53 protein-coding genes and 2 tRNA genes (2 of these 55 cut by a window edge) are annotated in these 56181 nt (G+C 66.0%); 37 read left to right on the top strand and 18 right to left on the bottom strand.

All coding sequences use genetic code 11. The features are described 5' to 3' along the window. Both ACZ1H8_RS01680 and desA read left to right on the top strand, forming a co-directional pair. Positions 1–387: the 3' portion of an alpha/beta fold hydrolase gene (locus ACZ1H8_RS01680; RefSeq protein WP_465179672.1), read on the top strand. Its footprint begins 264 nt before the window's first position; only the last 387 of its 651 coding nucleotides appear in the window; its start codon lies off the left edge, out of view; the stop codon is at positions 385–387. Positions 388–419: 32 nt separating this feature from the next. Then, positions 420–1820: a syringate O-demethylase gene (gene desA / locus ACZ1H8_RS01675; RefSeq protein WP_465179671.1), complete on the top strand. Its 1401-nt coding sequence runs from the start codon at positions 420–422 to the stop codon at positions 1818–1820. 66 nt (positions 1821–1886) lie between these two features. Here desA and ACZ1H8_RS01670 read toward each other — a convergent pair whose 3' ends face one another. The 3 genes from ACZ1H8_RS01670 to ACZ1H8_RS01660 are packed head-to-tail and all read right to left on the bottom strand — an operon-like array spanning position 1887 to position 3906. Further along, positions 1887–2594 carry an IclR family transcriptional regulator gene (locus tag ACZ1H8_RS01670; protein ID WP_465179670.1) on the bottom strand — a complete coding sequence of 236 codons (708 nt, stop codon included), beginning with the start codon at positions 2592–2594 and terminating at the stop codon, positions 1887–1889. Between the two features lie 54 nt (positions 2595–2648). Continuing rightward, complete coding sequence (locus ACZ1H8_RS01665; protein WP_465179669.1) at positions 2649–3056, bottom strand: nuclear transport factor 2 family protein; 408 nt, start codon at positions 3054–3056, stop codon at positions 2649–2651. 7 nt (positions 3057–3063) lie between these two features. Beyond that, positions 3064–3906, bottom strand: a complete 843-nt coding sequence (locus ACZ1H8_RS01660; protein WP_465179667.1) for a p-hydroxycinnamoyl CoA hydratase/lyase — start codon at positions 3904–3906, stop codon at positions 3064–3066. Positions 3907–4084: 178 nt separating this feature from the next. Between ACZ1H8_RS01660 and ligA the strand changes: the two genes are divergently transcribed. Continuing rightward, the gene (ligA, locus tag ACZ1H8_RS01655) at positions 4085–4498 is read left to right on the top strand and encodes a protocatechuate 4,5-dioxygenase subunit alpha (RefSeq protein WP_465179666.1); all 414 of its coding nucleotides are present in this window, start codon (positions 4085–4087) and stop codon (positions 4496–4498) included. 49 nt (positions 4499–4547) lie between these two features. Here ligA and ACZ1H8_RS01650 read toward each other — a convergent pair whose 3' ends face one another. The 8 genes from ACZ1H8_RS01650 to ACZ1H8_RS01615 form a co-directional block, all read right to left on the bottom strand. Continuing rightward, positions 4548–5936, bottom strand: a complete 1389-nt coding sequence (locus ACZ1H8_RS01650; RefSeq protein ID WP_465179665.1) for an alginate export family protein — start codon at positions 5934–5936, stop codon at positions 4548–4550. Then, on the bottom strand, positions 5933–7504 hold the full coding sequence (locus ACZ1H8_RS01645; protein WP_465179664.1) for an MFS transporter: 1572 nt from the start codon (positions 7502–7504) through the stop codon (positions 5933–5935). Before ACZ1H8_RS01645 ends, ACZ1H8_RS01650 begins: the two co-directional genes overlap by 4 nt. After that, positions 7501–7908 (bottom strand): DoxX family protein, encoded by a 408-nt coding sequence (locus ACZ1H8_RS01640; protein WP_465179663.1) that lies wholly within the window; start codon positions 7906–7908, stop codon positions 7501–7503. Before ACZ1H8_RS01640 ends, ACZ1H8_RS01645 begins: the two co-directional genes overlap by 4 nt. 1 nt (position 7909) lies before the next feature. Further along, positions 7910–9841 (bottom strand): amidohydrolase, encoded by a 1932-nt coding sequence (locus tag ACZ1H8_RS01635; RefSeq protein WP_465179662.1) that lies wholly within the window; start codon positions 9839–9841, stop codon positions 7910–7912. Continuing rightward, on the bottom strand, positions 9838–10032 hold the full coding sequence (locus tag ACZ1H8_RS01630) for a DUF1427 family protein (protein ID WP_465179661.1): 195 nt from the start codon (positions 10030–10032) through the stop codon (positions 9838–9840). The genes ACZ1H8_RS01635 and ACZ1H8_RS01630 overlap by 4 nt, the downstream gene beginning before the upstream one ends. Before the next feature lie 22 nt (positions 10033–10054). Continuing rightward, on the bottom strand, positions 10055–10891 hold the full coding sequence (locus ACZ1H8_RS01625) for an alpha/beta fold hydrolase (RefSeq protein WP_465179660.1): 837 nt from the start codon (positions 10889–10891) through the stop codon (positions 10055–10057). Positions 10892–10967: 76 nt separating this feature from the next. Continuing rightward, positions 10968–11627 carry an isochorismatase family protein gene (locus ACZ1H8_RS01620; protein ID WP_465179659.1) on the bottom strand — a complete coding sequence of 220 codons (660 nt, stop codon included), beginning with the start codon at positions 11625–11627 and terminating at the stop codon, positions 10968–10970. 48 nt (positions 11628–11675) lie between these two features. Continuing rightward, entirely contained in the window at positions 11676–11870 is a 195-nt protein-coding gene (locus ACZ1H8_RS01615; RefSeq protein WP_465179658.1) for a hypothetical protein, read from the bottom strand. A 186-nt stretch (positions 11871–12056) separates the two neighbouring features. Between ACZ1H8_RS01615 and ACZ1H8_RS01610 the strand changes: the two genes are divergently transcribed. From ACZ1H8_RS01610 to ACZ1H8_RS01555, 12 genes are all read left to right on the top strand, one after another. Further along, a complete protein-coding gene (locus tag ACZ1H8_RS01610; RefSeq protein ID WP_465179657.1) occupies positions 12057–15029 on the top strand; it encodes a sensor histidine kinase in 2973 nt (990 codons plus the stop codon). A gap of 8 nt (positions 15030–15037) precedes the next feature. Beyond that, entirely contained in the window at positions 15038–15694 is a 657-nt protein-coding gene (locus tag ACZ1H8_RS01605) for a response regulator (RefSeq protein WP_465179656.1), read from the top strand. A 249-nt stretch (positions 15695–15943) separates the two neighbouring features. Beyond that, the gene (locus ACZ1H8_RS01600; RefSeq protein ID WP_465179655.1) at positions 15944–16987 is read left to right on the top strand and encodes a rod shape-determining protein; all 1044 of its coding nucleotides are present in this window, start codon (positions 15944–15946) and stop codon (positions 16985–16987) included. A 223-nt stretch (positions 16988–17210) separates the two neighbouring features. Next, entirely contained in the window at positions 17211–18347 is a 1137-nt protein-coding gene (locus ACZ1H8_RS01595; protein ID WP_465179654.1) for a serine hydrolase domain-containing protein, read from the top strand. Positions 18348–18555: 208 nt separating this feature from the next. Further along, on the top strand, positions 18556–21567 hold the full coding sequence (locus ACZ1H8_RS01590; RefSeq protein WP_465179653.1) for a TonB-dependent receptor: 3012 nt from the start codon (positions 18556–18558) through the stop codon (positions 21565–21567). Positions 21568–21682: 115 nt separating this feature from the next. Further along, complete coding sequence (locus tag ACZ1H8_RS01585) at positions 21683–23233, top strand: tryptophan halogenase family protein (RefSeq protein WP_465179652.1); 1551 nt, start codon at positions 21683–21685, stop codon at positions 23231–23233. Further along, on the top strand, positions 23234–23950 hold the full coding sequence (locus ACZ1H8_RS01580; RefSeq protein WP_465179651.1) for a SapC family protein: 717 nt from the start codon (positions 23234–23236) through the stop codon (positions 23948–23950). Further along, a complete protein-coding gene (locus tag ACZ1H8_RS01575; protein WP_465179650.1) occupies positions 23943–24974 on the top strand; it encodes a cupin-like domain-containing protein in 1032 nt (343 codons plus the stop codon). The genes ACZ1H8_RS01580 and ACZ1H8_RS01575 overlap by 8 nt, the downstream gene beginning before the upstream one ends. After that, a complete protein-coding gene (locus tag ACZ1H8_RS01570) occupies positions 24971–26476 on the top strand; it encodes a tryptophan halogenase family protein (protein WP_465179649.1) in 1506 nt (501 codons plus the stop codon). Before ACZ1H8_RS01575 ends, ACZ1H8_RS01570 begins: the two co-directional genes overlap by 4 nt. A gap of 20 nt (positions 26477–26496) precedes the next feature. Further along, entirely contained in the window at positions 26497–27555 is a 1059-nt protein-coding gene (locus ACZ1H8_RS01565; RefSeq protein WP_465179648.1) for a LacI family DNA-binding transcriptional regulator, read from the top strand. Between the two features lie 253 nt (positions 27556–27808). After that, entirely contained in the window at positions 27809–29503 is a 1695-nt protein-coding gene (locus tag ACZ1H8_RS01560; RefSeq protein WP_465179646.1) for a hypothetical protein, read from the top strand. Between the two features lie 87 nt (positions 29504–29590). Beyond that, entirely contained in the window at positions 29591–32332 is a 2742-nt protein-coding gene (locus ACZ1H8_RS01555; RefSeq protein WP_465179645.1) for a TonB-dependent receptor domain-containing protein, read from the top strand. A gap of 76 nt (positions 32333–32408) precedes the next feature. On the opposite strand, the gene ACZ1H8_RS01550 is transcribed toward ACZ1H8_RS01555, so the two are convergent. Continuing rightward, positions 32409–33071 carry a prolyl hydroxylase family protein gene (locus ACZ1H8_RS01550; RefSeq protein ID WP_465179643.1) on the bottom strand — a complete coding sequence of 221 codons (663 nt, stop codon included), beginning with the start codon at positions 33069–33071 and terminating at the stop codon, positions 32409–32411. 112 nt (positions 33072–33183) lie between these two features. On the opposite strand from ACZ1H8_RS01550, the gene ACZ1H8_RS01545 reads away from it, so the two are divergent. The 11 genes from ACZ1H8_RS01545 to ACZ1H8_RS01495 all read left to right on the top strand — a co-directional run bounded on the left by ACZ1H8_RS01545 (position 33184) and on the right by ACZ1H8_RS01495 (position 41260). Next, on the top strand, positions 33184–34224 hold the full coding sequence (locus ACZ1H8_RS01545) for a GspE/PulE family protein (protein ID WP_465179642.1): 1041 nt from the start codon (positions 33184–33186) through the stop codon (positions 34222–34224). An 83-nt stretch (positions 34225–34307) separates the two neighbouring features. Continuing rightward, positions 34308–34384, top strand: a tRNA-His gene (locus ACZ1H8_RS01540). A gap of 57 nt (positions 34385–34441) precedes the next feature. Beyond that, on the top strand, positions 34442–35491 hold the full coding sequence (locus ACZ1H8_RS01535) for a Leu/Phe/Val dehydrogenase (RefSeq protein ID WP_465179641.1): 1050 nt from the start codon (positions 34442–34444) through the stop codon (positions 35489–35491). Between the two features lie 127 nt (positions 35492–35618). Continuing rightward, complete coding sequence (gene ccmC / locus ACZ1H8_RS01530) at positions 35619–36344, top strand: heme ABC transporter permease CcmC (protein WP_465179639.1); 726 nt, start codon at positions 35619–35621, stop codon at positions 36342–36344. Then, positions 36341–36472: a hypothetical protein gene (locus ACZ1H8_RS01525; RefSeq protein WP_465179638.1), complete on the top strand. Its 132-nt coding sequence runs from the start codon at positions 36341–36343 to the stop codon at positions 36470–36472. The genes ccmC and ACZ1H8_RS01525 overlap by 4 nt, the downstream gene beginning before the upstream one ends. Continuing rightward, the gene (ccmE, locus tag ACZ1H8_RS01520; RefSeq protein WP_465181315.1) at positions 36472–36906 is read left to right on the top strand and encodes a cytochrome c maturation protein CcmE; all 435 of its coding nucleotides are present in this window, start codon (positions 36472–36474) and stop codon (positions 36904–36906) included. The genes ACZ1H8_RS01525 and ccmE overlap by 1 nt, the downstream gene beginning before the upstream one ends. Then, a complete protein-coding gene (locus tag ACZ1H8_RS01515; RefSeq protein WP_465179637.1) occupies positions 36903–38855 on the top strand; it encodes a heme lyase CcmF/NrfE family subunit in 1953 nt (650 codons plus the stop codon). Before ccmE ends, ACZ1H8_RS01515 begins: the two co-directional genes overlap by 4 nt. Then, positions 38852–39379 carry a redoxin family protein gene (locus tag ACZ1H8_RS01510; protein ID WP_465179635.1) on the top strand — a complete coding sequence of 176 codons (528 nt, stop codon included), beginning with the start codon at positions 38852–38854 and terminating at the stop codon, positions 39377–39379. Before ACZ1H8_RS01515 ends, ACZ1H8_RS01510 begins: the two co-directional genes overlap by 4 nt. Further along, positions 39379–39810, top strand: a complete 432-nt coding sequence (locus ACZ1H8_RS01505) for a cytochrome c-type biogenesis protein (RefSeq protein ID WP_465181314.1) — start codon at positions 39379–39381, stop codon at positions 39808–39810. Before ACZ1H8_RS01510 ends, ACZ1H8_RS01505 begins: the two co-directional genes overlap by 1 nt. Beyond that, the gene (locus tag ACZ1H8_RS01500) at positions 39807–40457 is read left to right on the top strand and encodes a tetratricopeptide repeat protein (protein ID WP_110150976.1); all 651 of its coding nucleotides are present in this window, start codon (positions 39807–39809) and stop codon (positions 40455–40457) included. The genes ACZ1H8_RS01505 and ACZ1H8_RS01500 overlap by 4 nt, the downstream gene beginning before the upstream one ends. 92 nt (positions 40458–40549) lie before the next feature. Continuing rightward, positions 40550–41260 (top strand): hypothetical protein, encoded by a 711-nt coding sequence (locus tag ACZ1H8_RS01495; protein ID WP_465179634.1) that lies wholly within the window; start codon positions 40550–40552, stop codon positions 41258–41260. Positions 41261–41281: 21 nt separating this feature from the next. Here the strand turns inward: ACZ1H8_RS01495 and ACZ1H8_RS01490 are convergent, their stop codons facing one another. Together ACZ1H8_RS01490 and ACZ1H8_RS01485 are read right to left on the bottom strand one after the other, a co-directional pair. Then, entirely contained in the window at positions 41282–41737 is a 456-nt protein-coding gene (locus ACZ1H8_RS01490; RefSeq protein WP_465179633.1) for a hypothetical protein, read from the bottom strand. 11 nt (positions 41738–41748) lie between these two features. Further along, on the bottom strand, positions 41749–42417 hold the full coding sequence (locus ACZ1H8_RS01485; protein ID WP_465179632.1) for a M50 family metallopeptidase: 669 nt from the start codon (positions 42415–42417) through the stop codon (positions 41749–41751). 373 nt (positions 42418–42790) lie between these two features. Here ACZ1H8_RS01485 and ACZ1H8_RS01480 point away from each other — a divergent pair, with 373 nt between their 5' ends. Next, positions 42791–43264 carry a DUF6985 domain-containing protein gene (locus ACZ1H8_RS01480; RefSeq protein WP_465179631.1) on the top strand — a complete coding sequence of 158 codons (474 nt, stop codon included), beginning with the start codon at positions 42791–42793 and terminating at the stop codon, positions 43262–43264. A gap of 127 nt (positions 43265–43391) precedes the next feature. Here the strand turns inward: ACZ1H8_RS01480 and ald are convergent, their stop codons facing one another. Further along, positions 43392–44498 (bottom strand): alanine dehydrogenase, encoded by a 1107-nt coding sequence (gene ald / locus ACZ1H8_RS01475; protein ID WP_465179630.1) that lies wholly within the window; start codon positions 44496–44498, stop codon positions 43392–43394. Between the two features lie 133 nt (positions 44499–44631). Here ald and ACZ1H8_RS01470 point away from each other — a divergent pair, with 133 nt between their 5' ends. Beyond that, on the top strand, positions 44632–45123 hold the full coding sequence (locus tag ACZ1H8_RS01470; RefSeq protein ID WP_110150970.1) for an Lrp/AsnC family transcriptional regulator: 492 nt from the start codon (positions 44632–44634) through the stop codon (positions 45121–45123). Here the strand turns inward: ACZ1H8_RS01470 and ACZ1H8_RS01465 are convergent. Further along, positions 45110–45433, bottom strand: coding sequence for a hypothetical protein (locus tag ACZ1H8_RS01465; protein WP_465179629.1), 324 nt, complete (start codon positions 45431–45433; stop codon positions 45110–45112). The two genes, ACZ1H8_RS01470 and ACZ1H8_RS01465, sit on opposite strands and share 14 nt — an antisense overlap. A 211-nt stretch (positions 45434–45644) precedes the next feature. Between ACZ1H8_RS01465 and ACZ1H8_RS01460 the strand changes: the two genes are divergently transcribed. The 4 genes from ACZ1H8_RS01460 to ACZ1H8_RS01445 all read left to right on the top strand — a co-directional run bounded on the left by ACZ1H8_RS01460 (position 45645) and on the right by ACZ1H8_RS01445 (position 49329). Beyond that, positions 45645–47567 carry a potassium transporter Kup gene (locus ACZ1H8_RS01460; RefSeq protein ID WP_465179627.1) on the top strand — a complete coding sequence of 641 codons (1923 nt, stop codon included), beginning with the start codon at positions 45645–45647 and terminating at the stop codon, positions 47565–47567. Beyond that, positions 47564–48115 carry a 2'-5' RNA ligase family protein gene (locus tag ACZ1H8_RS01455; protein ID WP_465179626.1) on the top strand — a complete coding sequence of 184 codons (552 nt, stop codon included), beginning with the start codon at positions 47564–47566 and terminating at the stop codon, positions 48113–48115. The genes ACZ1H8_RS01460 and ACZ1H8_RS01455 overlap by 4 nt, the downstream gene beginning before the upstream one ends. 51 nt (positions 48116–48166) lie before the next feature. Next, positions 48167–48243: transfer RNA gene (locus tag ACZ1H8_RS01450), tRNA-Met, on the top strand. Positions 48244–48429: 186 nt separating this feature from the next. After that, positions 48430–49329 carry an NAD(P)/FAD-dependent oxidoreductase gene (locus ACZ1H8_RS01445; RefSeq protein WP_465179625.1) on the top strand — a complete coding sequence of 300 codons (900 nt, stop codon included), beginning with the start codon at positions 48430–48432 and terminating at the stop codon, positions 49327–49329. 16 nt (positions 49330–49345) lie between these two features. Here ACZ1H8_RS01445 and ACZ1H8_RS01440 read toward each other — a convergent pair whose 3' ends face one another. After that, positions 49346–49921 (bottom strand): peptidylprolyl isomerase, encoded by a 576-nt coding sequence (locus tag ACZ1H8_RS01440; RefSeq protein WP_465181313.1) that lies wholly within the window; start codon positions 49919–49921, stop codon positions 49346–49348. Positions 49922–50091: 170 nt separating this feature from the next. Here ACZ1H8_RS01440 and ACZ1H8_RS01435 point away from each other — a divergent pair, with 170 nt between their 5' ends. Beyond that, positions 50092–50226, top strand: coding sequence for a hypothetical protein (locus ACZ1H8_RS01435; RefSeq protein WP_465179624.1), 135 nt, complete (start codon positions 50092–50094; stop codon positions 50224–50226). Positions 50227–50369: 143 nt separating this feature from the next. Further along, positions 50370–51341: a thioredoxin-disulfide reductase gene (trxB, locus tag ACZ1H8_RS01430; protein WP_465179623.1), complete on the top strand. Its 972-nt coding sequence runs from the start codon at positions 50370–50372 to the stop codon at positions 51339–51341. Positions 51342–51394: 53 nt separating this feature from the next. On the opposite strand, the gene ACZ1H8_RS01425 is transcribed toward trxB, so the two are convergent. Beyond that, a complete protein-coding gene (locus ACZ1H8_RS01425) occupies positions 51395–51667 on the bottom strand; it encodes an acyl carrier protein (RefSeq protein WP_465179622.1) in 273 nt (90 codons plus the stop codon). A 73-nt stretch (positions 51668–51740) separates the two neighbouring features. On the opposite strand from ACZ1H8_RS01425, the gene ACZ1H8_RS01420 reads away from it, so the two are divergent. From ACZ1H8_RS01420 to ACZ1H8_RS01410, 3 genes are all read left to right on the top strand, one after another. Then, positions 51741–53261 (top strand): acyl-CoA ligase (AMP-forming), exosortase A system-associated, encoded by a 1521-nt coding sequence (locus ACZ1H8_RS01420; RefSeq protein ID WP_465179621.1) that lies wholly within the window; start codon positions 51741–51743, stop codon positions 53259–53261. Further along, on the top strand, positions 53258–54475 hold the full coding sequence (locus ACZ1H8_RS01415; RefSeq protein ID WP_465179619.1) for a pyridoxal-dependent decarboxylase, exosortase A system-associated: 1218 nt from the start codon (positions 53258–53260) through the stop codon (positions 54473–54475). Before ACZ1H8_RS01420 ends, ACZ1H8_RS01415 begins: the two co-directional genes overlap by 4 nt. A gap of 152 nt (positions 54476–54627) precedes the next feature. Beyond that, positions 54628–56181 carry the 5' portion of an XrtA/PEP-CTERM system amidotransferase gene (locus ACZ1H8_RS01410; protein WP_465179618.1) on the top strand. Its footprint extends 339 nt past the window's final position, so the window shows 1554 of its 1893 coding nt (coding positions 1–1554); it begins with the start codon at positions 54628–54630; its stop codon lies beyond the right edge, outside the window.

The following is a 56181-nucleotide window of genomic DNA, read 5'->3' as shown; positions in this document are numbered from 1 at the left end:
GGACGCTCGCAGGGCATGGCGGCGCTGGTCGATGCCTGGCTTCCGCCGATGATGGGCGACAGCGCCCGCGAGGATGCAGTCTTGATGGCTCGGCTGCGCGGCATGGCGGTCTCGGCGGGTATCGAGACGTTCGAGGCGCAGATCGAAGCCCTGCTCAATCGCCCGGCGCTCGACTCGCTGCTGCCGACGATCGACTGCCCGGTTCTGGTCGCGGTGGGCCGCGAGGACCGCTGGTCGCCGGTCGAACAGCATGAGGCGATCGCCGCTGCGATACCGCGCGCCAAGCTTCGGGTCGTCGAGGGTGCCGGGCACATGATGCCGGCCGAACAGCCTTCGGCGTTTGCCCGCATCGTCCGCGACTGGCTGAACCAGCCGGCCGTCCACTGAGCTTCGGTTTATTTCACCTGAGGAGAGGTTTGATGAGCGACAAGACCCTGCAGCAACTGCTCGACGAACAGGGCAACATCGTCGAGTTCCTGCGCAACCAGCAGACGGGCCCCAATGCCTATCCGGGCGTGCCGGCCGAATATAGCAACTGGCGTGACGAGCAGCGGTCGTGGGCGGAAACCGCGGTGCTGTTCAACCAGAGCTTCCACATGGTCGACCTGCTGGTGACCGGACCGGGCGCGTTCGACATGCTGGCCTATCTGGCGCCCAACAGCTTCAAGGGGTTCGTCCCCAATCGCGCCAAGCAGTTCGCACCGGTCACGCCCGAGGGGCATGTCATCGGCGACGTCATCCTCTTCTATCTGGAAGAAGAGAAGTTCGAACTGGTCGGTCGCGCTCCGTCGATCGAATGGGTCGAATATTGGGCATCGACCGGCAAATGGGACGTCAAGGTCGAGCGCGACGAGCGTACCATTGCGCGCCCGCTGGACCAGCAGGGCTATCGCCGCAACTATCGCTTCCAGCTTCAGGGCCCCAACGCCATGACGATCCTGGGCAAGGCGATGGGCGAAACCCCGCCCGACCTCAAATTCTTTCACATGGCCCCGATCACCATCGCCGGAGTCGAAGTCCGCGCGCTGCGTCACGGCATGGCTGGTCAGCCAGGCTACGAGCTGTTCGGTCCATGGAAGGATTACGACACGGTGCGCAACGCGCTGATCGAGGCGGGCAAGGATGACGGGCTGACGCTGTGCGGCGGCCGCACCTATTCGTCGAACACGCTGGAGTCCGGCTGGATTCCGTCGCCGCTGCCGGGCATCTATACCGGCGAAGGCTGCAAGGGCTTTCGCGAATGGCTCAGCGCCAACAGCTATGAAGGCAAGGCGTCGCTCGGCGGCAGCTTCGTCTCGGACAATATCGAGGATTATTATCTCAACCCCTGGGAGTTGGGCTATGGGATCATGGTCAAGTTCGACCATGAGTTCGTCGGCCGAGAGGCGCTGGAGAAGATCAAGGACCAGCCGCATCGCCAGAAGGTGACGCTGGCGCTCGACAATGAGGATGTGGTGCGGGTGATGAGCTCGATGCTCCAGACGGGAGACAAGGCCAAGTTCCTTGAGTTCCCGAGCGCGGTCTATTGCATGCATCCCTATGACGCGGTGCAGAAGGACGGCAGGACGGTCGGCGTCTCGACCTGGATCGGCTATACCGTGAACGCTGGTCGCTTCCTGGCGCTGGCGATGGTCGATGCCGAACTGGCTACGCCGGGCACCGAAGTCACCTTGCTGTGGGGCGAGCCCGATGGCGGCACGGCGAAGCCGACCGTCGAGCCGCACGTCCAGACGGAGATCAAGGCGATCGTGTCGCCGGTCCCTTATTCGGAAGTGGCGCGGGACAGCTATGCTGACGGGTGGCGGTCCAAGGCGGCCTGATCCGCTGCGTTCGTTCGGCGGGGGCGGGCGGATGCTCGCCCCCGTTTCGTATCAGTCCTTCGCGATTTACGCGGTGAAGCGCTCAACCGTCTGTCGCAGAGCATTGATCGCAGCCGCTTCCGTCGCCGCCGTGAAGCGCGGCAGCGGAATGGCGACTGCGAACGCGCCCAGCACCGTGCCGTTCACTGCTGCGGTCATTCCCAATCCACAGATGCCCGGGGTATATTCCCCGTTCGTCCGGCCGACGCCGCTGTCGCGCACGGTGTCCAGTTCGGCACGCAACTCGGCTTCGTCGGTGATCGTGCTTGGGGTGAAAGCGGCGAGCGGCGCCGCCGCGAAGAAGCCGTCCAGATCGGCGGGCGGCAAGGTCGCGAGTATCGCCTTGCCAGCTGCCAGGCAGTGGAGCGGGCTGCGCGCGCCGACCGCGATCGAATATTGCAGCGACTGTTCCGCCGTTTCCGTGACCACCGCTTCGAGCTGCCACAGGTCGCGGATGAAGAAGGATGCGGTCTCGTTGATGCTCTGGCGCAGCGTGCGGACGAAAGGCCGCGCGCGATCGGCAAGCGACAGCGAGGTGCGTGGCGCCGCCAGTCGGCCCAGCGCGCTGCCCGGCAGATAGCGACGGCCGTCGCGCGCCAGATATTCGCGCTCGACCAGCGTCCCGAGCAGATAGGACAGACTGCTCACCGGGATCGACAGTCCAGCCGCGATCTCCTGAGCGACGACGCCCGTCGGTCGCGCAACGATATATTCGAGAATATCGATCGTGCGCATCGCCGATTTGACCGTCGGTGGCGCAGAGCCAGCCATGCGCAGTAATGCCCCCTGTCAGAAGATCAGGCTGCCACGCCTTTCCGAAAAGCGCCAGCCATCGTCCGTGCGGACGAAGCGATCATGGAAGCTTCCGACCTTAGGGGCGCCGGTGTCGGTAAACAACAGCATCGCGCTTTCGCCTTCGGCTTCATGCGCGCCAATGACCTCGATGACGATATTCGAGCAGATGTGTCGCGTGACCCGCGCAGGCCGCGCCTGGAACGCGGCGAGGATTGACGCGCGCCCGACGATCCACAGGTCGGGCGCGCTTGGCCGCGCCATCCGGCCGTCCTCGGCATAGAGGTTTGCCAGCTCCTCCCAGCGCGCGGCATCGTTGAGATTGGCATAGCGTGCGATCAGCCTGGCGCAGTCCTGCTCGATCGCACGAATGCTGGTGCGGTGGCTCTCTCCGCTCGCGTCCATGCCCGTGTCAGTTTGCCGGCGCCCTGGACCTGGACAGGTCGTAGCTGCCAAGTCCCGGCTTGTAGCTCTTCTCGTCGATGAACTGGCGGATGCCTTCCTTCCGACCCTCGGACGTGTCGTGGAAATTGCACGCTTCCTGCATCCGTACCAGATAATCCTCGGCATCGTCATAGGTCATCAGATCGACCCGGCGCACCGCATCCTTGGCAAATTTCAGGGTAACGGGGTTCTTCTTCAGCAGCAGCTCGGCGATTTCGCTCGTGCGCGCTTCGAGCCGGTCGAGCGGCACGCTTTCGTTGACCAGGCGCATCGCCGCAGCCTGTTTGCCGTCGATCAGCTCGCCGGTCAGCGTCAGCCACATGGCGTCGCGCATCGGCAACAGGTCGACCACCACTTTCGTCACGCCGCCACCGGGCAGGATCCCCCAATTGATCTCGGACAGGCCGAACTGCGCTTCATCGGCGCAGACCGCCAGGTCGCAGGCGAACAGCGGACCGAAGCCACCGCCGAAGCACCAGCCATTGACCATCGCGATGGTCGGCTTCTGGAACCAGCGCAACCGGCGGAACCAGCCATAGCTTTCGCGCTGCGACTTGCGCACGCCGCGCAGGCCCTGCGCCTCGGTCTCGCGGAAATATTCCTTCAGGTCCATGCCCGCCGACCAGGCCGATCCTTCGCCGCCCAGCACGAGGACGCCGACATCGTCGCGAAACTCGAGTTCGTCGAGCACGTCCATCATCCGCCGGTTGAGCGTCGGGCTCATCGCATTGCGCTTCTCCGGCCGCGCAAACTTCACCCAGGCGATGCGGTTCTCGACACGTACCGAAACGACATCCTGATCTTCCATCATCCAACTCCCTGTCCCGTCGCAATATGTATCATTGGGATACAATGAGAATTTACGGCTGTAAATCGCCCGCTAACCGATGCGGCATCGCGCTGCTGCAACATACGTATGCCGGGCATACAAATAATTTGCATCGGCCGGCGCGTCCGCTATCCAGCGTAGGGACAGAGGGGAGGCACGCATGAGCCGGGCACCGATCGACATCCACGCCTATCTCGCCGAGTTCGAGGATATTCCCGGGACACGCGTGTTCACCGCCGCCCGCGCGCGTCGCGGCTACCACATGAACCAGTTCGCGATGAGCCTGATGACGCCGGACAACCGAGCCCGGTTCAAGGCAGACGAGCGCGCCTATCTGGACGAATGGCCGCTGGACGAAGACGCGAAACAGGCCTTGCTGGCCCGCGACTATAATCGCTGCCTCGATCTGGGCGGCAATGTCTATTTCCTCGCCAAGCTCTTCTCGACCGACGGCATATCGTTCGCTGAGGCGGTCAGCACGATGACCGATATGAGCTTTCCAGAGTATCGCGACATGATGCTGCGCGGCGGCCGCTCGCCCGAGGGCAACCGCTCGATCCGCGAGCGGCGCTGAGGGGTGTCTGCTAGACCTGCGAACCACGTGCGCCGATCATCTGCCCGCATCAAAACCTGAGCATAGCCTCGCCGGCGATCATGTGGATCGGCTTCGCCGGACCGGTCTCTTGCAGGAATCTTGCGGCAGAAAAGAGCGAGGCGGATGCGGAGAAGGAGAGTGTCGGATTGGCCTGCCAGATTACCGACGCTTCCAGCTGATTGCCGATGTGGCGCGCGCGGCTGCCGCTTGCACCCCGGATGAGTTGTCCTGGCACATCGTAGATCCCGTCGCCGCGGCTGGCGCGCCAATAGGCGATGCCGACGAGTTCCGCGGTCACCCCGCCTCCGAGATCGAAGTCTAGGCTGGGATGCAGGTTAATGATGTTGCGGGGGCCGATCGGAGAGAGTTCCCCGAAATACTTGCCCTTGGGGAACATCGCGTTGAACGTGTCAAGCGTATGGTCTTCGGGATTGCGGTCGCCACTGGCGATATTGGCGCGGAGGCGAAGGCGGGGGGCGAATTGGAGCTGTGGCCAGGCATAGCTGGTCTCGCTCGCGATCGACCAGGCGCGGATCGCCTCGCCCTCGAACCGGCCGCGCTGGATCATCGCCTCCCAGTTCCAAGCCAGAGCGCCACGGCGCCCCCATAGCCTGATGCCGAACGTGTCGCGTTGCTCCTGTCCGTTTAGGTCATGGAAGCGGGCGGCCTGATTGTCATAGCGCAGCCAGTACAGATCGGCATTGGCGCCTGCTGCCAAGGGCAGGGTGGCATAGACACCGTGCAGCGCCCGGGTCGAAGAACTCCGATCGTCGAAATCCCCGGGACCGACCGCCACCGGGCGAAAGTCGAACGCCTCGATCCGGGCGGAGCCGATGTCGAGCATGCCGCGCAACCCGTCAAAAGCCTGCGGCACATTGGGCCCATAGCGCAGCCCCACCAGGCGTTCGGAGCCCAATGCGACCAGTTCGCGTCCGCCGCGCAGCGTGACCGTCGCGCGGCTGCCGAGCGGCAGCCGGACGTCGGCAAAGGCCTGAAGGACGTCGATGCCGGTCGTGTCTGCCGGCCCGGCACCTGCGCCGACGCCATTGGCGCGCGCCGCTATCCCCTGGACGAACGCGCTCACCGGGCCGGCGTGGAGATCGGCCAGCGGCATGAAGCGCAGCCACAGATAGCCGTCATCGGGTGCAGGCGGCTGGCCCCAGAGATTGTCGCGAAACCCCTCAAACCGGGCGCGCGCTTCGGCACCCAGCGTTAGGCGAACATCGCCATCGGCATCGAGCGGACGGTCCTTCAACCGCTGCCACCAGTCGGCATTGCGGTGCGGCGCGTCGCGCAGGCTCGCCCAGTCCTCGTCGTAGCGCAGATTGGTCTGCGCCACCGTCGCATCGCCTCCGGACTGGGCCAGCGCCGCGCCCGGCAGCATCAGCAGCGCGGCAGCGGCGCAGCGGCGGATCATCGTGCGATCAGGTGGCGCACGACCGGCGCCACGCCGTCCAGCTGAAATGCCCCGACCTGATCCTGGCGGACGCGATCGGCGTTGGTGACGCGGTCATGCTGGCGCAGATGCTCGAGCCAGCTCTCGACGGTGAACGTCTCCAGCACCAGGCCCGGCTCGGCAACATCCTCGTAAAGGCCCCAATGGATCGCGCCGTCGCGCCTGCGGATGCGGCGCATGCCCTGCATCTGTTCGAAAAAGGCCGGGACCCGATCCGGAGCGATGCGATATTCGATCGTCACCATCACCGGGCCACGGTCGTGCTCGACGGTGCTTTCGGTGACCGGCGAGGGCCAGTGGAGTGAGGGCGCGAGATCGAGCTTCGCCATACCGTCGAGCGGATAGCGCCAGGCAAGCGCCAGCGTGGCCGTGACGAGCAACGCCGCCGCCAGCATCAGCGTCGCCGGCACGCCGACCTGGCTGGCGATCGTTCCCCACAGGGTGGATCCCGCGGTCATCGATCCCTGGAAGACCAGCAGATAGATCGCCAGCGCGCGCGCCTTGACCCAGCCCGGCGAACTCGACTGCGCGCCGCCGTTCAGCGATGCCATCATCGCGATCCAGGCAAAGCCGCCGGCGGCCAGGGCAGCGGCGGCGGTAACGAAGCTCCCCGCCAGCGCGAGGCCCGCCATCGCGGCGGCGAGGAGGATCGAAGCGACGACCGTCGTGCGGTTGGCCCCCAGCCGACCACGGAGCCGCGGCATCAGCAGCGCGCCGCAGATCGCGCCCAAGCCCATGACCGTCAGCAACCCGCCATAGCCTGCCGGCCCCAGGCCAAGGTCACGGCGGGCGATGATCGGCAGTAAGGCCCACAGGCCGCTGGCGAACAGGAAGAAGCCGACCGACCGGATCAGGACGATCTGAAGTTCCGGCGCACGCAATGCGTATCGAAGGCCGGCGCGCATCGCGCCGACGAAATGCTCGGCGGGCAAATGACGCTCCGCGGCGGTTCGCCGCCAGCGCCACAGCACGATGATCACGCCCGTCACCGACACCGCATTGAGCGCAAAGACCGCGGCGGTGCCGGAGGCGGCGATGATCAGCCCGCCCAGTGCCGGCCCGATCGCCCGGGCGATGTTGACGCCCAGGCTGTTCAGCGCGACCGCCTGTTGCAGCGCCGGGCCGCCGACCAGTTCGGGCACGATCGCCTGGAAGGTGGGAGCGGACAGTGCCGCGCCGACGGCGATCGCTGCGGTTATCGCCAGCAGCAGCCAGGCGTCGGTCAGTCCCGTCGCGGTGGTGAGCGCGAGGATCAGCGTCGCGATGAGCCCGAAGATCTGGGCCCCGATCAGCAGCCGTCGCCGATCGACGATATCGGCCAGCGCCCCCGCCGGCAGCGCCAGGACGAACATCGGCAGAGTGGTGGCCGCCTGGACGAGCGCCACCATCAGCGGGTCGGACGACAGCGAGGTCATCAGCCATCCGGCACCGACATCGTGCATCCACGTGCCGATATTGGAGACGACGGTGGCGATCCACAGCGCGCGGAAGACCGGGTTGGCCAGCGGCTTGTCGGACGTCACGGTCATGCGTCCCTCCGTCCGATGGCGGCGGCGAGCATCAGCCCGCCGATCAGCCCGACGTGCTCCAGGAAGGTGTTGCGCTCGTGGAACCGCAGCATGGGGTCGGCGACCTGCCAGAAGGGATGGGCGATCAGCGTCGCGAGCGCGGTGAACACGCCCAGCGCCCCGGCGCCGAGCCAGGCATGGCGCCCGTGGATCACCAGCAGCGATCCGCCGATCTGGACGAGGATGGTGAGCGCTGCGACCGCAGCCGCGGGCTCCAGCCCGAAATGGGCGGCTTCGCCGACTGCGCCGCGCCAGTCGGCGAGCTTCAGCAGCCCGCTCGACCAATAGGGCAGGGTGAGGACGGTCGCCGAAGCGAGGACGAAGCGGCGGTCGGCCAGCAGCCGGGCAAGGATGGAGCGGTCCATCTCAGATCGCCCAGCAGCCGCAGCCGAAGCTGCCCCAGAAGCTCTGGACATCGGCGACCGGCGCCGAGGCGACCAGCGCCGCGGCATGATCGTGGCCGTGCACTGCGCAGGCGCTGTGACAGCCACAGGCGGAGGCGAGCTTCTGCGCCGTCTCGGGCACGCGATGATAGCCGCCGAACGTCGCCACCGGCGACCAGTCGGGCATCGGCCTCGGCAGGGCGGGGGCGATGTCGGCATAATCGCCCTCGCCGTGCACCACAGTCCCGCCCAGCAGGGTCAGCACCGATCGAAGCTGTGCGATCTCGCTCTCCGCGACGCTGAAATAGTCGTCGGACAGCAGGGCGAGATCGGCAAGCTGCCCCTGCTTGATCTGGCCCTTCTTGCCGCTTTCGTTCGAGAACCAAGTGTTGCGCTCCGTCCAGAGGCGCAAGGCGGTCTCGCGATCCAGGCGGTTGCGCGCGAGATAGAGATTCAGCCCGCCCAGCGTGCGGCCGGTGACCAGCCAGGACAGCGAGACCCAAGGATTGTAGCTGGCGACGCGGGTCGCATCGGTGCCGGCACCCACCGGCAGTCCGGCGTCGAGCATCCGCCTGATCGGCGGGGTCGCCTCGGCTGCCTTGGCGCCGTAGCGCTCGACGAAATATTCGCCCTGGAACGCCATGCGGTGCTGCACCGCGATCCCGCCGCCCAGCACGGCGATGCGATCGATATTGCGTTCGCTGATCGTCTCCGCATGGTCGAAGAACCAGTTGAGCCCCTGCAGCGGGACGTCGCGATTGACCTTCTCGAATACATCGAGCGCGCGCGAGATCGTCTGGTCATAGGTCGCGTGCAGTCGCCAGGGCCAGCGGCGCTCGGCCAGCAGCCGGACGACGGGCTCCAGATCGCCTTCCATGCTCGGCGGCATGTCCGGTCGCTCGACACGGAAATCCTCGAAATCGGCCGCCGAGTAGACCAGCATCTCGCCCGCGCCATTGTGACGATAGGTGTCGTCACCGTCGCCGGGCTTCACCTGGGTCGACCAGGTCGCGAAGTCCTTCAGCTCTTCCTTCGGCTTCTGGGTGAACAGATTATAGGCGATGCGCAGCGTGAGCTGCCCGTCACCGTGCAGCTTCTCGATGATGCGATAATCGTCGGGGTAATTCTGAAAACCGCCACCGGCGTCGATCACACTCGTCACGCCCAGTCCATTGAGCTCGCGCATGAAGTGGCGGGTCGAGTTCAGCTGATAGTCTTCGGGCAGCTTGGGACCCTTGGCCAGCGTCGCATAGAGGATCGTCGCATTCGGCTGCGCCAGCAACAGGCCGGTCGGGTTTCCTGCGGTATCCCGCATGATCTCGCCGCCCGGCGGGTTGGGCGTGTCCTTGGTGTAGCCGACCGCGCGGAGCGCCGCGGCGTTGAGCAGCGCCCGGTCGTACAGGTGCAGGATGAAGACCGGCGTGTCGGGCGCGACCGCATTGATTTCGGCCAGAGTCGGCAGGCGCTTCTCTGCGAACTGATGCTCGGTGAAGCCGCCGACCACGCGCACCCATTGCGGCGGCGGGGTGTTGGCGACCTGTCGCTTCAGCATCGCCATCGCGTCGGCCAGCGTCGGGACCCCGTCCCAGCGCAGCTCCATGTTATAGTTCAGCCCGCCACGGATCACATGGATATGGCTGTCGATCAGGCCGGGGATCAGCCGGCGGCCGCGGGCGTCGATTCGCGTCGGACCGGGGCGAACCGCCGCACGCACCTCGGACTCCGGACCCACCGCCAGGAACTTTCCGCCCCGGATCGCGACGGCGTCCGCAACGGGATTGGCGCGGTCGAGCGTCGTCACCTTGGCGTTGACGATGATGAGGTCGGGTTCGGACATGGCGAAGGCCTCCGTGGCGGTCAGCAGGGCAGTGGTGGCGGCGCCGGCAAGCGCGCCGCGGCGGGTCAGGTCGATCATGGTCGGGGATCCTCGCGGGTGATGGCGATGGCCGAGAGCCGCTTGGCCAGCGGCAGGATCTGCTCACCGGCGAGCATGCCGGCGAGCCCGATCAGCGCGATCGTCGGCGGGGCGGGGGAGCGGACACCCATCAGGCTGTAGACGATGCCGACGATCAGCCCGGCCCCCAGGGAGAGGAGATAGGGTTTCATGGATGTCGCTCCCCCTCGATCGTCAGCCGCGGATGAAGGCGAGCAGATCGGCGTTCAGCGTGTCCGCATTCACCGTCAGCATGCCGTGCGAGAAGCCGGGATAGATCTTGGTCGTCGCATCCGGCAGCAACTCGGCCTGGAGCAGCGCGGCGTGCTTGTACGGCACCAGCTGATCGTCATCGCCCTGAAGCACCAGAGTCGGCACGGTCATCGCCTTGAGATCGTCGGTCTGGTCGGTCTCGGAGAACGCCTTGATGCCGAGATAATGAGCGAGCGTGCTGCCCATCATGCCCTGGCGCCACCAATTGTCGGCAACCGCCTGCTTCACCTCCGCGCCGGGACGGTTGAAGCCGTAGAAGGAGCCGTCCGCGACGTCGCGGAAGAACTGCGAGCGATTGGCGGCAAGCCCGGCGCGCAGGCCGTCGAAGACTGCCATCGGCAGACCGTCGGGATAGCGTTCGGTATCGAGCATGACCGGCGGAACCGATGCGACCAGCACCGCCTTGGCGACGCGGCCCTGCGGGATGCCATAGCGGGCGACGTAGGCGGCCACTTCGCCGCCGCCGGTCGAATGGCCGATATGGACCACGTTCTTCAGGTCGAGATGCTCGACCACCGCCGCCGCGTCGGAGGCATAGTGGTCCATGTCATGGCCGAAATCGACCTGGGCCGAGCGGCCATGGCCGCGGCGATCATGCGCGACCACGCGGAAGCCCTGGTTGAAGAAGAACAGCATCTGGCTGTCCCAATCGTCAGAAGAGAGCGGCCAGCCATGGTGGAACATGATCGGCTGGGCGTCCTTCGGGCCCCAGTCCTTGAAGAAGATCTCGGTGCCGTCCTGCGTGGTGATGGTGGTCATGGTCAGGTTCCTTTGTCGGTAGGTGTGGTACGGTGGGAACGGGGCGGACGGCGCGGCTGGTCGCCCGCCCGGGGCGTCAGCGGCCGCCTTCGGAGGCGCCGAACATCGTCTTGGCGTAGGTGACCCCCAGGCCGTAGGCGCCGCCCCATTTGCGGGCGATGCCGGTGGTCAGCTCATAGGTCTCGCCTCGCGCCCAATCGCGCTGGAGTTCGAGCAGATACTGGAGCGCGGTCATCGGCCGGGCACCGGCTTGGATCATGCGGGCGACGGCGCGCTCATGCGCTTCCTCGGAGATGTCGCCGCTGGCGTCGGTGATGACATAGGTCTCGAAACCCTGATCGATTGCCGACAGCACCGGCCCGACGATGCAGACCGAGGTCCACAGCCCGGCGAAGACGAGCCGCGAGCGGCCGATGCGGTTGATCTCGTCGATGACCGCCGAGTCTTCCCAGGTGTTCATCGACGTGCGGTCGAGCAGCGCCTGGCCGGGGAACGGGTCGGTGATCTCGGTGAACATCGGGCCGGAGAAGCTCTTCTCGGCGACCGTGGTCAGGACGGTGGGGACCGCGAAACCGGCGGCGGCATTGGCGATCAGTGCGGCGTTGTTGCGCAGCAGTTCGGCCGCGATCGACTTGGTCGCAAAGGCCATTTGCGACTGGAAATCGATCAGGACCAGCGCGTGGTCGTCGCCGGAGAGCAGGGTCTTGCCGGGCGTTGCAGTTGCGGTTGGCATCATGGGTTCCTTTCGGGTGTCGAATTTGGTGTGATGACTGGACGGATCGGTTCAGGCCGGGTCGGAGCGCGACAGCGCGATGATCGCGCCGACGCTCAGAAGCAGGATCGCCGCCGGCCATCCGGCCTCCCGTGCGGCGGCACACAGCAGGGGAAGGATGACCAGGCCGGCGATGCCTGCGACCAGCCTTGCGGTGGTGCGGCTGTCCGTCTGTGGCGACGGTGCGGCGGTCATTGGTGTCGACATGGATCATCTCCCCCGTTCTCGCCGGCCGCCTCGACGGCGATCGACAGGAGGATGATTAGACCCGGTCCGGCCGAGGCGGCCCACTGGCAGGGGGGGCGATCCGATCCCCCATTCGGGTGAGCGACGCGGCTCGCCATGCGCTATGCCGGTCGCTACCCGTAGGCCGGGATGAAGGGGGATTCGCGCGTGCGACGATGGCGGTGGCTGTTGCTCGGTCTGGCGATGCTGATGCCGGCGCGAGCGGTGACCGCGGGAATCGAGGGGTTCAAGCATAGCAGCTGGACGCCGGAGCAGGGCGCGCCGGGAAATGTGGTCGGGATCACCCAGTCGCGCGACGGCTATCTCTGGCTGGCCTCGGCGGAAGGCGTTTATCGCTTCGACGGATTGAGCTTCGAGCGGATCCCGCTGCCGCCCGACAGCCGGTTCGCTAACGCCATCCCGACCTCGATTTTCCATGATCGGACAGGCACCATCTGGGTCGGTTTCAACCAGAATGCCGGCGCCGCCATATATCGATCCGGACGGCTCGTCCCGGTGCCGATGCCGGATGCGCCGCCATCGATTCTGAAATTCGCCCAGACCCGCGACGGCGCCATCTGGACGTCATGGGGCGGGCAGGGCAATCGCCTGTTCCGATATCTCGAGGGCAAGTGGCAGCTGATGGACCCTGTGGTCGCGCTGCCCCCCGGCGAGATCGCATCCATGGCGACGACCGCCGACGACAGCCTGTGGGTATCGCTGGGCCAGAGCCGCGAAGTCGGGAGCCTGGCGCGCCTGCCCTGGGGCGCGAGCCGCTTCGTCACCGAACCGGACCGCGTCGGTTTCACGATGCTGGGGCGTGCACCGGACGATGCGCTGTGGATCTCCGATATTATCGGTACGCGGCGCATCCGTGACCGGCTCGGCAACGCGATTGCGGGGGGGCGTGACGTTGCGGCAGTACCGGGCGCTGCGGTTCCCTCATTGGCATTCGACCGTCGCGGAGGGATCTGGGGCACGACGCGCGGTGTCGGCCTGTTCCGGATCGATCCGGCAGCCGCAGCGCCGCTGGAGCGGCTGCAGGCCGGACGCCTGCTGACCTCCGACGCGACGATCGAGACCTTTGTCGACCGCGAAGGCAGCGTCTGGGTCGCAACCGATGCGGGACTCGATCGCTACCGACCCGTCGCGATCGCGCGCCTCCCGCTGATCCCGACCGACGTGCAGGATGGGTTGAAGATGGCGGCCGCGGCCGACGGCACCGTGTTTGTTGCGGCGGCGCACCGCCTCTATGCCATCGCGCCGGGTGCGCCGGGGCGGGTCGTTCGCGATGGGGTCGGTCGGGTCGGTGCCCTGTGTCCGGCCACTGGAGGCGGGGTTTGGGCGGTCCATGCCGGGCGGGTGACGCGCTATGGCGGGGGTGAGGGTATCGGTTATTCCCTGCCGCGCGACCGGATGACGCCTACGAGCTGCGCGGAGGATCGCGACGGCAGGCTTTGGCTGGACGGCGAGGGTGCGATCTGGACCGGCAGGCGAGGAGCCTGGCGGCGGGTTCCGGCTGCGCTCGCCGGCGGCGTGCTGGATATCGTTCCGGATCCGAACGGAGCCGGTGTGCTCGTCAATAACGGCGCGGCCGAGCTGCTTCGCCTGACTCCGGACACACAGAGCCACATTTCCGCCAGGCAACTGGGTATCGGCCCCGTCTCGACGCTCTGGCCGTCGCAAGCGGGGGTCTATGCCAGCGGTGCTGGCGGCATTGCGCGAATTCAAGGTGAAAAGGTCCAGCGGATCGGGACTGCGGCCAATCCTTCGCTGAGCGGCGTACGCGGCATGGCGCGGGGAAATGATGGTGCGGCCTGGTTCCTCGCCCGGCTCGGGATCGTGCGGATTGAGGCGCAAGACCTGGAGCGGGGCTTTGCCAGTCCGGGTGCGGGAATCGCGCATCGTAGCTTCGATGCGCACGACGGATACGAGACGCGTGGGCAGGCGATCAGCTTTCGCGGCGCGCAGGTCGCAGCGGTTGGCGACGGCCGGGTGATCGTCGCGACGCGCGCCGGGCCGCTGGTGGTCGACCCGTCGCTGCTGGAGGCGAATGCGCTGCCGCCGCCGATCCACATCCGCAGCCTGTCGGTGGGGGGCACGCGCTGGCGAGACCCGTCGGGTCTGATGGTGCTGCCGAAGGGGACGCACACCGTCCAGATCGGCTTCGCGGTCAACAGTCTTGCCGTGCCCAGCCGCAACGCCGCCTATTTCCGGCTCGAAGGGCAGGCGGGCGAGTGGACCGCCGCGGGCAGCCGCCGGGAGGCGACCTATACCAACCTCTCGCCCGGGCGGTACGTCTTCCACGTCATCGGCGTAAATGCCGACGGCGCCTGGAACCGCGAAGGGCAGACGCTGGTATTCGAGATTCCGGCGACCTTCTTGCAAAGCTGGAAGTTCAAGTTGATCTGCCTGGCCGCGGCGCTGGGGCTGCTATGGCTTGCCTATCGCATCCGCGTCCGTGTGCTTGCGCGCCAGATCCGCTCGCGCCTGCTCGACCGGCTGCGTGAGCGCGAGAGCGTGGCGCGCGATATTCACGATACGCTGCTCCAGTCGATCCAGGCGCTGATGTTGCGGTTCCAGTTCGCCATCGACGGCCTGCCCGACGATCATCAGGCGCGGCCCGATCTCGATGATGCGATGGATCGCGCGGATGTGGTGCTCGCGGAGGGCCGGGATCGCCTGCGCGACCTTCGCCGGACCGAAGGTAGCGACGATCCCGAGGCTGCGCTGCGCGAGATCGCCCGGCGCCAGCTTGCCGGCACCGCGATCACTGCGGCGGTACGCTCGATCGGCACCGCGCGCCCGATCGACGTCGTGGCTTGGGATGAACTGGCCAGCATCGCCTCGGAAGTGCTGTTCAATGTCGCGCGGCACGCCCATGCTTCGGATGTGAGTGTGGAGCTTCAATATCGGCCGGGTGGGCTGATGCTGCGTGTCGTCGATGACGGAATCGGCATCCCCGCCGAGATCGCCCGGGAAGGCCGCCGCGGCCATTATGGCATACCGGGCATGCGCGAGCGGGTGGCGCGGTTCGGAGGCACTTTCGCAATCGAGCGCAGGCGCGAGGGCGGAACCGAGGTCACCGTGACAGCGCCCGCCGCGATGGTGTATCGCGCGGGCAGACGCGAAGACAGCTAGGGCCGGCAATGGCGCTTTCCACAGACAGGGCCGGTTCGCCCGCAGGCGCCCCGCCGATCCGGGTACTGGTGGTCGACGACCACCCGATGATGCGCGAGGGCATTTGCGCCGCGCTGACACGGCATGCGGACGTCGCGGTCATCGGCGAGGCGAATGACGGGCACGAGGCACTGGCGATGTTCCGCGATCTGCGCCCCGATGTCGTGCTGATGGACGTCCAGATGCCGGGACTGGGCGGCATCGAGGCGCTGGAGGCGATCCGCGGCGAGCAGCCCGATGCGGCGGTGCTGATCCTGACCACCTATCCCGGCGATGCCCAGGCGCATCGCGCGATCCAGGCGGGTGCTGCCGGCTATCTGCTGAAATCCTGTCTGCGCAAGGAACTGATCGATACGGTCCGCGCGGTTCATGCGCGGCGTCGCGTGATCTCCGCCGACGTCGCCCAGCAACTGGCGTTGCACGCGCCGCAGGACCGATTGAGCGAACGCGAGATCGATGTGCTGCGCCTCGTCGCCGAGGGCCATCCCAACAAGCAGATCGCCTGGCAACTCTCGCTGTCGATCGAGACGGTGAAATCGCATCTCAAATCGGTGTTCGAAAAGCTGGGCGTCGATGATCGGACCCATGCGGTGACGATCGCGGTGAGGCGTGGCTATCTGAGCTGATGTGATCGCAGCCCGTACTGACCGCGGTCCGATGTGCGGTTCGAGCGTAGCGTCCCTCCAGCAGGTTAGCGCGGAACGCGCTCGACTCGGCCCGATCGTGACGCCATGGCATCAATTGATCGCTCGGGGCGCTCGTGCAGGCGCGAAGTCGCTTGACCGCATTCTGCTGCTTGCGCACCCGACGGTTCCACCCATCGTGTGGAGCTCGCGGGGGTGCGGGCCGCTACCGATGCCAACAGATTGATGTGAATGCGGTTTCTGCGTAGCTTTTCGGGCGGGTCCCATGATCTTGCCATCGACCTCGGAACGGTAAACACGGTCGTGTATCTGCGCGGCAGCGGGATCGTCCTCAACGAACCGTCCGTCGTCGCGATGGAAACGGTCAGCGGTATCCCCAAGGTGCGCGCGATCGGCGCGGAGGCCAAGCTGATGCTCGGCAAGACGCCCGGCAACGTCCAGACCATCCGCCCGATGCGGGACGGCGTGATCGCCGATCTCGAAATGGCCGAGCAGATGCTCAAATATTTCATCGAGAAGGCGCGGGGCGGAAAGCGCCGGCTGGCGCGCGGCCCCGACATCGCGATCAGCATTCCCAGCAGCGCGACCCAGGTCGAGCGCCGCGCGATCCAGAAGGCGGCGACCAATGCCGGGGCGCGCAACGTCAGCCTGATCGAGGAATCGATGGCCGCTGCCATCGGCGCCGGGCTGCCGGTGACCGAACCGCTGGGCGCGATGGTCGTCGATATCGGCGGCGGCACCACTGAGGTCGCGATCCTGTCGCTGCGCGGTCTCGCCTATAGCGCGTCGATTCGCGTCGGCGGCGACCGGATGGACGAGGCGATCGCCTCGGGCATCCGTCGCCGGCACAATCTGATGGTCGGCGACGCGACGTCGGAGCGGATCAAGGTCGAGATCGGCACGGCGCTCGCCCCGGACGATGGCGTCGGAACATCGGTCGCCGTGCGCGGCCGCGACCTGCTCAAGGGCATGCCCGCCGAGGTGGAGGTCAGCCAGGGCGAGATCGCCAATTTCCTGTCGGACCTGACGGCACAGATCGTCGAGGCGGTGCTGCAGGCGCTCGAAAAGGCCGAGCCGGAGCTGGCGGCCGACATTCACGACCAGGGCATCGTGATGACTGGCGGCGGAAGTCTGTTGTCGAATCTCGACGTCGTACTTTCCAACGCGACCGGCCTGCCCGTTACAGTGGCGGACAACGCCCTGATGTGCGTCGCGACCGGTGCCGGCCTGGCGCTGGAAGACCCGAATTATCGCGGCGTGATGTACAGCTTCTGACCTACCGGTCCGGCAGCATTGCAGAATTGAAGGGTGGTGATCGAGCCGTCATTGTTGCAAGTCGCGACGGCTGGTCGAAAAGGAAAAATCGGTGATCGGCCGGTCGAAGAAAATTGCGCTCGTTTCTATTCTGGTGGTCGTCGCTGCGACGATGGCGACCTTCGCGGTCTTGCGATCAGACTCGGGATCGCCCGCACACGGGATCGCCAACTCGGCAGGACTGTTGCCAGAACGCGAAAATGACGCCTCTCCGCCCCGTGTCAACTATCGCCGCCTCGACGCGCGGATCGCTGCCCTGATGCAGGATCCCGACATGGTCGGGCTTGCGGTCGGCACGGTCGAGCGGGGGCGGGTGCGGTTCGTGAAGGGGTATGGCGAGACGGTGGCGGGGTCGGGCGTACCGATCACGCCTGACACTGTCTTCCGTTGGGCCTCGCTGTCGAAGAGCGTGGCGGCTGCGCTGGTTGCAGGGCTCGCGGACGAGGGCAAGCTCTCGCTCGATGCGTCGGTTGCGTCGCTGCACACGACACTCACGCTGCCGGGCGATACGCGCAATGTCACCGTCGCCGATGTGTTGTCGCATCGGCTGGGCCTCGTTCGAAATGCATGGGATGATCGGCTTGAGGCGGGCGAGGACCCGAAGAAACTGCGGTCCGAGTTGGGCACGCTGGCGCCCTTCTGTCCGCCCGCGACCTGCTATTCCTATCAGAATATCGCCTTCGACACCGCCTCGGAGATCGTCGAAGGCGCGACGGGTCAGGACTATGCGAGCGTCGCCCGCGCGCGCCTGTTCGGCCCGCTCGGCATGACGCATGCCAGCGTCGGGCGCGCAGGGCTGCAAGGTGCCGCGCGCTGGGCGCAGCCGCATCATCGCGGCCGGGTGCCCGCCCAGGTCGACGATAATTACTATCACGTCCCCGCCGCGGGCGGCGTCAATTCGTCGATCGAGGATCTGCTGCGCTGGATGCGCGCGCAGATGGGAGACGCGCCGGCGGTCCTGTCGCCCAAGCTGCTCGACATGATGCATCATCCGCGTGTGTCCACCCCGCCGCACGGGCGTCGCGGGCCGATGGATCGGGCGCTGACGAACGCATCCTATGGCCTGGGCTGGCGGAGTTACACCTATGCCGGCCGCAGCCTTGTGGGGCATCGCGGGTCGGTCGATGGCTATGGCTCGCTCATCCTGTTCGATCCGGCGGAACGTAGCGGGATTGTGATGTTGTGGAACAGCAACCAATTCAAGGCGGCTCGGCTGCAACTGGAGTTCTTCGACATGCTGTACGGGCTCCCGCAGACCGACTGGCTGGAGCTTCAGCAGTCGGAAGGGGGTCACGCGTCCGCGGAGCCGAAGACCGACTGACACCATTCGGCGCTGCTGACATAGCCGCCCCGTCCGGTACGGCGTCCAACTGTTGCCTGATTGCAACCGTAGCTCAAATCCGATTGCGCAAATGCACGAGATTGCTTGACAACGTTGGACAGTGGGAAGAAGGGAACGTTCTCATTTGTGAACGTTCCCATAACAAAGAGCGTCTTTTCGGGGCGCCGTGTCTCTCAGGGGAGGATTTATGAAAAGCTTCAAGGCTCGCTCGCTATTTCGTCTGGTCGTCGGGGCATCGGTCCTCGCGATCGCTGCTCCCGGTGTCGCGCTGGCTCAGGATGAGCCTGCTGCACCCGCGGCTCAGGACGGCCCCGTCACTCAGGACGACGCCGGCGAAGAGATCGTCGTTACCGGTATCCGCGCCAGTCTTCGCGCCTCGGTCGACATCAAGCGCGACGCTTACGGCGTGGTCGATGCGATCTCTGCCGAGGACATCGGCAAGTTCCCGGACACCAACCTGGCCGAGTCGCTCCAGCGCATCACCGGCGTATCGATCGATCGATCGAACGGCGAGGGCTCCCTTGTCACGGTCCGCGGCTTCGGCCCCGAGTTCAACCTGGTTACCCTGAACGGTCGTCAGATGCCGACCTCGTCGCTGGGCGATGGCGCCAGTCCGCCGGCGTCGCGCTCGTTCGACTTCGCCAACCTGGCGTCCGAAGGCATCGCGGGAGTCGAGGTCTATAAGACAGGCCGCGCGAGCATTCCCTCGGGCGGTATCGGTTCGTCAATTAACATCCGCACCCCGCGCCCGTTCGATCGCCCCGGTCTGCGCGGGAGCGTGTCGGCCAAGGCGGTGTACGATACTTCGTACAACCAGGGCACCGAGATCACGCCGGAAGTGTCCGGCTTCATCAGCAACACCTTTGCCGACGATCGGATCGGCGTGCTGCTGATCGGTTCCTATCAGCGCCGCAAGGCCAGCACGAACACTGCGAATGTCGGCTGGCGCGACGGCTATCTGGGTTCGGAGAACAATTGGGGCTCGCTGGCGCAGCCCGGCACGCCCGGCTCCGCGAACATCATCAATCGTCCGGGCCCGAACGACGTCTATCAGGTCGCCCAGAATGCGTCCTACGATCTGAACGACATCGACCGCGAGCGAATCAATGGCCAGGCGGTACTCCAGTTCCGCCCGATCGACTCGCTGACCGCGACCGTCGACTACACCTATTCGCGCAATACCGTCGAAGTGCGGAACAGCAACGTAGGCATCTGGTTCAACCATGCCGACACGTCGAGCGCGTGGACCGATGGCCCCGTCGCCGGTCCGCTCTTCTACACCGAACGCTTCGGCGCCGGGGAGCGCAAGGACCTTTCGTATAGCGGTTCGCTCGTCGCCAACCGCAGCGAGAACAAGTCGCTCGGCGCGAACCTGCGCTGGGATGCCCCGGGCAACATGACGATGGAACTCGACTTCCACTCGTCGAGCGCGGAATCGAAGCCGACGAACAAGTACGGAACCAGCGTTTCGGTCGGCAATGCCGTGTTCGGAGTCGCCAGCCAGACGGTCAATTTCGAGAACGACCTGCCGGTCATCTCCTATGTCATGCAGCCGGGGATCGACGCACTCGACCGCTCGCTGATAACGCCGACCGGCAACGCGTTCCGCAACGCCTATTTCCGCGACGACATCGACCAGATCCAGCTGCGCGGCCGCTATGACCACGAGGGCGGTTTCCTCGACAGCATCGACTTCGGCGTTTCCTATATCGAGAACAAGATCCGCTCGGCCTATGGCTTTGTCCAGAACGAAACCTGGAGCGGGGCAGGCCCGGCTTCGGATATCCCCGACGACATTTTCACGCTCGTCAGCCTGCCGGACAAGTTCAAGGGCGTGTCGGGCGCCGGGGCAGGAATGATCCAGAGCTTCTATTCGTTCGATTTCGAACGGATGGTCGACCTGATCGAAGCCAAGTACCAGATGTGCAGCGACCCGCAGACCGGCACTGCGGCGCCGGGCACTTGCTTGGCCAACTATACCGTCGATCGCCGGACCCGCGAAAAGATTCTCTCGCCGTATCTACAGGTCGCGAACAAGTTCGACCTGTTCGGCAATCCGGCGCATCTCGTGGCTGGCGTCCGCTACGAGCATACGGTCGTCGACTCACAGGCGCTGGTGCCCGTGCCGACCGGCACCTCGTGGAATGCAGCGAACGAGTTCTACGTCATCTATTCGGACGAGTCCGAATTCACCGGGTTCAAGGGTAACTACCAGAATTGGCTGCCGGCGATCGATTTTGACGTCTCGCCGTTCCAGAACGTCAAGCTTCGCGCGTCCTACAGCCACACGATCACGCGTGCGGACTATGGCAGTCTGCAGGGGGGGCTGACGCTGGACTCGCAGTTCCGCATTGCCAACGGCACCGGCAGTCGCGGCAATCCGAGCCTGCTGCCGTACAAGTCGAAGAATATCGATCTGTCGGCCGAATGGTATTACGCCCCGACCAGCTATGTGTCGGTGGGCTATTTCCGCAAGAACGTCTCGAACTTCATTTCGCAGGATCGCGTCAACGAGACGGCGTTCGGCCTGCGAACGGTCGCCAATGGTCCGCGCTATCAGGCTGCGGTTGCGGCGCTGGGGGCAGCTGCCAATCCGCAGACGATCCGCCAGTATATCTTCGACAATTTCCCGGGCTCGACGGCTCCGGATGGCGTCGATCCGGCCGGCTTCACCACCGGCAAGATCTTCGCACTGCCGGAAGATCCGTTGCTTCAGTTCCAGATCCAGACCCCGGTCAACAGCACCCAGACTGCGGTGCTCGAGGGTTGGGAATTCGCGCTGCAGCACAGCTTCTGGGACACCGGCTTCGGCGTCATTCTCAACTATACCAAGGTCGATGGCGACGCGGTGTACGACAATACCAAGCCGTCGAGCGTGACGCAGTTTGCGCTGACCGGGCTCAGCGACAGCGCCAATGCGGTCGGCTTCTATGACAAGAATGGCATCCAGGCCCGCGTCGCGTGGAATTGGCGCGACAAGTTCCTTGCGGGAACGGGCCCCAACCCCTTCTATGTCGAGGCCTATTGGCAGATCGACGCGAGCGCGAGCTACGAGTTCACCAAGGGCCTGACTGTATTCGTCGAAGGCATCAACCTGACGAATGAGGGCCGCCGCGGTCATCTGCGCTCGGACCGCAATGCGAGCTTCGCGTCTCCGGGTTATGCTCGCTATCAGGCGGGCGTTCGCTTCAACTTCTGATCCGGGTCAGCCCCCTGTCCGGATCGGGCCACGGGAAAGCCACTCTCTCGCGAGGGTGGCTTTTTCCGCGCCCGGGGGGCAGGGTTCGTGGCCCAGGAGAGAGTAGAGTCACCGCGTGACCAGACCCATCAGCAGCATCGTGATCGTCGGCGGCGGCACCGCAGGCTGGCTGGCGGCGTGCCTGATCGCCGCCCGCTCGGCATCGGGCGACACACCGCCGCTGAGCGTCACGCTGATCGAATCTCCCGACATTCCAACGATCGGCGTGGGGGAGGGGACCTGGCCGACGATGCGCGCCACGCTCGATCGGATCGGGATTGCCGAGAGCGACTTTCTCCTCGCCTGCGATGCGTCGTTCAAGCAGGGATCGCGCTTCGACGGCTGGGTGACCGGAGCGCCGGGCGAGCATTATTACCACCCGTTCGTCGCGCCGATCGACGGTGACCCGCGCGATGTGGTCGCCGCCTGGCAGTCGTCCCCAGCCGATCGCCCCTTTGCCGACGCGGTCTCCGCACAGCCGCTTGCTTGCGAGCGCCACCTGGCGCCACGGCAGCGCGCCATGCCCGATTATGCCGGGGCACTGAACTATGCCTATCACCTCGACGCGGGGAAGCTGGCGGCCCTGCTGATGCGCCACGCCACGAGCAAGCTCGGCGTCCGGCACCTGCGCGATCACGTCACCGGGGTTGATCGCGCCGATAACGGCGATATCTCCGCGGTTCGCACGCGGTCCTCGGGGTCGATTGCCGGCGACCTGTTCATCGACTGCTCCGGTCATGCCGCTTTGCTCATCGCGGGCGAATATGGCGTCAGCTTCGTCGACCGGCGCGGCGAATTGTTCAACGATCGCGCACTTGCGCTCCAGGTGCCGGTGCCGGCTGACAGCGCGATAGCGTCGCAGACCACGGCGACTGCCCATACGGCCGGCTGGATCTGGGACATCGGCCTGCCGACGCGACGCGGGATCGGCTGTGTCTATGCTTCGGACTTCATCAGCGACGACGAGGCAGTCGACACCCTGCGCGACTATGTCGCCCGCACCGCGCCCTGGGCGGCCGCCGACACGCTGGAGCCACGCCGCCTGACCTTCCGCTCGGGCCATCGCGAGCGGTTCTGGGAAAACAATTGCCTCGCTATCGGGCTGTCGGCAGGCTTCCTCGAACCACTCGAGGCCTCGGCGATCGTATTGATCGAATTGTCGCTGGGCGCGCTGATCGACAATTTCCCCGTGACGCGCGAGATGATCGACATCCATGCCGGGCGGTTCAACACGCTGTTTCGCTACCGCTGGGATCGCATCGTCGAGTTTCTCAAGCTCCATTACGTCCTGAGCCATCGGGACGAGCCCTATTGGCGGGAGCACCGTGACCCGGCCTCGATCCCGGACCGACTGACCGATCTTCTGCAGGTCTGGCGCCATCAGCCACCTTCGCATCATGACCTGGGCATGATCGACGAGATATTCCCGGCGGCAAGCTATCAATATGTGCTCTACGGCATGGGCTTCCCGCCGCCCGTAGCGGGCACGCGGACACCCCGATCCGGCAACGCCGACGCGGCGCTGCGTCAGGTCGAGCATCGTGCCCGCACGCTCGCGTCCAGCCTGCCGGGCAATCGCGCCTATCTTTCCGCCCTACGCGCCGCTGCGCTCCAGGAGACGATCTGAATGTCCGGACACCAACTCCTCACCGCCGAGGATCATCGCGACCTGCGCATCCGCACCGACCGCGCCGTCGAACTTGGCGACGGGGTGATGAGCTGCGTCACCATGCCCTATGAGTTTCGGCAGGTGCAGGACGAATATCCGATCCTGTTCCGCCTGAATCAGGAACGCAACAGCTTCACCGCGCTTGCGCTCTTCGGCTTCCAGAATGGCGAGAACCTGTTCCTGCGCGATGGCCGATGGGACGCCCGCTATGTGCCCTTGGCGCATGATATCCAGCCGTTCCTGATCGGCGGCGCGCCCGAGGACACCGCAGCGAAGCAGGTCCATGTCGACATGGAGAGTCCGCGCATCGGCGGAGAGGAAGGCGTCCGCGCCTTCGATCCGGACGGCCGCCCGACACCCTTTCTCGACGCTGTCGCCGAAAAGCTCGGTGCGCTTGACGAAGGCTATCGCGCCTCGGCCGATTTCTTTGCCGCGCTGCGCCGCTATGATCTGCTCGAGCCGCTGACCCTGGAGATCACGCTCGCCGACCACTCAACCAACCGGCTGGTCGGATTTCATGTCATCGACGAGGACCGTCTGCGCAGCCTCGATGGTGGCGCGGTTGCCGAACTCCATGCCGACGGCCACCTCATGCCGATCTTCATGGCGCTGGCGTCGCTGTCGAACATCGGCGCGCTCGTCGCTCGCAAGAATCGCGACATCGGCCATGGCTGAAGCCGATTGCGATATCTTCGCGCAGCTTGCGTCGGTGCCGGAGGTGACGGTCACCGATCCCGCACAGCTCGATGCGCAGTTGCGCTCGGCGACCGCGCCGTTCGTCGTGCGTGGGCTGGTCAAGGACTGGCCGCTGGTGCAGGCCGGGCTTCGGTCCAGCCGCGATGCCCGCAACTATCTCCTCCAGCATCGACGCAACCGTCCCTTCACCGTGTCGGTCGGTGCGGCGGGTGAAGACGGCCGCCTGTTCTACGATGCCGCGATGGCGATGAACTTTGTGACGGTCCAGGGCGACCTGCCCGAGGTCTTCGCCGATATCGACAGACTGGAGGCAAAGGGAGATCCGCGCGCGATCTATCTCGGCTCGGTCGACGTCCACGATTTTTTCGACGGCCTGCATCAGGCCAATCATGTCGATCTGGGCGCGCGCGAACCGCGCGCCAGCATCTGGATCGGCACCGCGACCCGCATCGCCGCGCATAACGACTTTCCCGACAATCTCGCCTGTGTCGCCGCCGGCAGGCGCCGCTTCACGGTCTTTCCCCCGGAGCAGTTCCGCAACCTCTATCTCGGCCCGATCGACAACACCCCCGCCGGCCGCGCGATCAGCATGGTGGATTTCCATTCACCCGATTTCGCCGCCCATCCGCGCTTCCGCGAGGCGATGCAGCACGGTCAGACAATAGAGCTCGATCCGGGGGACGCGATCCATATCCCCAGCATGTGGTGGCATCATGTCGAGGGGCTCGCCCCCTTCAACATCCTCGTCAATTACTGGTGGCGCGACACGCCGCGCTGGATGGGTCAGCCGCAGGATGCGCTGATCCACGCGATGCTCGCCATCCGCGAGCTGCCGGAGGACGAGAAGCGGCACTGGCGCGACATGTTCGACCATTATGTGTTCGAAAATGACGATGGGGTCGCGTCGCACATCCCCCCCGAGGCGCGCAGCATATTGGGGCCGCTGACCCCCGAAACCGCAGGCCGGATGCGCGCCTATCTGCTGAGGAGCCTGAGCCGATGACCACTGCCGATCGGCGCCTGCGCCGTGTCGTGATCGCTGGCGGTGGGACCGCCGGCTGGATGGCCGCCGCGGCGATGGCGCGCACCCTGGGGCCCACCGTTGACCTCACGCTGATCGAGTCAGAGGCGATCGGCACGATCGGCGTCGGGGAGTCGACCATCCCGCCGCTGGTCAATTACAACCGCCTGCTTGGCATCAACGAGGCCGAGTTCATGCGCGCCACCCAGGCGACGTTCAAGCTGGGCATCCTGTTCGACGACTGGAAGGAACCGGGCAGCCGCTATTTTCACTCGTTCGGCCTGACCGGCAAGGATCACTGGTCGGCGGGGTTCCAGCATTTCTGGCTCTATGGACGCAGCAAGGGCCATGACCAGTCCTATGACGAGTATTGTCTCGAACTGATCGCTGCGTTGAAGGGCCGGTTCGCCCACCTTCCCGAAGACCGGATGAACTATGCGTACCAGCTCGATTCCGGGCTCTATGCGAAGTTCCTGCGCAAGATGGCGGAAGGGGACGGCGCCACCCGCATCGAAGGGCGCATCGCGCGCGTCGAGCTGGACGGGGAAAGCGGCGATATCGCCGCGCTGCATCTGGATTCGGGGCAGCGGGTCGAGGGCGATCTGTTCATCGACTGTACCGGTTTCCGGGCATTGCTGATCGGTGAGGCGCTGCATGTCGGCCATGACGACTGGACGCACTGGCTGCCCTGCGATTCCGCGATCGCGCTGCAGACCGAGAGCGTCGGGCCGGCGGTGCCATATACGCGCGCCATGGCGCATGATGCGGGCTGGCAGTGGCGAATTCCGCTGCAGCACCGCGTCGGCAACGGCATCGTTTATTGCAGCCGCTATCTCGACCGCGACGCTGCGCTCGACCGTCTGGTCGGCAATGTCGAGGGCGAGGTGCTCACCGAACCCAATTTCCTGCGCTTCGGTGCCGGCGCGCGCCGCAAGCAATGGCATCGCAACTGCGTCGCTGTCGGCCTGTCGGGTGGATTCATGGAGCCGCTGGAATCGACCAGCATTCATCTGATCCAGCGCGCGGTGCTGCGCCTGATCCGGATGATGCCGCTGGGCGAGGTCAGCGAACACGACATTGCCGAGTTCAACGACCAGCAGCATAACGACATGCTGCAGATCCGCGATTTCCTGGTGCTCCATTACAAGGCGACCGATCGCCGCGACAGCGCCTTCTGGCGGCAATGCGCCTCGATGGAGATCCCGGACTCGCTGGCGCACAAGATCGAGCTGTTTCGCGAGACTGGCCGCGTCTTCCGTCGCAACGATGAGCTGTTTGCCGAGAACAGCTGGGTCCAGGTGATGATGGGGCAGGGGATCATGCCCCGATCCTGGCATCCGATTGCGGAGAAGCTGCGCGACGACGAACTCACCCGGTTGCTGACCATGTTGCGCGACGATGTCACGCGAACGGTGGGGACGCTGCCCGAACATGCCGCCTATGTCGCCCGCTATTGCGGCGCTGCCCGGCCTGCTTCAGCTTAAGTTCGGGCCGGGGGGACCAGATGATCAGGCGCAAGCGTTCCGTTACCATCAAGCATGTCGCGGCCGATGCCGGCGTGTCGTTCCAGACCGTCAGCCGCGTCATCAACAACGAGCCCGGCGTACGTCCGGAAATGAAGCAGCGCGTCCAGGCGTCGATCGACAAGCTGGGCTATGTTCCCTCGATCGCGGCGCAGCGCATGGGCGGCTCGCGCTCCTATCTGATCATCGCGCTGAACGACCGCGAGCGCACCATCGCCGACTGGCGCGCGCGACAGGGTGCCGACTGGGTCGACCAGATGCTGCTCGGCGGCATGCTGAAATGCCATGAATATGGGTATCGCATGATCATCGAACTCGTCGACACGCATAGCGACCATATCGAGCGCGAACTGGCAGCGGCCATTGCCTCGCTCCAGCCGGACGGCGTCATCCTGACCCCGCCGCATTCCAGCAACCCGCTGATCACCGGCCTGCTGGCGGAGCATCATATCAGCTTCGCGCGCATCGGCTCGCTCGATTTAGGCCCGGGCTTCGCGCTGACTATGGACGATGAACGCGCGGCATGTCTGGCAACCGACCACCTCGTCGAACTGGGTCACCGACGGATCGGCTTCATCGCGGGGCCGCAGGATTATGAGCTCAGCATGTGGCGGGTCGATGGCTGGAAGGCCGCGATGGCCCGCGCCGGGCTCGATATCGACGGCCTGCTCGCGGGCGGCGATTTCAGCCTCGCATCGGGAAAGGCGGCGGCAACGACGCTCTTGTCCGGCGCCGATCCCGTCACCGCGATCATCGCCAGCAACGACCAGATGGCGCTTGGCACGCTCGAGGCCGCCCGCGAACTCGGGATTACAATTCCCGATCATCTGTCGCTGATCAGTTTCGACGACACCCCGATCGTGCGCGTCACGCATCCGCCGCTCGCCGCCATCGTCCAGCCGATCGCCGAAGTTGCGGCGCGGTCGGTGGAACTGATCATCGCGGAGCGCGCCGGCAAGGCAGCGCCGGGCGACCCGATCGTGGTCCCGGCCAGCCTCGTGCTGCGAAACTCGACAGCGCCGGCACCGATCAGAGGCTGACCCGAGGCCAGGGCACCGCCCGCGGTGCTCATCGACATTGGGACACGCCACGGCGCGTCGCGGCGATTGTTGCAGAACCGCAACATCGTAACAAAGCTGTCATCGAACCGTCTTCCACATGTCTTCGATCTCGCACCGGCGCGTCATGCTGGCCCCCTAGCGGAGCCCTGCGGCCGGCAGGGGGCATACCGAGTCGCATCACCCACGCAGACCCCGCCCAAACTGCCGGCAATCGACCCGGAACGGAGATTTTATGGCCAGCTTCAAGCGTCTCAGCCTCATTCTTATGACCAGCTGCGCCGGCGGCGCGATGCTGTCGGCTTGCGACGGCGCGACCAGCGTCGCTTCCCCCGGCGAGGGCGTGATCGTGGTTCCGGCGCCGACTCCGGCTGCCCCGACTCCCACGCCGACCCCGACGCCGACCCCGGGAACTCCTGCTGCTTCGTGCCCGTCGGGCACGATCGACCGCGGGGTCATCGGGTCGTTCCGCGGCTGCCGCATTCCGTCGCTGATCACCGGCAACACCACGCTCGCCAAGCTTCCGGGCGTCGCCTACGAAATCAACGGTCGTGTCAATGTGGGCATCGACATCGGTGGGGCGGGGAACGCGCCGGGCGGTCAGTCAGCCATCCTGACGGTTCAGCCCGGCGTGATCTTTTACGCCAACGAACTCGATGCCGATAACGACTATCTGATCGTCAACCGCGGCTCGCGCATCCTGGCGGAAGGCACCGAGACTGCCCCGATCATCTTCACCTCAGGGCAGAACCTGCGCGGGAGCGCGACCGACGAGTCACAGGGTCAGTGGGGTGGCGTGATCCTTGCCGGTCGCGCGCCGATTTCGAACTGCAGCACCGCCGGTGCCGTCGGTGGTTCGGCTGAGTGTGACAACGTGGTGGAAGGGACCGGTACCGCGCGGTACGGCGGCAATTCGGTGTCCGACGACAGCGGCGTGATGCGCTATGTCCAGATCCGTTACTCGGGCACGATCCTGGCCGAAGGCGTCGAGCTTCAGGGCCTGACCTTGGGCGGAACCGGCTACGGCACGCAGCTCGACCATATCCAGGTCCACAACAGCTCGGACGACGGCATCGAGATTTTCGGTGGCCGCACCAACCTGAAGTATCTGGCCATCACCGGCGCGGACGACGACTCGCTGGATTACGATGTGGGCTGGCGCGGCATGGTCCAGTTCATGATCGCCATCCAGAAGCCGACCAACACTCAGAGCGACAATTACCTGCTCGAGATCGACTCGAATGGTGCCGAAGAGGCACTGCCGCGCACCTGGGGCCAGATCGCCAACTTCACCATGGTTCAGACCAGCACCGCCACCAACGCCGCGATCCGCATCCGCGGTGGTGCCGATAGCCGTTTCATCAATGGCATCGTCACCACTCCGCAAGCATGCCTGAACATGGTGGCAGGCGCCGGAGCCAACGATGGTTCCCAGACCACGATCCGCACGGGGGATTCGACCCCATCGACGACGAGTCCGCTGGTGACCGGCTCGCTCGGGCCGCTGCAGGACTATGGTGCTCCGTTTTTCCACTCATTGTACTTTGCATGCGGCGCGACGAAATTTGCTGTCAGCTCGGTCACCGGCTCGAATGGCGCTGTGACGATCTCTGCCGACCAGCAGCGGGCGGTCGTCGAGAATGCACGCAATAATAACGTAAACATCAACGGCGTGATCGGTGATGCGCTGACGGCGCAATATCGTCTCGGCGCTGGGCCGCAGGCTGTCACTGCCACCAACCCGGCCAATTATAACCCGGCACCAGCGACCGGCCTGGCGGCGTTCTTCGTCGCGGCCGACTATCTGGGGGCCGTGTCTCCCAGAGAGGGCGATCCGAACGCGACCTGGTTCGAGCGTTGGACCTGCAACTCGAACCGCGCCAACTTCGGCACGGCGAGCGGCAACTGCACCGCGCTGCCGGTCAACTAAGACCCTGGCAACCTTGCGGGGCGGCGGCATCGATCCGCCGCCCCGCATGCCGTCTTCTCTCCGCCCTTCGACCGACCGGATACGCACATGAAAAAGCAGCTCGCTTTCGGCACGCTCCTTCTCGCTACCACGACCCTCGTCACGCCCGGCGCGCTGGCGCAGGATGGCAGCGTCGTGACGCCGACGACCCAGCAGGAGCAGGCCGAACCGACTCAAGATGCGGGGCAGGACCCCGGCCAGGAGACGGTCGAAATCTCTGCCCCCGGCATGGACGGCGAGATCAGCGAGATCGTCGTCGAGGGACGCAACATTCCCAACGTCGTCCGCGCGACGCCGCAGGTCGTCTCGGTCCTGTCGTCGGAGGATATTTCCCGCACCGGTGAAGGCGACATTGCCGGCGCGCTGGAACGCGTGACGGGCCTTTCGGTCGTGGGCGACGGCTTCGTCTATGTGCGCGGTCTGGGCGACCGCTATTCCTCGTCGCTGCTGAACGGGTCGCCGCTGCCGAGCCCCGAGCCACTGCGCCGCGTCGTTCCGCTCGACATCTTCCCGACCAACATCATCGCCTCGGCACTGGTCCAGAAGAGCTACTCCGCCAATTATCCCGCCGAATTCGGCGGCGGCGTGATCAACCTGACCACCCGCGCCGTGCCGAAGGACAGCTTCCTCCAGGTCGGTGCCTCCATCGGGGCGGACACCTTCACCACCAGCAATCTCGGCTATGTCTATGACGGTGGCCGTGCCGACTTCTTCGGCTACGACACCGGCGAGCGTGACGTGCCGCAGTTCATCAAGGATGCCGGCCGCAACCGCACCGCGATCCTGCCGTCCAGCGCGATCACCGGCCTGACCAACGCCGAGACGACCCTGGCCCAGACCAATTATCACATCCCGCCGAACCTCAGCTGGGAGGCCAGCATGGGCGGGTCGGTCGATATCGGCGGCGCGCGCGTCGGCCTGATCGCTGCCGGCGGCTTCAGCAATTCCTGGCGCACGCGCGACGCGATCCAGCAATTCTCGATCGACAATCAGGGCGGTTTCGCCAAGGACTTCCGTACCGTCACGACCGACAATCGCATCCTGGTCAACGGCATGATCGGCCTGGGTGCGGAGTTCGGCGAGCACAAGCTGCGCTGGACCAACCTCTATATCCACGACACGCTGAAGCAGACTGCGCTCGGCACCGGTGGCCAGGGCAACAATTTCGACGTGATCGACGGAAACCAGGCGTTTCTCGACCAGAACACCAGCTGGTTCGAACGCCAGTTGATCAACTCGCAGCTGGCCGGCGAATTCAAGTTCGGCGACCTCAGCCTCGACCTGCGTGGCAGCTATGCCAACACCAAGCGCAAATCGCCCTATGAACGCTATTTCCGCTACACCTATGTCGGATCGCGCGGGAACACCCCGATCAACGACTATATCAACAATCTCGGCACGCTGACCCCGGCGACGATCGCGTTCAGCGACCTGAACGAGGATCTCTGGGCCGGGCAGGCGGACGTCGCCTATCGCTTCAACCTGTCCTTCCCGCTGACCGTGTCGGCCGGCTATAATTATAGCGACGCGGACCGTACCTCCAGCCGCTATTCCTTCCAGTATTTCGGCCCCGACGGCGTGTCGCTGCCCGACGTGCTGGCGCAGCTGCGGCCCGACTATCTCCTGTCGGACGACACGATCCTCAACGGGTGCCGCCGCTGGATCCCGGGCTTCCCGCAGGACAGCACCTCGTGCATCGAGTTGCGCAACACCTCGGCCAATTCGGGCGCCGCGGAATATAGCGCCGGCCTGAAGACCCATGCCGGCTATCTCCAGGCCGATCTCGAGCCCGTCTCGAACATCCGCGTCAATCTGGGCGTGCGCTACGAAAAGGCGGATGAGGTCGTGAACACCGGCGGGGCCGTCAACACCAATCTCAGCAACAGCTACTGGTTGCCCGCCGCCACGGTGACGTGGACATTCGAGCAGAACATGCAGCTGCGCTTCCACGCGTCGAAGACGATCGCGCGTCCGCAGTTCCGCGAACTCGCGCCGCAGCTGTACCAGGATTTCGAGACCAACCGTCAGTTCCTCGGCAACCCGCTGCTCAACGATTCGCAGCTGTGGAACGGCGAGATCCGCTACGAGTGGTTCTACGCCCGTGATCAACGGATCACGCTGGCCGGCTTTTTCAAGAAGATCGACAATCCGATCGAGACCGTTGCCTTCTTCCCGGGTGGCTCGACCACCCCGCAGGTCGGCTTCTCCTACGCGCCCAGCGCCAAGCTGTATGGTGCCGAAATCGAAGCAATCAAATATGTGCCGCTCGAGTTCATCTCGCCGGCGCACCGCCTGCTGCTGATCGCCAACTATACCTACACCAAGTCGCAGCTCGACGTGGACGACAGTCTGGTGCCCAGCCCGCTACAGGGCGACGTGGCGAGCTATGTGCGCGCCAATCAGCTGTTCGTCGACGGCGATCCGCTGGTCGGCCAGTCGGATCATCTGGTGAATTTCCAGCTCGGGATCGAAAATCGCGACCGGCTGTCGCAGCTGACCTTCCTGGTCAATTATGCCAGCGAGCGCGTGACCACCCGCGGTCCCGTATCTCCCGACGGCACCGGCATCCCGCAGCCGAACATCGTCGAACGGCCGGGCTGGCGCTTCGACCTGGTCGCTCGCCAGGGCGTCCAGCTGGGCGGTGTCGACTTCGAGCTGAAGTTCGAGGCGCGCAACCTGACTGCCCGCCGCTACGAGGAGTTCCAGATCTTCTCGAATGGTGTACGCCGCGACGTGAACACCTATGACCTTGGTCGTTCCTTCACGATCGGCCTCGGCATCACCTTCTGATCTGCGCTTCCCGAAGAAAAAGGCCCCGGTGCGCGACGCACCGGGCCTTTTTCGTTGTCGCTCGCTCGTAACCGGATCAGCCCCAGGGGCGCTCGCGATACCATTTGGTGATGACGTATTTCAGGCCCGAACGCACCTTCATCGCATGGTGGAGCGTCGACGGGTTCGGTCGCCCATCGGGGCGCAGATTGTTCCAGGCCAGCACCTTGCCCGCCTCGGGCTGGATGATCTTGTCGATCGCCTTGAACCGCGTCGCGCCGCCGGCCTCGACATCGTTCAGGTAGATCATGACCGTCCAGGTGCGCTGGCCCGAGACGGTGCAATATTGGACGAAATCCTTGCCGGTCGGCTCGAAATAGTCGGTATGCGCCTTGAACTCCTGGCCGATGTCATAGCGCTGGCCCTGCATCGGCTCGCCATGCAGCGGGTCGAGTCCGACCATCTCGGTAATGCGCCGCTCCACCTCCATCACCACCGCATCGCTATTCGGCAGGTCGCACGTCTCGCTGGTGCGAAACGCATAGTCGCCATTGCCGTCCGCCAAGGTGGAGGGGCGCCGGTCCGAATCGATCTTGTACATCAGCAGCTGGCACAGCTCGGGCTCGAGAAAGCCCTTCTTGATGAACATCGCCACTTTCGGGCTGGGCACCCGCTGCACGCCCGGCTGGGCGGCGAGGTGCGCCATCACCGGCTCCGACGGGTGGCCGCAGCCGAGATTGGGACTGGAATCAGCGCTCATGCGCGCCTTCTGCCAAAAGGGCAGGGGCGTTTCCACCCTCCAGACAGGGTGCAACGCGACCGTCACAAAAGCGCAAAGACGGTGTCATGAGAGATGCATAATCGATGCGCTCATGACCACAGCCGCTCCGACGATTCCGACCCCGGCCAACGCGCCGGTCGCGTTCGGATCGTCGAATCCCGCGGAGCTGGCGGACGCCATTCTGGGCGAAGCGAGGCGGCAGGATGCCAGCCATGTCCATGTCGAGCCGAGCGAGGGCGGCCTGCGCGTGCGGATGCGCCTTGGTGGCCAGCTCCGCGACGTGCTGCGCCTCGATCATCCGACGCTTCCCGATTTCGCTGGCCACGGCCTGGACGTGGCGCGCATGGCGACGCAGAGCGGCGAGCGGCTGGTTCTGCACCTTCCGGAGCGCGAGGCGCGATTCGCGGCGATCGAGGCGCTCGGCATGCCGTCGCGTCTGGCCCAGGCGGTTGGCGGTGCACTCGCTGGTACCGGCCTGATCCTGATCTCCGGTCCCGAAGGTGCCGGCAAGCGCCGCACGCTCCGGGCGCTGGTCGATCAGGCCGATGACGGCACCCGCAATATCCTGTCCGCGGGCTCGCTCGATGAATTGCGGGCAGTGCTACGCCAGGATCCGGACGTGATCGCGATCGACTCGGTCGCCGACCGAGATCTCGCCCGGCTGATGGTCCATGCCGCCGGCGCCCATCTGGTGATTGCCACGATCGAGGCGCGCGATGCCGTCAGCGGGCTCCAGCGCCTGCGTGACTTTCGCGTCGAACCGTTTCAACTCGCCTCGACCCTGCACGGGGTGATTGCGCAGCGGCTGGTCCGACGCCTGTGCCAGTCGTGCCGCGAGCCGGTGCAGGCGCGCGGATCAGTATCGTCGCTGCTCGGCTTCGACGCCGGCGCGGTCGTCTATGCCCCGGTCGGCTGTGAGGCGTGCGATGACGGATTCGCGGGCGAGACGGGCGTGTTCGAGGCGATCCTGGCCGACCCCGCGCTGCGCCGGCTGATCAACGACGGCGGGGACGGGGCCATCATCGCCCGCCACGCCTTTCTCAACGCGCCGAATCTCGGCTCGGCCGCCCGGGCGCTGGTGCGGGAGGGGCGGATCAGCGCAGACGAGGCTGTACGCCTGTCGCGCAGCTAGACGGGCGGACACGGAATCGTCAGGATGTGCACGACATTATCTTGCGCTTCGGCAAAGCTCCCGCTAAGCGCGCCTTCTTCGCGGCGACCGTAGTTCAATTGGTTAGAGCGCCGGCTTGTGATGCCGGAAGTTGCGGGTTCAAGTCCCGTCGGTCGCCCCATTCTTCCCCCCTGACCGCCCGCGCCCGCAGACGGGCGGCTGCCGTGCAGGATTTCATATGATCACCGATTGGGGTTATCCCGACTTCGACGACCATGAGGGCGTCCATCTGTTCTCCGACCGCGAATCGGGGCTGAGTGCGATCATCGCCGTCCACTCGTCGAAGCTTGGTCCGGCGGCCGGCGGCGTCCGCTTCTGGCATTATGCCGACAGCGATGCGGCGATCACCGATGCGCTGCGCCTGTCGCGCGGCATGAGCTACAAGAACGCCATGGCCGGCCTGCCGCTGGGTGGCGGCAAGGGTGTCGTGCTGGCGCCGTACGCCGGTGCCGAGATCACCGATGCCCAGCTCGAGGCATTTGGCCGCGCGGTCGAATCGCTGAACGGCCTCTATGTCACCGCCGAGGATGTCGGCATGTCCGAAGCGCGGATGAAGCAGGTCGCGACCCAGACCCGTCACGTCTCGGGCCTCCCCGTGGCGGCCGGCGGTGCAGGCGGCGATCCCGGCCCCGTCACCGCGATGGGCGTCTATCTGGGCGTCAAGGCGGCGGCGAAGCGCGGCTTGGGTGCCGACCAGATGAAGGGCGTCCATGTCGCGATCCAGGGCGTCGGCAGCGTCGGCGGCGGCCTGGCCCGCCTGCTGGCGAAGGACGGCGCGCGCCTGACGCTGGCCGACGTCAATGCCGACCGTGCTCGTGCGCTGGCCGAGGAACTGGGCGGCGAGACCGTCTCGACCGACGCGATCCTGTCGCTCGACGCCGATATCGTCAGCCCCAATGCACTCGGCGCGATCCTGACCGAGACGTCGATCGCCGCGCTGCGCACCAAGGTCATTGCCGGCGGTGCGAACAATCAGCTCGCGACGCGCGCCGATGGCCAGCGGCTGCAGGACCGCGGCATCCTCTACGCGCCCGATTATGTCATCAACGCCGGCGGCATCATCAATGTCGGCCTGGAATATCTCGGCCAGGGCGACCGCGCCGAAGTCGAGGCACGCGTGCAGAAGATTCCCGAGCGCCTAGTCGAGGTGTGGGACGAGAGCGAGCGCACCGGCGATCCCGCCAGCGAGGTTGCCGATCGTATCGCGCAGCGGCTCATCGGTCGCTGAGGATCGGGGCTGCTGAAGATCGGGCGCCGTTCGCCGGGCATGGTCGCCCGGCGGATACCGCGATTTCGGCCCCATCGCTTTGATCGCGGGCATGGATTTGCGGCGGCTTCCCGGCTATCCCCCGCGCGTGCCCGTGCTTCATGCCCTCGCCAATCCCGCGCGCTTCCTGAAGATCGCGCGCCCGCTGACGCCCATCCTGTTCTGGCTGGGCGTCATGCTGGCGGGCTTCGGCGCCTGGGCTGGACTGCGCGTGACGCCGCCCGATTATCTCCAGGGCGAGACGGTGCGGATCCTCTACATCCACGTTCCCGCTGCCTGGCTGGGAATGGGCGGATGGAGCGGCGTCGCGATCGCGTCGCTCTGCTATCTCGTCTGGCGTCATCCGCTCGCGAACCTCGCCGCGCGCGCGATGGCGCCGGTCGGTGCGCTGTTCGCCGCAATCTGTCTGGCGACGGGTTCGATCTGGGGTCGCCCTGCCTGGGGCACCTGGTGGGAATGGGACGGCCGACTTACCTCGATGCTGCTGCTGCTCTTCGTCTATCTCGCCTATATCGCGCTGGCGAAGGCCGATGCCGATCGCGGCGGCGACGGCCGGGTGCCGGCGCTGTTCGGTGTGGCCGGGTCGGTGCTGCTGCCGGTCATCCGCTATTCGGTGGTGTGGTGGAACACGCTGCATCAGGGCCAGAGCATCGGTATCACCAGCACCAGCATCGACGCCTCGATGCTGTGGCCGCTCTGGTTTACGCTGGCCGGCTTCAGCCTGTTTTTCGGCGGGGTCGTGCTGATGCGGATGCGCGCGGCGCTCGCGGCCCAGAAGGTCGAGGCGCGGATGAAGCGGATGGCCGCGCAATGATGGACCACTGGACCTTCGTGACCGCGGCCTACGCGATCACCGGCGTCGGATCGTTCGTGATGGCGGTGGCCAGCTATGTCGCGATGCGCCGCGCCGAACGCGCCGCCGACGCCCTGAAACGCAAATGATGAAACCCAAGCATCAGCGGCTCGTCCTGGGCCTTGCCGCGCTTGCCGCGATCGGCGGCGCCAGCGCGCTCGCTCTGTCCGCGCTGAAGGACGAGGCGGCATTCTTCTACGCCCCCGGCGATATCGCCGGACAGTCGGTGCCGCTCGACCGGGCGGTGCGCCTCGGCGGCATGGTCCAGAAGGGATCGGTCGTGCGCGGGGCCGACGGCGTCTCGATCCGCTTCGTCGTCGAGGACGGCAAGTCGACCGTGCCGGTCGCCTTCCGCGGCGTGACGCCGGACCTTTTCCGCGAGGGATCGGGCGTGGTTGCCGAGGGCAGGTTCCAGCCCGACCGCAGCTTCGTCGCCGACAATCTCCTCGCCAAGCATGACGAGCGCTACATGCCCCCCCAGATGGAGGGCAAGATGCACAAGTCCGAGAGCGTCGAGCGATGATGGCGGAAGGTGGCCTCGCCGCGCTGTGGATCGCGGCGGCGCTGGCGCTGGTTCAGCTGATGCTGGCCTGGGGCGCCTGCCGCGCGCCCGCGCGCGACGGTGTGACCGATCCCGGCGATCTGGTCCGCGCGACCCGCCGCATCGCCATCGCTCAGGGCGTGCTGGCGGCGCTCGCCTTTTTCATCCTGATCCTGCTGTTCGTGAACTCCGACATGTCGGTGCTGCTGGTCGCGACCAACAGCCATTCGGCCAAGCCGATGCTCTACAAGATCGCCGGCGCCTGGGGGAATCACGAAGGGTCGATGCTGCTATGGGTCACGATCCTGGCGGTGGCCGGCGCCGGGGTCGCGCTGTTCGAGCGGCGGCTGGCGGCCAGGACGCTGGCGGCGACGCTCGGCGCGCAGGCGGCGATCGCGCTCGGCTTCTACGCCTTTCTTGCCTTTGCCTCGAACCCCTTCCTGCGGCTGAACCCGCCGGCACCGGACGGGCAGGGGCTCAACCCGCTGCTCCAGGATCCCGGGCTCGCCTTCCATCCACCCACGCTCTATCTCGGCTATGTCGGCCTCTCGGTCGCGTTCAGCTTCGCAGTCGGTGCGCTGGTGATGCGCGATGTCGGCCCCGCCTTCGCCCGCGCGATGCGGCCCTGGGTGCTCGGCGCCTGGATCTTCCTCACCATCGGCATCGCCGCTGGCAGCTACTGGGCCTATTATGAGCTTGGCTGGGGCGGCTGGTGGTTCTGGGATCCGGTCGAGAACGCCTCGCTGATGCCTTGGCTCGCCGCGACCGCGCTGCTCCACTCGGTTACCGTGCTCGCCACCCGAGACGGGCTGCGCGCCTGGACGCTGATGCTCGCGGTCGTCGCCTTCTCGATGTCGATGCTCGGCACCTTCCTGGTGCGCTCGGGCATCCTCGTCTCGGTCCATGCCTTCGCGGTCGATCCGACCCGCGGCACCTTCATCCTCGCACTGCTCGGCCTCTATATCGGCGGCGCGCTCGCCTTGTTCGGCGCGCGTGTCGGCACGGTGAAGCAGGGTTCGACCTTCGAATTCGTCAGCCGCGAAGGCGCGCTGGTCATCAACAACCTGCTGCTCACCGTCATCCTCGGCATCGTCTTCATCGGCACGCTCTATCCGCTGGTCGCAGACGCCATGGGGCAGCAGCTGTCGATCGGCCCGCCCTTCTTCAACAAGGCGGCGATCCCGGTGATGATCGCGCTGATGGTCGTCACCATGGCCGGCCCGATGCTCAAATGGCGCCGCGACCGATGGAGCGAGCTCGGCCGCAAGATGCTGCTGCCCGCGGCAGCGGCGGTCACGATCGTGCTGATGATGATGCTCCTGCTACCCGGCATCCATATCTTCCCGCTGCTCGGCCTGGTCAGCGCCGCCGCGCTCGGCGTTGCCAGCATTGTGCCGCTGTGGCGCCGCAACCTGCGCCGCACCCCGCTGCACATCTGGGGCATGGTGATCGCCCATCTCGGGGTCGCCGTCAGCATCGCCGGCATGGCCAGCGACAGCGCCTTCAAGCAGGAACGCCTCGCCGCACTCCGCGTCGGGGAGGTGACCTCGGTCGGTCCGTTCGAAATAAAGCTGCACGAGATCCGCCCGGTCATCGGCGACAATTGGTCGGCGATGGAGGCGGTACTGATCGCGCGGCGCGGCGAGGGCAAGCCGTTCCAGCTCAGTCCGCAGCAGCGTTATTTCAGCCAGCCGGTGACCACCACCAGCGAGGCGGCGATCAAGACCGTCACCGACGGCCAGCTCTATACCGTGCTCGGCGCGGGCGAGGGCAATGGCCCCGATGCCCGCTGGCAGCTTCGCCTGTGGTGGAAGCCCTGGGTGACCTTCATCTGGTTCGGTGGCGGCCTGATCGCGTTCGGCGGCTTGCTTGCGCTGATCGGCCGCGTCCGGCGGGAGCGTCGCCACGCGCCCGAGGAGGAACTGCGATGAGGCGGCTGCTGATCTGGTCTCCGCTGCTGCTGTTCGCGATCGTCTTCGGCCTCGTCGCGAGCGGGCTGCTCTCGCCTGCCGACCGCACCGTCAAGTCGGCACTGATCGGCCAGCCCGCGCCGGTGTTCGACCTTCCCGCGCTGATGCCGAACAAGCCCGGCGTGCTCAGCAAGGATTTCGCCGACGGCAAGCCGCGCCTGGTCAACATCTTCGCCAGCTGGTGCAGCCCATGCATCGCCGAGGCGCCGCAGCTGATGGCGCTGAAGCAGCGCGGGGTCGAGATTGTCGGCATCGCCACCGCCGACACGTCGGAAGCGATGCTCGGCTTCCTGACCCGCAACGGCGATCCCTTCGCCGCGATCGGCGACGATCGTCACCGCAAGGTCCAGTTCGCCTTCGGATCGGCCGGCGTGCCCGAGACCTTCGTGATCGATGGCAAGGGCAGGGTGGTGATGCAGCATGTCGGCTATGTCAGCGCCGACGACGTGCCCAAGCTGATCGACGCGCTGGAGCGCGCGAAATGATGCGCGCGCTTGCCCTGCTCGGCGCGCTGCTCCTGGCCGCCCCCGCACTTGCCGAGGGCGACATTCCGGCGACTGAGCTGTCCTATACCCAGCTCAAGAACCCGGCGCAGGAGGCTCAGGCCAAGGCGCTGATGGACACGCTGCGCTGCCTCGTCTGCCAGGGCCAGTCGATCGCCGACAGCGACGCCCAGATGGCGGGCGACATGCGCGCGCTGGTGCGCCAGCGTATCCAGGCGGGCGAGAGCCCCGGCCAGGTCCGGCAATGGCTGGTCGATCGCTATGGCGACTATGTCACCTATGACCCGCCGATGAGCTGGCTGACCGTGCCCTTGTGGCTGACCCCGATCGCGCTGCTGCTGATCGGCATCCTGATCGCGCGGCGCAGCTTTTCGCGCGGAGCGGCCGATAGCACGGAGGGGCATGAGTCATGAGCGGCTGGATCATGCTGGCGCTGCTCGCGGCGCTGACCGGCGGCCTGCTCTGGGCGATCGGCTTCCCGCGCAAGATGTGGATGGTCGCCGCGACCGCGCTGACGCTGGGTGCCACCGGCTATGCGTGGCAGGGCAGCCCCGGCGTCCCCGGCTACAATGCCGCGACGGCTAAGAAGAATGGCGAACTCGACCCGCTGATGATCGAGATGCGCGACGCGATGTATGGCCGCTTCAACGCCTCCTGGTATGCGTTCAAGCCGGCCGAGGCGCTGCTGCGCATCGGCGACGCGCGCCGTGCGGTGATCGTGATGGAAGGCGCGGTGAAACAGGGACCGCGCGATCCCGCCGCCTGGACCGGCCTCGGCATCGCCCTGTCCGAACATGATCGCGGCGTCTCCCCTGCGGCCCGCTTCGCCTTCGATCGCTCTATCGCCCTGACCCCGCAGCATGGCGGCGGCGCCTATTTCCTCGCCATGGCTTATTTCCGGTCGGGCGATCTCGCCGAATGCCGCAAATGGCTCGCACTCGCGCTGGAGCGCACGCCTGCGGACGCCAGCTACCGCCCCGTCATCGAGGCACAATTGCGCCAGCTCGACCAGATCATTGCGCGCCAGACCGAACAGGCGAGCCAGCCGCCCCGGCCATAATTGCCGCGTGACAAGCGCCTCGCGATAGGTTGTCATCGCCAGGGGGAGCCGGGCACGGACCCGCGCCCCGATCGGGGGAGGGAAATATGGTCGTGGTGCGCGTCCTCATCGTCCTGCTGCTGTCGCTCGGCGCTTTGAGCGCGCGGGCGCAGGTCACCGAACCCAAAGTGGCCAAGAGCGTGAAGGCGCTGAAGCCCGGCGAGGGCATCCTGCGCCTGTCGCTGCGGTCGCAGCGTCAGTTCGTCGATACTGCCTATCTCTACCTGGTCCGCGTCAATCCCGACGGGGCGGATGGACCACAGGTCTTGCGGTTCGAACGCGGCGCCGGCGTGCCGCTGGCCGGCAGCAACATGATCGACGTGAAGCCGCGCTACTACCGTATCCCGGCGGGCCGCTATCGGTTGTTCGCCTATACGGTCGCCTGCCCGATGATACCGGACATTGGCACGACCTGCATGTTCTACGGTCGTCCCTTGCCGACAGGCGCCTATGCCAGCGGGTCGCCGACGCTCGAGGTGCGGGAAGGCGCGCTGACCGACGGCGGCGATTTCGTGATCGAATATATCAAGGCCGTCGACCTCGATACCGTCAGCCTGTTCGACGACAATTACTCGAACGAAGTCTATGATGTGCGCTGGAAACCGATCCGCGAGGCGCTTCTGCCCGAATTCGCAGCGCTTCCGGCCGCTCCGGCCATTCAGGTGCCGGCCAGGTTCGAGTCACGCATCGAATGCGAGCAGCGACCCAGGACCTACAAGATCCAGTTTCCCTTCCGCTGCCCGGCATCGGCGCCCGCGCGCTGACGGTGGCCGGGAAGGCCGGACCTAACAGGAGTCCGAACTAGTGCCGCGAAGGTGCTGGCAAGCGAAGATCCGGAGTTCTGCCAGCACCGGCGACAGGACCAGGCGCCCGCGTTCGATATTCCGTATCTCGCTGACCCGATCGCCGCGAAACTGGAAATCGACGACAAGATCCCGTTCCTGCCCGGGACAGTCGAACGCGACCGCGATCATGTTGATACCGGCTGCAAAGCGCCCGGCCCGGCAGTTGCCGATCAGCTCATGTATCCCCTCGCGGCTCGGCCTGTCGCGAACGTCGAACATCGGCCAGAAAGCGGCGTCGCGCGTGACCAGCCGGCCAAATGCGGTGTCGTCCGGTGCCTCGATCACTTCACGGACGGTCTCAGCCCGCGCACCTTGCAGAACCATTGGGGTTCCGAGAAGGGCGAGAAGTGCCAACGACAAGATGACGGCGATCAAGCCCAGCGAGACTTTGGTCATGCTCTGCTCCATCACCGTCGAAACGCGATAGCAAAGCTCCGCCACAACAGCAGCAGGATCACCACGCTGATGGCCGCGCCCCAGAACCAGTAGGGGAGCAACAGCGCATCGGCGATCGCACCGGTATCCGATCGGTGCAGCTGGCCGTCGATGACTCCGCCGGGCGTGAACAGATAGCCGAACTGGTGCCACACGCTGATACAGGCCTCGACGCCCAGCAACTGGATGCCGAAGCGCTTCTGTTCTTCCGTGCCGCGCCAGGCGAGCAGCAAGATGGCGATGCCCAGTGCCGGCAGGATCAGCCAGCCGGTCATCGTCCGCACCCAGATCAGCGTCGACAGGATCAGCGCCCCGCCCATGATCGCCAGCGCGGCATGCGTCGCCTTGGGGGTGCGCGAGGCGATGATCAGCAGCGCTCCGGCGATCGCGGGCCCCAGGGGGCCGCTGGCCGCAACCAGCGCATCCGGCAGCGCGGAGGCGTGGACCGGTCCGTAGGACTGGGCGACCCCTGACCCGTCGGGATAGATCAGCAGCCGTTCGAAATGCCAGCCGACCAGCATCGCCGCGATGCCATGGCCCATCTCGTGAAACCAGGTCGCCAGGATCGTGAACGGATAAAGGACCAAGCTGCCGATCGTCGTCTGCCACAGGATGATCGACACGACCGCAATCGCCGTCATCAGCCGAACGCGCTGCATATGGGCTCGCTCGGCTAGGATACTCGACATCGGCACTCCGTTCGGGATGGTGGTCGGCTGACCTTCTATCAGCCCTACTGCCAGTCTGACTACAGGGCAGCTAAGCAGATTAGCGTTGCCCGCTGAGGGCCGTAACGTCGGGAGATGTAATCGCCCATCGGGTCCTTGGTTACAGACGTCTTTGAGCATCTTCCGGATGAGGATTGGAATAGTGAGTGGACGTGCACTTGGCCACTAGGCAGAAATCTTCTGATCGATTTCTGAGTTTACGGCTTGGTCATGATGGTCGCGGCCCCCGTTGGCTCGTCTGCCTTCAGTTGCGGTTAGCCGCAAGGATTGCATGGAAGGGTTAAGTATGAGGGATCCGCTGTTCGGCGACATCGAGTATGATTTCGGCTGGCGAGGACAGTGCACATGGCCTCTGTTTGGGAGCCTCGTCACGACAACGATGATCATTGCGTGCGATGAAGACGAAGAAATCAGCCTCGTCCAGCGCGAGGCATTCATCGGATTTCAGCGGCATCAGGCCGTAATGTGCCGCAGGGCGGAAGGTGCGATTTTTGAGTATTATCTGGAGGCTCTACCAGATCTCCGTTCGCGCTTCGGTCCGCAATTCGCGGATCTGTGGGCGCCAGAAATATCGCGGGCGGAAGATCTGGTCCGGCTGATCACGCCAACTGAAGTCATTATTCAAGAGCCGTTTATCGATCCGGCCGAACGCATTGTCGGACTTCTGTTCGATTGCACATGGGAGCAAAGTCTAGGCCTGGGAGTGAAGTTTGTGTGCGAAGACTTGGCTGAAGTCGGCACCCAGGACATCGTGCTTTAGAAGGACGGATCGACAGTTGGCTGTTGGAATTCTTGGTTCCTCATCGAATTGCTCCGACGGGCTGATTGGCAAAGAAAAGCCCCGGACCTCTCGGCCCGGGGCTTCTCGTCCAGATCGGGCGGTGCGCTTACTCGCCCCAAGCCTCGAACGGCAGGTTCAGCGCTTCGGCGACTGCGGCGTGGCGGATCTTGCCTTCCGACACGTTCAGGCCGTTCGCCAGGTGGCGGTCGGACTGCATCGCCGCCTCGGCACCCTTGTTGGCCAGCTTCAGCACGAACGGCAGCGTCGCGTTGTTCAGCGCGATGGCCGAGGTGCGGGCGACCGCGCCCGGCATGTTGGCGACGCAGTAATGGATCACGCCGTCGATCTCGTAGACCGGATCGTCATGCGTGGTCGCATGGCTGGTCTCGAAGCAGCCGCCCTGGTCGATCGCGATGTCGACCAGCACCGATCCGCGCATCATCGTCTTCAGCATGTCGCGCGTGACCAGCTTCGGCGCTGCGGCGCCGGGGACCAGGACCGCGCCGATGATCAGCTGCGACCGGCTGATCGCCTCGGCGATCGCCGCCTTGCTGGCATAAGCGGTCTTGATCTGGCTGCCGAAATGCATGTCCAGTTCGGCCAGCCGCTCATTGTTGATGTCATAGATGGTGACATCGGCACGCTGGCCGACCGCCATCTGCGCGGCATTGATGCCGGAGACGCCGCCGCCCAGGATCGCGACCTTGCACGGCGCGACGCCGGGAACGCCGCCCAGCAACTCGCCACGACCGCCCTGCTCCTTTTCGAGGTAATGCGCGCCGACCTGGATCGACATGCGGCCGGCAACTTCCGACATCGGCTTCAGCAGCGGCAGCGCGCCCGAGTTGGACGTGACCGTCTCATAGGCGATGCAGGTCGCGCCCGACTTCATCAGCCCCTCGGCCTGCGGCTTGTCGGCGGCGAGGTGGAGATAGGTGAACAGCAGGTGGCGCGGCTCCAGCATCGCGATTTCCTGCGGCTGCGGCTCCTTGACCTTCACGATCATCTCGGACTGGGCGAACACGCTCTTCGCGTCGGGCGCGATCGTCGCGCCGACCTTGGTATAGGCTTCGTCGTCGAAATCGATGCCCATGCCGGCGCTCGCCTCGACGATCACCTCATGACCTGCGGCGACCAGCTCGGCGACCGACGCGGGGGTCAGGCCGACGCGATATTCATGGTTCTTGATTTCCTTGGGGACACCGACACGCATTGCAGCTCTCCTGAAACAATCGATGACGGATAGTATCGCGAGTTACGACGCGAATCCCTGCAAACTTGTGCGTCGAATTTGGCCTTGGCGCATGGAACTGCTATGTCCGGCGACCTGACCGGGAATTCATGCAATGGATCGCATCTTCACATCGATTCTCAAGCTGCTCGCCGCGGACGCGCGCGCGCCGGTCAGCGGGATCGCCGCCGATGTCGGCCTGTCACAGTCCGCCTGTACCCGCCGGATCCAGGCGCTGGAGGCGTCGGGGCATATCCAGGGATATGGCGCACGCCTTGGGCATCGTGAGCTCGGGTTTCGCGTCACGGCGCTGGTCGACATCACGCTGGGCACGCAGAAGGAGGAGGACCTTGCCGCCTTCGAACGCGCGGTCTCGGCGATCGATGGCATCGTCGAATGCGCGCTGGTTTCGGGCGGGCAGGACTATCGGCTGAAGATACTCGCGCGCGATCTCGACGATTACGAGCGGCTGCACCGCGAACATCTCGGGCGGCTGCCCGGCGTGGTGACGATCAATTCCAGCTTCGTGCTGCGATCGGTGCCGACCCGCAGCGAGGCCGATGCCCTGTTCGGACCTGGCTCGGCGAACGGAGTCACGCGGTCCTGAGTTCATCGACGACTCGGTCGAACCGGTCGAAATAGGTCCGCTCCAGCTCGGCGGTGTCGAGCGAGAACAGCGCCAGCGACTCCGGCAGGTCCAGGTCGCTCGCTTCGTCCCGTCCATCCTCCCTGAACCGCGGATAGACATCGGCCGCCGCCTGCAGGTCTCCAGCGTTGCGCATCCCGTAATCGGCCGCCCACAGGCAATAGATCAGCCGCTCGACCGGCGTCAGCGCCGAGTCTCCCTGTTCGGTCTTGCGGATGATCACCGCATGACCGGCCTCCAGCAGCCAGCTTTCATTGTCGAGTTCGCTCACGCCCATTCCCTTGCGACTGGCGCGCCCGCACCACATATCTTGGGCCGGCGCTGAAGGAAGTGGAACCGGCGGATCATCCGGCGGTTCCGCATCCGAAACGCCGTTGCGGGTGCATGTTGCACGTGCTAACGGCGCGCCACTTTGCAGAAGGCGAGAACCCCGGTCGTATGGCCATCTCCGTTCCCTTCTCACCGGCCAGTCAGTTCCGCCCGTGAGCACCCCACACATCGCTGAAACCCCCGCGGGCCAGGAAGAGCATCTTCCGGCGCATGATCACTCGCACGACGGGCTCATCAAGCTCGCCGTGGGGGCGATCGGCATCGTCTTCGGCGATATCGGCACCAGCCCGCTCTACGCCTTTCGTGAGACGTTCGACGGCCATCACAAGATGGCGCTCGACGCACCGCACATCATGGGCGTCATCAGCCTGATGTTCTGGTCGATGATGGCGGTGGTGACGCTGAAATACGTCACCATCATCATGCGCGCCGACAACAAGGGCGAGGGGGGCAGCCTGGCGCTGCTCGCGCTGATCAACAAGAAGAGCGGGCAGAAGAAGTGGACCGCGGGCATTGTCCTGCTGGGCGTGTTCGCGACCGCGCTCTTCTATGGCGACTCGATGATCACCCCGGCGGTGTCCGTCCTGTCCGCGGTCGAGGGTCTGGCGATCGCTGCCCCGGGTTTCAGCGGCCTGATCGTGCCGATCGCCGTCGCGATCATGGTCGGCCTCTTCTCGATCCAGAGCACGGGCACCGCGCGGGTCGGCATGTTCTTCGGTCCGATCATGCTGATCTACTTCGCCTCGATCGCGACGCTGGGCATCCTCAGCTTCATTCAGACGCCCGACATCCTGTGGGCGCTCAATCCCTGGTACGCAGTCCAGTTTTTCATCCATAACCCTGCTCAGGCGTTCCTCGCGCTGGGTTCGGTGGTTCTGGCGGTGACGGGTGCCGAGGCGCTCTACGCCGATATGGGGCATTTCGGGCGCAACCCGATCCGCGTCTCGTGGCTGTGGTTCGTGCTGCCCGCACTGATGTGCAACTATATGGGGCAGGGCGCGCTGCTGATGCGCGATCAGGGCGCCATCAACAGCCCCTTCTACAATCTCGCGCCCGAGGCGCTTCAGCTTCCGCTGGTCGGCGTCGCCACGCTCGCCGCGATCATCGCGTCGCAGGCGGTGATCTCGGGCGCCTTCTCGGTGACGCAGCAGGCGATCCAGCTCGGCTTCATGCCGCGACTGCGCATCGAACATACCAGTGCCTCGACCGCGGGTCAGATCTACATCCCGCTCGTCAACTGGGCGCTGATGGTGATGGTCATCCTGCTGGTGCTCAGCTTCCAGACCTCGTCAAACCTGACCGCGGCCTATGGCATCGCGGTCACCGGGGCGATGCTGATCGACAACTGCCTGCTGGCGGTGCTGCTGTTCACCTTGTGGGGCTGGCGCAAACGCTATGCGATCCCGCTGCTGGCGCTCTTCTTCATCGTCGACCTGGCCTATTTCGCGGCAAACCTCACCAAGGTGCCCGATGGTGGCTGGTTCCCGCTGCTGGTCGGCTTCCTGATCTTCACCCTGCTGACCACCTGGTCCAAGGGGCGGATGCTGATGATGCAGCGGCTGCGCGAAAGCGCGATGCCTATCAGCATCTTCATCGAAAGCGCCGCCAATTCCGCCACCCGCGTGCCCGGCACCGCGGTCTTCATGACCTCGACGCCGGACGGCGTGCCGCATGCGCTGCTCCACAATCTCAAGCACAACAAGGTGCTGCACGAGCGGGTGATCCTGCTGACCGTGAAGATCGCCGACTCGCCCTATGTCCCGGACGAGAACCGCACCTATCTCGAGGATCTGGGCAAGGGCTTCCACCGCATGGTGCTGAAGTTCGGCTTCATGCAGGAGGCGGACGTGCCCGCGGCGCTGAAGCAGGTCGATAGCTGCGGTGCCGAGTTCAAGATGATGGAAACCAGCTTCTTCCTGGCGCGCCAGACGCTGCTGCCCTCGGCGCGGCCGGGCATGATGATCTGGCGCGAAAAGCTGTTCGCCTGGATGCTGCGCAACGCCGAAAGCGCGATGGAGTTCTTCCGTTTGCCGACCAACCGCGTGGTCGAGCTGGGCAGCCAGGTCGAGATTTGAGCGATCCGGACGCGATCGGTTCGGCGGCGGGCGGGGCAGGAGGCCGGCCTGCGCCGCTGATCGTCACCGCGCTGTTCGGGCGCCAGGACCAGGCCTGGTTCGATGCGCTGCGCCGCGAGCATTTCCCGCCCGAGCGGCTGGTCGTCGGTGCGCATTTGACGCTGTTCCATCATCTGCCGCCCTCGGTCGCGGACGAGCTCAAGCATCGGCTGAGCGAGGAGACCCGCGGCATCCGCGCGCCGCGGGCGAAGGTCACCGGGCTGATGTCGCTCGGCCGCGGCGTCGCCTACCGGATCGAGGCGCCCGAGCTGTCGGCGATTCGCGCGCGGCTGGTCGATGCCTTTGCCGGCATGCTGATGCCCCAGGATGCCGGCCGCTGGCGCCCGCACGTCACCGTCCAGAACAAGGTGTCGCCCTCGCTCGCGGGTGTCGTCCTCAAGGCGCTGTCGCGCGATTTCGTGCCGCGCGAAGCGGAGATCGCCGGGCTTGCCAGCTGGCATTATCGCGGCGGTCCGTGGGAGGCGCATTCGCGTCACATGTTCGCTTGACCCGCCCCGGCGCCCTGACTATGAGGCGCCCTCGCTCAGGCGATCTCGTGAGGCGGGGTAGCTCAGTTGGTTAGAGCAGCGGAATCATAATCCGCGTGTCGGGGGTTCAAGTCCCTCCCTCGCTACCAGTTCAAAAACCCCCGGAAGACTTCGGTTTTCCGGGGGTTTTTCCTGTCCGTTTCTCTCGTATCGAGGTCTGCAAGCGGCAGGTCGCTGCGCTGCCCATCCGACCCGTTCGCTCCACGCCTGGTTGACGTTGCCCTTTCATGAAACATATAAAGATACATGAAATGATGGATCGAGAGGAAACTCGGATGGAACAGGATGTGGCGATCATCGGCGGCAGCTTTGCGGGCCTTGCGGCCGCAACCTATCTTGCCCGCGCGCGGCGGCGGGTGGCCGTCATCGACAGCGGTCGGCCGCGGAATCGCTTCGCCGATGCCTCGCACGGCTTCCTGGGACATGACGGCAGCGATCCCGCCCGGATCCTCCGCGATGCGCGGGCGCAGCTTGCCGCCTACCCGACCGCGTCCTTCGTCGAAGGCGAGGCGGCGGATGCGGTGCGGGAGGGTGAGGGCTTCGTGGTGCGCCTGGCCGGGACCGACCGGACCGTGTCGGCCCGGCGCCTGATCCTCGCCTTCGGCCTTAGCGACACGCTTCCCGAATTGCCCGGCTTGCGGGAGCGCTGGGGCAAGAGCGTCATCCATTGCCCCTATTGCCACGGCTATGAATTCGCCGATCGTGAACTCGGCGTGCTCTACCGCGTGCCGATGTCGATCCATCAGGCGCTGCTGGTCGCAGACTGGGGCCCCGTCACCCTCTATCTGAACGGCGCCGGCCCGCTCGACGACGAAAGCGCGGCAAAGCTTGCGGCGCGCGGCGTGCGGGTCGTGCCCGATCCGATCCGCGCGCTGCACGGCCCGAACAGTGCGCTCGAGTCGGTCGAACTCGCCGATGGCAGCCGCCACCCGCTGGAGGCGCTCTACGTCGCCCCGCAATCGACACTCGCCAGCCCGATTGCGCGCAGCCTGGGTTGTGCGATCGAGGACGGGCCGGCGGGCGAGTTGATCGTCACCGATGGCGACAAGCTGACCAGCGTGCCCGGCGTCCATGCCGCGGGCGACATTGCCCGCGCGCCGCACAGCGTGAGCTGGGCGGTCGCCGACGGCGTTACCGCAGGCACCGCCGCGCACCGCGCGCTGGTGTTTGGCTGAGCTCCGGTCGGCGCCGTCAGGGCAGGCGGCGCGCCGACACGATACGCACCGGCTTGGCCAGCATCTCGCCCTTGAAGGTGCCGCCCGGCGCTGTCGGCGCCTCGTTGATCTTGCGGATCACGTCCATCCCCTCGATCACCCGGCCGAACGCGGCATAGCCCAGATTGTCGCCCGGCTTGGTCGGGTCGGCATCCATCGACGGCTGGTCGCCCAGCATGATCGTGAAATCGCCGCGCGCGCTGCCCGGTGCCAGCCGCGCGGTCGAGATCGTCCCGTCGAGATGCTTGATGCCCGTCTGCGTCGTCGGCTCATGCTTGATCGGTGGCAGCACCCGCTTGGGTGCGTTCTGCACGCCGAACTGCACGAAGCCGAAATTCGGCGCGACCCGCACAGTACGATAGAAGACCGTCCCGTCGAGCCGCTTCTGGTCCACATAGCGCAGGAAATTTCCTACGGTGATCGGCGCCTTCTCGCGCTCCAGTTCCAGCACGAAGCGTCCTTCGCTGGTGTCCACTGCCACCTTCACGGTTGCCTGCTTGGGTGTCGCGCTTGACTGCGCAGAAGCGGGTAGTGCGTAGGCCATCGCCATCATCACCCACAATAGCCATCGCATCACGTCATCCTCCCATCGGACGCCCCGAACGGCGCCAGATCCCCCTATCGATCCGTAACGGACGATTACGGGAACGAAATCGTAAGTTGTTTCTTATATCTATTGGCCAGGCAAACAACAAAAGGCTGCTGTTTTAGGAGAGAGGCGCAATGAGAACCTGGACGACCACGCCACGGAAATTCGTCGATCTGGACGAAGACCGGATGCCTCCGGGCGGTGGGCTGATGATTGCACTGGGTATTTCGGTCGCTTTTTGGGGTGCGCTTGCCTGGGTGGTGCTCTGACCCCATGAGCCCCCAAGCCCGGCTTGGTTCCACCACAACTTTTCGACGCCGCGTGCGGCTTTGCTGCGGCGTCGCCCGAACCCATGTTGCTTCCGAAGCCGCCCACACCCTAGATGGCGGCACATGAACTTTCGGAAGACTCGATGACCGCCACCCATTCCACGCGCATGCTGATCCTCGGTTCGGGCCCCGCCGGCCTTTCCGCCGCCATCTATGGCGCGCGCGCCGGGCTCGCGCCGATCGTCGTCCAGGGCATCCAGCCGGGCGGCCAGCTGACCACCACCACCGATGTCGAGAATTATCCCGGATTCCGCGAGGTCATCCAGGGTCCGTGGCTGATGGAGGAGATGCAGGCCCAGGCCGAACATGTCGGCGCGCAGATGATGTGGGACACGATCGTCGAGGTCGATCTCAGCCAGCGGCCGTTCCGCCTGATCGGCGACGGTGGTACCGTGTATCTGGGGGACGTGCTGGTGATCGCCACCGGCGCCCAGGCCAAGTGGCTGGGCATGGACAGCGAGGAAAGCCTGAAGGGCAAGGGCGTCAGCGCCTGCGCCACCTGCGACGGCTTCTTCTATCGCGGCAAGAAGGTCGCGGTCATCGGCGGCGGCAACACCGCGGTCGAGGAGGCCTTGTACCTGACCAACCACAGCCACGACGTCACGCTGATCCACCGCCGCGACAGCCTGCGCGCCGAGAAGATCCTGCAGGAGCGGCTGTTCGCCAATGAGCGGATCAAGGTCCTGTGGAACAAGGAAGTCTCGCGCTTCGTGGGGGAGGGCGATCCGCACGGCCTGGTCTCGATCGAGCTGAAGGACACGGTCACCGGCGAACTGTCCAGCGTCGATGTCGAGGGCGGCTTCGTCGCGATCGGCCACCATCCGGCCACGGAACTGTTCCGCGGCCATGTCGAGCTCGACGAGGATCACTATATCAAGGTCGAGCCGGGCAGCACCCGCACCAATATCCCCGGCGTGTTCGCCTGCGGCGACGTGATGGACAAGGTCTATCGCCAGGCGGTGACCGCCGCCGGCACTGGCTGCATGGCCGCGCTGGACGCCGAGCGCTTCCTGGCCGAGGTCGATTTCGAACAGGTCGCCCAGGCCGCCGAGTAAGGACGCGAGGGGGGCTGCGGCAAAGGCCGCGGCACCCCCGCTTTCGGTTTATCTTACTTCAGGGCCTTGGCCGCTGCGAAGCGGGTGAGCGATCCGAAGCTTTCCAGCATCTCGCCATCGACCTCGTCATCCTCGATCAGGATGCCGAGGCGATCCTCCAGCTCCGTCAGCACGCCGGCGACCGCCATCGAATCCAGTTCGGGCAGCGCGCCGAACAGCGGCGTCGCCTCGGTGAACGCGGCGACGCGCTCGGCGCTGATCCCCAGTACGTCGCGCAATACGGCGCGCACGGTATTCTCGACTTCTGCGATCCCGTCGGGTTGCACGGTCTACCCCCTGATGCGTTTTTTGCCCCCGTTAAGGGTTGGCGGCGGGGATGCCAAGACTATGGTCGCGCGCATGACGTCCCCCGATGCAACGCCCCGGCCGATCGACAGGCTCCCGCTGCGCGGCGATCCCGCTTCGATCGCGCTTCAGGATCGGGCGGGCACGCTGAGCTTTGCCGAGCTTGAGACGCAGGTCGGCCAGCTGGCGCATTGGCTGAGCGCGCAGGGGCTGCAACCCGGCGACCGCGTCGCCAGCTGGCTCCCCAAGACCCGCACCGCCTGCCTGATGCCGCTGGCCGCGCCCCGCGCCGGACTGGTGCATGTGCCGATCAACCCGGTGCTCAAGCGCCATCAGGTCGCGCACATCCTCGCCGATTCCGGCGCACGGTTGCTGCTCACCCAGGCCGGGCGGATCGCGTCGCTCGAGCCCGGCGACGTTCCCGCAGCGACCCAGGTTCATGAGGAGGCCGCGGCGCAGTCGGACGAGGCGCTCGCGCCGTCGTCAGCCGATCCCGGCGATCTGGCGGCAATCCTGTACACCTCGGGATCGACCGGCCGTCCCAAGGGGGTGATGCTCAGCCACGCCAATCTATGGCTAGGCGCCGTCAGCGTGGCCCATTATCTTCGGATCGCGCCCGAAGATCGCGTCCTCGCCGTCCTGCCGCTCAGCTTCGACTATGGCCAGAACCAGCTGCTCTCGACCTGGCATGCGGGCGGGCGGGTGATCCCGCTCGATTATCTGACCGCGCGCGACGTGGTGAAGGCGGTCGACCGGTTCGAGGCGACGACGCTCGCCGGGGTGCCGCCGCTCTGGGTGCAACTGCTCGAAACGGACTGGGGCGACACCGCGAGCCGCCTGCGCCGCCTGACCAATTCGGGCGGCGCGCTGACGCCGCGGTTGGTACGGGCCCTTCGCGACCGTTTTTCACAGGCACGCCTTTGCCCGATGTACGGCCTGACCGAGGCGTTCCGCTCGACCTATCTCGATCCCGATCTGGTCGATGCCCATCCCGACTCGATCGGGCGAGCGATCCCCTTTGCCGAGATCATGGTCGTCCGTCCCGATGGCAGCCGGGCCGCGCCGGACGAACCGGGAGAGCTGGTCCATGCCGGGCCGCTGGTCGCGCAGGGCTATTGGCAGGATCCGGAGCGCACCGCGCACCGCTTTCGCCCGGCGCCGGACTTTGCCGAGAACAGCGGAATGGCGGTGTGGTCGGGCGACACCGTCGTCGCCTCCGCCGACGGGCTGCTGCGCTTCGTCGGCCGCGATGACGAGATGATCAAGTCGGCGGGCAATCGCATCAGCCCGACCGAGATCGAGGAAGCGGTTCTGTCCGGCGGCGAAGTGTCCGAGGCGGCTGCCTTCGGTATCGCCGACGACCGGCTGGGCCAGGCGATCCTGGTCGTCGCCCGCGCCGCCAATGCTGATGCCGCAGCGACCGAAACGGCGCTGCGCGATCGGTTGCGCCGCGATCTTCCCAGCTTCATGCAGCCGGCGCACTATGACTGGCGCGATGCGCTGCCGCGCAATGCCAATGGCAAGCTGGACCGCAGCGCATTGAGGGCCGAGATCGGCCGGGGACACGGATCATGACCACCGCCAAGCCCAGCGGGCCGATTCCTCCCGAATTTGCGCGCCCGTTGCCGGTCGACGCATGGATCGACCGGGCAGGGGGCACCCCGCTGTTCGTTTATGACTTTGCGATCGTGACGGCGCGCATCGCGCGGCTGCGCACCGCGCTGCCGGGCGGGGTGGATCTCCATTATGCGATCAAGGCCAACCCGCTGCCCGAACTGCTGGCGGCGATGGCACCCCTGGTCGACGGGTTCGACATCGCCTCGGTGGGAGAACTCGGCCGCGCACGTGTCGTCATGGCGCCGGACCGCATCAGCTTCGCAGGCCCGGGAAAGCGTGATGACGAGCTGGAAGCTGCCATCCGCGCCGGGGTCACGCTTAACCTCGAATCCGAAGGCGAGGCGGCGAGGGCGCTCGCGATCGCCGATCGTCTCGCGGTCCGGCCCCGGCTCGCCGTGCGGGTCAATCCCGATTTCGAGCTGCGCGGATCGGGCATGCGGATGGGCGGGCGCGCCTCGCCTTTCGGGATCGACGCGGAACGCGTTCCGCCGCTCGTTCGCCGCCTGATTGCCGCAGGCGCCGACTGGCGCGGCTTCCACATCTTCGCCGGTTCGCAATCGCTCGACACCGCCGCCATCGCCGAAACCCAGGCGCAGACCCTCGCGCTGGCCGCCCGCTTGGCAGAGACCGTGGGAGTTGCCCCGCCGCTCGTCAATCTGGGTGGCGGCTTCGGCATTCCCTATTTCGTGGGTGACACGCCGGTCGATGTCGAGACGATCGGGCAGGAGCTGGGCGAGCAGATCGACCGGCGCAATCCGGTCCTGGCCGACAGCCGCTTCGCGATCGAACTCGGCCGCTGGCTGGTGGGCGAGGCAGGGGTCTATCTGACGCGTGTCATCGATCGCAAGCAAAGCGGCGGCGAAACCTTCCTGGTCGTCGACGGCGGCCTCAACCATCATCTCGCTGCCTCGGGCAATTTCGGCACGGTCGTTCGCCGCAACTATCCGGTCGCGGTGGCGAACCGGATGGACGCACCCGCCGACGATGTCGCGACCGTGGTCGGACCGCTCTGCACCCCGCTCGACCGCCTGGCGGACAAGGCCCAGCTCCCACATGCCGAGACCGGCGACGTCATCGCGATCTTCGCCTCGGGTGCCTATGGCCCGACCGCCAGCCCCTCGGCCTTTCTCGGCCATCCGCCCGCGCACGAGCTGCTGATCAACGCCGAGTGAGCGGCAAGGCCGCACCGCTCGGCAGGGACCGGCGCACGCCGACCGGTGCGATTTTCGCCGCGCGGCGAGGTAGCGCGCCGGAGCTTCTGCCGATATTCGGGGCGCGGCGCGCGGGGCGCCATCAATCCTGATCGCATGAGGAGAGCGCACGGATGTGCGGGATCGCGGGCCTTTTCTACCCGAAAACGCCCAAGCCGGTGGACCCGGCGCGCATCGCACAGATGGCGGACGCGATGGTCCATCGCGGCCCCGACGGGTCGGGTGTTTGGACCGGCCCCGGCGTGGGCCTCGGCCATCGCCGCCTCTCGATCATCGACCTGGGCGGCGGTGCCCAGCCGATGGCCAGCCAGGATGGCGGGATCGTCGTCAGCTACGATGGCGAGATCTATAATTTCCAGGAGGTGCGGGTCGAATTGCAGGCGCTCGGCGCGCAGTTCCTGACCAACAGCGATACCGAGGTCCTGCTCCATGGCTGGCGCGCCTGGGGACCGGACCTGCTCGGGCGGCTGAACGGCATGTTCGCCTTCGCCCTCTACGATGGCGCGGCGCGCAGCCTGTTCCTCGCCCGCGACCGGTTCGGGGTGAAGCCGCTCCATTATGCGCAGCTGTCCGATGGCGCGGTCGCCTTCGCCTCTGAGCTGAAGGGCCTGCTCGCCCATCCGTCCTTCCGCCGCACTGCCGATGTCCGCGCGGTCGAGGATTATCTGGGGCTCGGCTATGTCCCCGACGACACCTCGATCCTCGCCGGCGTGTCCAAGCTTCCCGCCGGCCACTTCCTGCTGATCGAGCGCGGCAAGCCCATGCCCCGCCCGGTGCAATGGTGGGACATCGACTTCTCCCAGCGCGCGACCGGCAAGCCCAGGGACCTGGAGGCCGAACTGGTCGATCGCCTGCGCGAGGCGGTGCGCTCGCGCATGATCGCCGACGTGCCGCTGGGCGCCTTCCTGTCGGGCGGGGTCGACAGCTCGGCGGTCGTCGCGCTGATGGCGGAGGCCAGCCGCACCGCGGTCAAGACTGCGACGATCGGCTTCGACGTGGCCGATCATGACGAGACCGCGCACGCCCGCGCCATCGCCGAACGCTTCGCCACCCAGCATCGCAGCCGCACGGTCGCGGCCGATGATTTCGCGCTGATCGACACGCTTGTCGGTGCCTTTGACGAACCCTTTGCCGACGCATCCGCGCTCGCCACCTACCGGATATGCGAGCTCGCGCGCGAGTCGATGACGGTGGCACTGTCGGGCGATGGTGCCGACGAAACCTTCGCCGGCGATCGGCGCTTCCGCTTCTTTGCCGCCGAGGAGCGGATGCGCGGTCTGCTCCCCGAACGGCTGCGCGCCGGCATCTTCGGCACGCTCGGTCGCCATTATCCGAAGGCCGACTGGGCGCCGCGCCCCTTCCGCGCGAAGACCACCCTGCTCGCACTGGCCGAGGGGGGCGAGTACGCCTATCCCAAGGCGGTCGGCGTCACCGGCCCAGAGCTGCGCCAGCGCCTCTACAGCCCCGGCGCGGTCAAGGCGCTGGCGGGCCATAATGCCGAGCAGCGCTACACCGACACGATGCGCACCGCGCCGGCCCGCGACGGGCTCGACCGTGCGCAATATGCCGACATCAAACATTATCTGCCCGGCGACATCCTGACCAAGGTCGACCGCACCAGCATGGCGGTCAGCCTCGAGGCGCGAGAGCCGCTGCTCGACCACCGC

Source organism: Sphingomonas sp. BL-S-25 (genome assembly GCF_055521555.1).
This window is presented reverse-complemented; position numbering and strand designations above follow the sequence as displayed.

What these genes read in the sequence shown, in the direction of transcription:
- ACZ1H8_RS01575 (WP_465179650.1), top strand. Translation starts at nt 23,943, where the DNA reads ATGGCTGAAGCCGATTGCGATATCTTCGCGCAGCTTGCGTCGGTGCCG.
- ACZ1H8_RS01620 (WP_465179659.1), bottom strand. Translation starts at nt 11,627, where the DNA reads ATGATGCCAACCGCAACTGCAACGCCCGGCAAGACCCTGCTCTCCGGC.
- ald (WP_465179630.1), bottom strand. Translation starts at nt 44,498, where the DNA reads ATGCGTGTCGGTGTCCCCAAGGAAATCAAGAACCATGAATATCGCGTC.
- ACZ1H8_RS01670 (WP_465179670.1), bottom strand. Translation starts at nt 2,594, where the DNA reads ATGCGCACGATCGATATTCTCGAATATATCGTTGCGCGACCGACGGGC.
- ACZ1H8_RS01625 (WP_465179660.1), bottom strand. Translation starts at nt 10,891, where the DNA reads ATGACCACCATCACCACGCAGGACGGCACCGAGATCTTCTTCAAGGAC.
- ACZ1H8_RS01565 (WP_465179648.1), top strand. Translation starts at nt 26,497, where the DNA reads ATGATCAGGCGCAAGCGTTCCGTTACCATCAAGCATGTCGCGGCCGAT.
- ACZ1H8_RS01580 (WP_465179651.1), top strand. Translation starts at nt 23,234, where the DNA reads ATGTCCGGACACCAACTCCTCACCGCCGAGGATCATCGCGACCTGCGC.
- ACZ1H8_RS01480 (WP_465179631.1), top strand. Translation starts at nt 42,791, where the DNA reads ATGAGGGATCCGCTGTTCGGCGACATCGAGTATGATTTCGGCTGGCGA.
- ACZ1H8_RS01630 (WP_465179661.1), bottom strand. Translation starts at nt 10,032, where the DNA reads ATGAAACCCTATCTCCTCTCCCTGGGGGCCGGGCTGATCGTCGGCATC.
- ACZ1H8_RS01665 (WP_465179669.1), bottom strand. Translation starts at nt 3,056, where the DNA reads ATGGACGCGAGCGGAGAGAGCCACCGCACCAGCATTCGTGCGATCGAG.
- desA (WP_465179671.1), top strand. Translation starts at nt 420, where the DNA reads ATGAGCGACAAGACCCTGCAGCAACTGCTCGACGAACAGGGCAACATC.
- ACZ1H8_RS01445 (WP_465179625.1), top strand. Translation starts at nt 48,430, where the DNA reads ATGGAACAGGATGTGGCGATCATCGGCGGCAGCTTTGCGGGCCTTGCG.
- ccmE (WP_465181315.1), top strand. Translation starts at nt 36,472, where the DNA reads ATGAAACCCAAGCATCAGCGGCTCGTCCTGGGCCTTGCCGCGCTTGCC.
- ACZ1H8_RS01560 (WP_465179646.1), top strand. Translation starts at nt 27,809, where the DNA reads ATGGCCAGCTTCAAGCGTCTCAGCCTCATTCTTATGACCAGCTGCGCC.
- ACZ1H8_RS01435 (WP_465179624.1), top strand. Translation starts at nt 50,092, where the DNA reads ATGAGAACCTGGACGACCACGCCACGGAAATTCGTCGATCTGGACGAA.
- ACZ1H8_RS01505 (WP_465181314.1), top strand. Translation starts at nt 39,379, where the DNA reads ATGCGCGCGCTTGCCCTGCTCGGCGCGCTGCTCCTGGCCGCCCCCGCA.
- ACZ1H8_RS01650 (WP_465179665.1), bottom strand. Translation starts at nt 5,936, where the DNA reads ATGATCCGCCGCTGCGCCGCTGCCGCGCTGCTGATGCTGCCGGGCGCG.
- ligA (WP_465179666.1), top strand. Translation starts at nt 4,085, where the DNA reads ATGAGCCGGGCACCGATCGACATCCACGCCTATCTCGCCGAGTTCGAG.
- ACZ1H8_RS01635 (WP_465179662.1), bottom strand. Translation starts at nt 9,841, where the DNA reads ATGATCGACCTGACCCGCCGCGGCGCGCTTGCCGGCGCCGCCACCACT.
- ACZ1H8_RS01590 (WP_465179653.1), top strand. Translation starts at nt 18,556, where the DNA reads ATGAAAAGCTTCAAGGCTCGCTCGCTATTTCGTCTGGTCGTCGGGGCA.
- ACZ1H8_RS01515 (WP_465179637.1), top strand. Translation starts at nt 36,903, where the DNA reads ATGATGGCGGAAGGTGGCCTCGCCGCGCTGTGGATCGCGGCGGCGCTG.
- ACZ1H8_RS01640 (WP_465179663.1), bottom strand. Translation starts at nt 7,908, where the DNA reads ATGGACCGCTCCATCCTTGCCCGGCTGCTGGCCGACCGCCGCTTCGTC.
- ACZ1H8_RS01485 (WP_465179632.1), bottom strand. Translation starts at nt 42,417, where the DNA reads ATGACGGCGATTGCGGTCGTGTCGATCATCCTGTGGCAGACGACGATC.
- ACZ1H8_RS01535 (WP_465179641.1), top strand. Translation starts at nt 34,442, where the DNA reads ATGATCACCGATTGGGGTTATCCCGACTTCGACGACCATGAGGGCGTC.
- ACZ1H8_RS01545 (WP_465179642.1), top strand. Translation starts at nt 33,184, where the DNA reads ATGACCACAGCCGCTCCGACGATTCCGACCCCGGCCAACGCGCCGGTC.
- ACZ1H8_RS01490 (WP_465179633.1), bottom strand. Translation starts at nt 41,737, where the DNA reads ATGACCAAAGTCTCGCTGGGCTTGATCGCCGTCATCTTGTCGTTGGCA.
- ACZ1H8_RS01500 (WP_110150976.1), top strand. Translation starts at nt 39,807, where the DNA reads ATGAGCGGCTGGATCATGCTGGCGCTGCTCGCGGCGCTGACCGGCGGC.
- ACZ1H8_RS01660 (WP_465179667.1), bottom strand. Translation starts at nt 3,906, where the DNA reads ATGATGGAAGATCAGGATGTCGTTTCGGTACGTGTCGAGAACCGCATC.
- ACZ1H8_RS01570 (WP_465179649.1), top strand. Translation starts at nt 24,971, where the DNA reads ATGACCACTGCCGATCGGCGCCTGCGCCGTGTCGTGATCGCTGGCGGT.
- trxB (WP_465179623.1), top strand. Translation starts at nt 50,370, where the DNA reads ATGACCGCCACCCATTCCACGCGCATGCTGATCCTCGGTTCGGGCCCC.
- ACZ1H8_RS01510 (WP_465179635.1), top strand. Translation starts at nt 38,852, where the DNA reads ATGAGGCGGCTGCTGATCTGGTCTCCGCTGCTGCTGTTCGCGATCGTC.
- ACZ1H8_RS01415 (WP_465179619.1), top strand. Translation starts at nt 53,258, where the DNA reads ATGACCACCGCCAAGCCCAGCGGGCCGATTCCTCCCGAATTTGCGCGC.
- ACZ1H8_RS01550 (WP_465179643.1), bottom strand. Translation starts at nt 33,071, where the DNA reads ATGAGCGCTGATTCCAGTCCCAATCTCGGCTGCGGCCACCCGTCGGAG.
- ACZ1H8_RS01440 (WP_465181313.1), bottom strand. Translation starts at nt 49,921, where the DNA reads ATGATGGCGATGGCCTACGCACTACCCGCTTCTGCGCAGTCAAGCGCG.
- ACZ1H8_RS01470 (WP_110150970.1), top strand. Translation starts at nt 44,632, where the DNA reads ATGGATCGCATCTTCACATCGATTCTCAAGCTGCTCGCCGCGGACGCG.
- ACZ1H8_RS01420 (WP_465179621.1), top strand. Translation starts at nt 51,741, where the DNA reads ATGACGTCCCCCGATGCAACGCCCCGGCCGATCGACAGGCTCCCGCTG.
- ACZ1H8_RS01555 (WP_465179645.1), top strand. Translation starts at nt 29,591, where the DNA reads ATGAAAAAGCAGCTCGCTTTCGGCACGCTCCTTCTCGCTACCACGACC.
- ACZ1H8_RS01525 (WP_465179638.1), top strand. Translation starts at nt 36,341, where the DNA reads ATGATGGACCACTGGACCTTCGTGACCGCGGCCTACGCGATCACCGGC.
- ACZ1H8_RS01645 (WP_465179664.1), bottom strand. Translation starts at nt 7,504, where the DNA reads ATGACCGTGACGTCCGACAAGCCGCTGGCCAACCCGGTCTTCCGCGCG.
- ACZ1H8_RS01605 (WP_465179656.1), top strand. Translation starts at nt 15,038, where the DNA reads ATGGCGCTTTCCACAGACAGGGCCGGTTCGCCCGCAGGCGCCCCGCCG.
- ACZ1H8_RS01600 (WP_465179655.1), top strand. Translation starts at nt 15,944, where the DNA reads ATGCGGTTTCTGCGTAGCTTTTCGGGCGGGTCCCATGATCTTGCCATC.
- ACZ1H8_RS01615 (WP_465179658.1), bottom strand. Translation starts at nt 11,870, where the DNA reads ATGTCGACACCAATGACCGCCGCACCGTCGCCACAGACGGACAGCCGC.